57 protein-coding genes and 1 other RNA gene (2 of these 58 cut by a window edge) are annotated in these 56,018 nt (G+C 53.7%); 35 read left to right on the top strand and 23 right to left on the bottom strand.

Features of this window, described 5'->3' with window-relative positions; translation table 11 throughout:
* The 3 genes from AC0Z7K_RS16670 to AC0Z7K_RS16660 form a co-directional block, all read left to right on the top strand.
* A protein-coding gene (locus AC0Z7K_RS16670; RefSeq protein WP_485615232.1) for an NAD-dependent succinate-semialdehyde dehydrogenase crosses the window boundary here: on the top strand, window positions 1-1,187 show its 3' portion. 274 nt of this gene lie to the left of the window's left edge; only the last 1,187 of its 1,461 coding nucleotides appear in the window; its start codon lies off the left edge, out of view; the stop codon is at window positions 1,185-1,187.
* A gap of 77 nt (window positions 1,188-1,264) precedes the next feature.
* Window positions 1,265-1,711: a ribonuclease domain-containing protein gene (locus AC0Z7K_RS16665; RefSeq protein WP_485615231.1), complete on the top strand. Its 447-nt coding sequence runs from the start codon at window positions 1,265-1,267 to the stop codon at window positions 1,709-1,711.
* Between the two features lie 5 nt (window positions 1,712-1,716).
* Window positions 1,717-2,010, top strand: coding sequence for a barstar family protein (locus AC0Z7K_RS16660; protein WP_485615245.1), 294 nt, complete (start codon window positions 1,717-1,719; stop codon window positions 2,008-2,010).
* A 35-nt stretch (window positions 2,011-2,045) separates the two neighbouring features.
* On the opposite strand, the gene yjgA is transcribed toward AC0Z7K_RS16660, so the two are convergent.
* Window positions 2,046-2,597 (bottom strand): ribosome biogenesis factor YjgA, encoded by a 552-nt coding sequence (gene yjgA, locus AC0Z7K_RS16655; protein WP_112168373.1) that lies wholly within the window; start codon window positions 2,595-2,597, stop codon window positions 2,046-2,048.
* Window positions 2,598-2,814: 217 nt separating this feature from the next.
* Between yjgA and pmbA the strand changes: the two genes are divergently transcribed.
* Together pmbA and cybC are read left to right on the top strand one after the other, a co-directional pair.
* On the top strand, window positions 2,815-4,155 hold the full coding sequence (gene pmbA, locus AC0Z7K_RS16650; protein ID WP_485615230.1) for a metalloprotease PmbA: 1,341 nt from the start codon (window positions 2,815-2,817) through the stop codon (window positions 4,153-4,155).
* 173 nt (window positions 4,156-4,328) lie between these two features.
* Complete coding sequence (cybC, locus tag AC0Z7K_RS16645) at window positions 4,329-4,715, top strand: cytochrome b562 (RefSeq protein WP_112168371.1); 387 nt, start codon at window positions 4,329-4,331, stop codon at window positions 4,713-4,715.
* A gap of 56 nt (window positions 4,716-4,771) precedes the next feature.
* Here the strand turns inward: cybC and rnk are convergent, their stop codons facing one another.
* Window positions 4,772-5,182, bottom strand: a complete 411-nt coding sequence (gene rnk / locus AC0Z7K_RS16640; protein ID WP_112169163.1) for a nucleoside diphosphate kinase regulator — start codon at window positions 5,180-5,182, stop codon at window positions 4,772-4,774.
* 399 nt (window positions 5,183-5,581) lie between these two features.
* Between rnk and AC0Z7K_RS16635 the strand changes: the two genes are divergently transcribed.
* The 10 genes from AC0Z7K_RS16635 to AC0Z7K_RS16590 all read left to right on the top strand — a co-directional run bounded on the left by AC0Z7K_RS16635 (window position 5,582) and on the right by AC0Z7K_RS16590 (window position 14,474).
* Window positions 5,582-5,932, top strand: coding sequence for a PRD domain-containing protein (locus AC0Z7K_RS16635; protein ID WP_413530550.1), 351 nt, complete (start codon window positions 5,582-5,584; stop codon window positions 5,930-5,932).
* 41 nt (window positions 5,933-5,973) lie between these two features.
* A complete protein-coding gene (locus tag AC0Z7K_RS16630) occupies window positions 5,974-6,339 on the top strand; it encodes an SFCGS family glycine-rich protein (protein ID WP_013577270.1) in 366 nt (121 codons plus the stop codon).
* Window positions 6,339-6,638: a DUF4312 family protein gene (locus tag AC0Z7K_RS16625; protein WP_413530551.1), complete on the top strand. Its 300-nt coding sequence runs from the start codon at window positions 6,339-6,341 to the stop codon at window positions 6,636-6,638. The genes AC0Z7K_RS16630 and AC0Z7K_RS16625 overlap by 1 nt, the downstream gene beginning before the upstream one ends.
* 32 nt (window positions 6,639-6,670) lie before the next feature.
* Window positions 6,671-7,447 carry a DUF4311 domain-containing protein gene (locus tag AC0Z7K_RS16620; RefSeq protein WP_413530552.1) on the top strand — a complete coding sequence of 259 codons (777 nt, stop codon included), beginning with the start codon at window positions 6,671-6,673 and terminating at the stop codon, window positions 7,445-7,447.
* 12 nt (window positions 7,448-7,459) lie between these two features.
* On the top strand, window positions 7,460-8,107 hold the full coding sequence (locus AC0Z7K_RS16615) for a DUF4310 family protein (protein WP_413530553.1): 648 nt from the start codon (window positions 7,460-7,462) through the stop codon (window positions 8,105-8,107).
* A gap of 84 nt (window positions 8,108-8,191) precedes the next feature.
* Window positions 8,192-9,322 (top strand): amidohydrolase/deacetylase family metallohydrolase, encoded by a 1,131-nt coding sequence (locus AC0Z7K_RS16610; protein ID WP_485615229.1) that lies wholly within the window; start codon window positions 8,192-8,194, stop codon window positions 9,320-9,322.
* A complete protein-coding gene (locus AC0Z7K_RS16605; protein WP_485615228.1) occupies window positions 9,312-10,439 on the top strand; it encodes a DgaE family pyridoxal phosphate-dependent ammonia lyase in 1,128 nt (375 codons plus the stop codon). Before AC0Z7K_RS16610 ends, AC0Z7K_RS16605 begins: the two co-directional genes overlap by 11 nt.
* Window positions 10,436-11,176, top strand: a complete 741-nt coding sequence (gene dagF, locus AC0Z7K_RS16600; RefSeq protein ID WP_485615227.1) for a 2-dehydro-3-deoxy-phosphogluconate aldolase — start codon at window positions 10,436-10,438, stop codon at window positions 11,174-11,176. The genes AC0Z7K_RS16605 and dagF overlap by 4 nt, the downstream gene beginning before the upstream one ends.
* Window positions 11,177-11,291: 115 nt before the next feature.
* On the top strand, window positions 11,292-12,482 hold the full coding sequence (locus AC0Z7K_RS16595) for a lactonase family protein (protein ID WP_485615226.1): 1,191 nt from the start codon (window positions 11,292-11,294) through the stop codon (window positions 12,480-12,482).
* Window positions 12,483-12,554: 72 nt separating this feature from the next.
* A complete protein-coding gene (locus tag AC0Z7K_RS16590; RefSeq protein WP_413530558.1) occupies window positions 12,555-14,474 on the top strand; it encodes a BglG family transcription antiterminator in 1,920 nt (639 codons plus the stop codon).
* 25 nt (window positions 14,475-14,499) lie between these two features.
* On the opposite strand, the gene npr is transcribed toward AC0Z7K_RS16590, so the two are convergent.
* From npr to AC0Z7K_RS16535, 11 genes are all read right to left on the bottom strand, one after another.
* Complete coding sequence (npr, locus tag AC0Z7K_RS16585) at window positions 14,500-14,772, bottom strand: PTS phosphocarrier protein NPr (protein WP_413530559.1); 273 nt, start codon at window positions 14,770-14,772, stop codon at window positions 14,500-14,502.
* Window positions 14,769-15,623 (bottom strand): RNase adapter RapZ, encoded by an 855-nt coding sequence (rapZ, locus tag AC0Z7K_RS16580; protein ID WP_112169185.1) that lies wholly within the window; start codon window positions 15,621-15,623, stop codon window positions 14,769-14,771. Before rapZ ends, npr begins: the two co-directional genes overlap by 4 nt.
* Before the next feature lie 67 nt (window positions 15,624-15,690).
* On the bottom strand, window positions 15,691-16,161 hold the full coding sequence (gene ptsN, locus AC0Z7K_RS16575) for a PTS IIA-like nitrogen regulatory protein PtsN (RefSeq protein ID WP_112169343.1): 471 nt from the start codon (window positions 16,159-16,161) through the stop codon (window positions 15,691-15,693).
* A gap of 109 nt (window positions 16,162-16,270) precedes the next feature.
* Window positions 16,271-16,558 carry a ribosome hibernation promoting factor gene (hpf, locus tag AC0Z7K_RS16570; RefSeq protein ID WP_112169187.1) on the bottom strand — a complete coding sequence of 96 codons (288 nt, stop codon included), beginning with the start codon at window positions 16,556-16,558 and terminating at the stop codon, window positions 16,271-16,273.
* A 23-nt stretch (window positions 16,559-16,581) separates the two neighbouring features.
* Window positions 16,582-18,015 (bottom strand): RNA polymerase factor sigma-54, encoded by a 1,434-nt coding sequence (rpoN, locus tag AC0Z7K_RS16565; RefSeq protein ID WP_213051482.1) that lies wholly within the window; start codon window positions 18,013-18,015, stop codon window positions 16,582-16,584.
* A 101-nt stretch (window positions 18,016-18,116) separates the two neighbouring features.
* The gene (gene lptB, locus AC0Z7K_RS16560) at window positions 18,117-18,842 is read right to left on the bottom strand and encodes an LPS export ABC transporter ATP-binding protein (protein WP_413530560.1); all 726 of its coding nucleotides are present in this window, start codon (window positions 18,840-18,842) and stop codon (window positions 18,117-18,119) included.
* Window positions 18,843-18,848: 6 nt separating this feature from the next.
* The gene (gene lptA, locus AC0Z7K_RS16555) at window positions 18,849-19,406 is read right to left on the bottom strand and encodes a lipopolysaccharide ABC transporter substrate-binding protein LptA (RefSeq protein WP_413530561.1); all 558 of its coding nucleotides are present in this window, start codon (window positions 19,404-19,406) and stop codon (window positions 18,849-18,851) included.
* Window positions 19,384-19,953 carry an LPS export ABC transporter periplasmic protein LptC gene (gene lptC, locus AC0Z7K_RS16550; protein ID WP_112169195.1) on the bottom strand — a complete coding sequence of 190 codons (570 nt, stop codon included), beginning with the start codon at window positions 19,951-19,953 and terminating at the stop codon, window positions 19,384-19,386. Before lptC ends, lptA begins: the two co-directional genes overlap by 23 nt.
* Window positions 19,950-20,516 carry a 3-deoxy-manno-octulosonate-8-phosphatase KdsC gene (gene kdsC, locus AC0Z7K_RS16545; RefSeq protein WP_213051481.1) on the bottom strand — a complete coding sequence of 189 codons (567 nt, stop codon included), beginning with the start codon at window positions 20,514-20,516 and terminating at the stop codon, window positions 19,950-19,952. The genes lptC and kdsC overlap by 4 nt, the downstream gene beginning before the upstream one ends.
* A gap of 16 nt (window positions 20,517-20,532) precedes the next feature.
* On the bottom strand, window positions 20,533-21,519 hold the full coding sequence (gene kdsD, locus AC0Z7K_RS16540) for an arabinose-5-phosphate isomerase KdsD (protein WP_485615225.1): 987 nt from the start codon (window positions 21,517-21,519) through the stop codon (window positions 20,533-20,535).
* A 19-nt stretch (window positions 21,520-21,538) separates the two neighbouring features.
* Window positions 21,539-22,516 carry a calcium/sodium antiporter gene (locus AC0Z7K_RS16535; RefSeq protein ID WP_413530563.1) on the bottom strand — a complete coding sequence of 326 codons (978 nt, stop codon included), beginning with the start codon at window positions 22,514-22,516 and terminating at the stop codon, window positions 21,539-21,541.
* Window positions 22,517-22,853: 337 nt separating this feature from the next.
* Between AC0Z7K_RS16535 and mlaF the strand changes: the two genes are divergently transcribed.
* From mlaF to murA, 7 genes are all read left to right on the top strand, one after another.
* On the top strand, window positions 22,854-23,657 hold the full coding sequence (mlaF, locus tag AC0Z7K_RS16530; protein ID WP_056776271.1) for a phospholipid ABC transporter ATP-binding protein MlaF: 804 nt from the start codon (window positions 22,854-22,856) through the stop codon (window positions 23,655-23,657).
* A 15-nt stretch (window positions 23,658-23,672) separates the two neighbouring features.
* Entirely contained in the window at window positions 23,673-24,455 is a 783-nt protein-coding gene (gene mlaE, locus AC0Z7K_RS16525) for a lipid asymmetry maintenance ABC transporter permease subunit MlaE (RefSeq protein ID WP_485615224.1), read from the top strand.
* 4 nt (window positions 24,456-24,459) lie between these two features.
* Window positions 24,460-25,017: an outer membrane lipid asymmetry maintenance protein MlaD gene (gene mlaD, locus AC0Z7K_RS16520; RefSeq protein ID WP_485615223.1), complete on the top strand. Its 558-nt coding sequence runs from the start codon at window positions 24,460-24,462 to the stop codon at window positions 25,015-25,017.
* A gap of 41 nt (window positions 25,018-25,058) precedes the next feature.
* Window positions 25,059-25,691: a phospholipid-binding protein MlaC gene (mlaC, locus tag AC0Z7K_RS16515; protein ID WP_485615222.1), complete on the top strand. Its 633-nt coding sequence runs from the start codon at window positions 25,059-25,061 to the stop codon at window positions 25,689-25,691.
* The gene (gene mlaB, locus AC0Z7K_RS16510; protein WP_485615221.1) at window positions 25,688-26,032 is read left to right on the top strand and encodes a lipid asymmetry maintenance protein MlaB; all 345 of its coding nucleotides are present in this window, start codon (window positions 25,688-25,690) and stop codon (window positions 26,030-26,032) included. The genes mlaC and mlaB overlap by 4 nt, the downstream gene beginning before the upstream one ends.
* 147 nt (window positions 26,033-26,179) lie before the next feature.
* Window positions 26,180-26,434 carry a BolA family iron metabolism protein IbaG gene (gene ibaG, locus AC0Z7K_RS16505; protein ID WP_112169210.1) on the top strand — a complete coding sequence of 85 codons (255 nt, stop codon included), beginning with the start codon at window positions 26,180-26,182 and terminating at the stop codon, window positions 26,432-26,434.
* Between the two features lie 59 nt (window positions 26,435-26,493).
* Window positions 26,494-27,753, top strand: a complete 1,260-nt coding sequence (gene murA, locus AC0Z7K_RS16500) for a UDP-N-acetylglucosamine 1-carboxyvinyltransferase (protein WP_413530567.1) — start codon at window positions 26,494-26,496, stop codon at window positions 27,751-27,753.
* Between the two features lie 72 nt (window positions 27,754-27,825).
* On the opposite strand, the gene degS is transcribed toward murA, so the two are convergent.
* The 3 genes from degS to zapG form a co-directional block, all read right to left on the bottom strand.
* Window positions 27,826-28,893 (bottom strand): outer membrane-stress sensor serine endopeptidase DegS, encoded by a 1,068-nt coding sequence (degS, locus tag AC0Z7K_RS16495; RefSeq protein WP_413530568.1) that lies wholly within the window; start codon window positions 28,891-28,893, stop codon window positions 27,826-27,828.
* Between the two features lie 87 nt (window positions 28,894-28,980).
* A complete protein-coding gene (degQ, locus tag AC0Z7K_RS16490) occupies window positions 28,981-30,348 on the bottom strand; it encodes a serine endoprotease DegQ (protein WP_485615220.1) in 1,368 nt (455 codons plus the stop codon).
* A gap of 161 nt (window positions 30,349-30,509) precedes the next feature.
* Entirely contained in the window at window positions 30,510-30,911 is a 402-nt protein-coding gene (gene zapG, locus AC0Z7K_RS16485; RefSeq protein WP_112169216.1) for a Z-ring associated protein ZapG, read from the bottom strand.
* 285 nt (window positions 30,912-31,196) lie between these two features.
* Here zapG and zapE point away from each other — a divergent pair, with 285 nt between their 5' ends.
* From zapE to nanK, 9 genes are all read left to right on the top strand, one after another.
* A complete protein-coding gene (zapE, locus tag AC0Z7K_RS16480) occupies window positions 31,197-32,333 on the top strand; it encodes a cell division protein ZapE (RefSeq protein WP_485615219.1) in 1,137 nt (378 codons plus the stop codon).
* A 317-nt stretch (window positions 32,334-32,650) separates the two neighbouring features.
* Entirely contained in the window at window positions 32,651-33,079 is a 429-nt protein-coding gene (gene rplM, locus AC0Z7K_RS16475; RefSeq protein ID WP_013577239.1) for a 50S ribosomal protein L13, read from the top strand.
* A gap of 16 nt (window positions 33,080-33,095) precedes the next feature.
* The gene (gene rpsI / locus AC0Z7K_RS16470; RefSeq protein WP_056776311.1) at window positions 33,096-33,488 is read left to right on the top strand and encodes a 30S ribosomal protein S9; all 393 of its coding nucleotides are present in this window, start codon (window positions 33,096-33,098) and stop codon (window positions 33,486-33,488) included.
* A 380-nt stretch (window positions 33,489-33,868) separates the two neighbouring features.
* The gene (gene sspA, locus AC0Z7K_RS16465) at window positions 33,869-34,510 is read left to right on the top strand and encodes a stringent starvation protein SspA (RefSeq protein ID WP_112169222.1); all 642 of its coding nucleotides are present in this window, start codon (window positions 33,869-33,871) and stop codon (window positions 34,508-34,510) included.
* Between the two features lie 3 nt (window positions 34,511-34,513).
* Window positions 34,514-35,008: a ClpXP protease specificity-enhancing factor gene (gene sspB, locus AC0Z7K_RS16460; RefSeq protein WP_112169224.1), complete on the top strand. Its 495-nt coding sequence runs from the start codon at window positions 34,514-34,516 to the stop codon at window positions 35,006-35,008.
* A 179-nt stretch (window positions 35,009-35,187) separates the two neighbouring features.
* Window positions 35,188-35,979 (top strand): transcriptional regulator NanR, encoded by a 792-nt coding sequence (locus AC0Z7K_RS16455; protein WP_413530572.1) that lies wholly within the window; start codon window positions 35,188-35,190, stop codon window positions 35,977-35,979.
* Between the two features lie 170 nt (window positions 35,980-36,149).
* A complete protein-coding gene (gene nanA, locus AC0Z7K_RS16450; protein ID WP_485615218.1) occupies window positions 36,150-37,049 on the top strand; it encodes an N-acetylneuraminate lyase in 900 nt (299 codons plus the stop codon).
* 96 nt (window positions 37,050-37,145) lie between these two features.
* A complete protein-coding gene (locus AC0Z7K_RS16445; protein WP_485615217.1) occupies window positions 37,146-38,636 on the top strand; it encodes a sialate:H+ symport family MFS transporter in 1,491 nt (496 codons plus the stop codon).
* Window positions 38,637-38,654: 18 nt separating this feature from the next.
* Window positions 38,655-39,530: an N-acetylmannosamine kinase gene (gene nanK / locus AC0Z7K_RS16440; RefSeq protein ID WP_485615216.1), complete on the top strand. Its 876-nt coding sequence runs from the start codon at window positions 38,655-38,657 to the stop codon at window positions 39,528-39,530.
* Window positions 39,531-39,599: 69 nt separating this feature from the next.
* On the opposite strand, the gene AC0Z7K_RS16435 is transcribed toward nanK, so the two are convergent.
* Both AC0Z7K_RS16435 and gltB read right to left on the bottom strand, forming a co-directional pair.
* The gene (locus AC0Z7K_RS16435; protein ID WP_112169234.1) at window positions 39,600-41,018 is read right to left on the bottom strand and encodes a glutamate synthase small subunit; all 1,419 of its coding nucleotides are present in this window, start codon (window positions 41,016-41,018) and stop codon (window positions 39,600-39,602) included.
* Window positions 41,019-41,027: 9 nt separating this feature from the next.
* Entirely contained in the window at window positions 41,028-45,485 is a 4,458-nt protein-coding gene (gene gltB, locus AC0Z7K_RS16430; protein WP_413530576.1) for a glutamate synthase large subunit, read from the bottom strand.
* Window positions 45,486-46,355: 870 nt separating this feature from the next.
* On the opposite strand from gltB, the gene arcB reads away from it, so the two are divergent.
* Both arcB and mtgA read left to right on the top strand, forming a co-directional pair.
* Window positions 46,356-48,695, top strand: coding sequence for an aerobic respiration two-component sensor histidine kinase ArcB (arcB, locus tag AC0Z7K_RS16425; protein WP_485615215.1), 2,340 nt, complete (start codon window positions 46,356-46,358; stop codon window positions 48,693-48,695).
* 896 nt (window positions 48,696-49,591) lie between these two features.
* Window positions 49,592-50,320, top strand: coding sequence for a monofunctional biosynthetic peptidoglycan transglycosylase (gene mtgA, locus AC0Z7K_RS16420; RefSeq protein ID WP_485615214.1), 729 nt, complete (start codon window positions 49,592-49,594; stop codon window positions 50,318-50,320).
* A gap of 79 nt (window positions 50,321-50,399) precedes the next feature.
* Here the strand turns inward: mtgA and dolP are convergent, their stop codons facing one another.
* The 4 genes from dolP to AC0Z7K_RS16400 all read right to left on the bottom strand — a co-directional run bounded on the left by dolP (window position 50,400) and on the right by AC0Z7K_RS16400 (window position 54,082).
* A complete protein-coding gene (gene dolP, locus AC0Z7K_RS16415) occupies window positions 50,400-50,975 on the bottom strand; it encodes a division/outer membrane stress-associated lipid-binding lipoprotein (protein ID WP_413530579.1) in 576 nt (191 codons plus the stop codon).
* Window positions 50,976-50,984: 9 nt separating this feature from the next.
* Entirely contained in the window at window positions 50,985-51,575 is a 591-nt protein-coding gene (gene diaA, locus AC0Z7K_RS16410; protein WP_056776362.1) for a DnaA initiator-associating protein DiaA, read from the bottom strand.
* A gap of 30 nt (window positions 51,576-51,605) precedes the next feature.
* Complete coding sequence (locus AC0Z7K_RS16405) at window positions 51,606-51,980, bottom strand: YraN family protein (protein WP_485615213.1); 375 nt, start codon at window positions 51,978-51,980, stop codon at window positions 51,606-51,608.
* Between the two features lie 77 nt (window positions 51,981-52,057).
* A complete protein-coding gene (locus AC0Z7K_RS16400; RefSeq protein ID WP_485615212.1) occupies window positions 52,058-54,082 on the bottom strand; it encodes a penicillin-binding protein activator in 2,025 nt (674 codons plus the stop codon).
* Window positions 54,083-54,144: 62 nt separating this feature from the next.
* Between AC0Z7K_RS16400 and rsmI the strand changes: the two genes are divergently transcribed.
* Both rsmI and rnpB read left to right on the top strand, forming a co-directional pair.
* A complete protein-coding gene (rsmI, locus tag AC0Z7K_RS16395; RefSeq protein ID WP_112169248.1) occupies window positions 54,145-55,014 on the top strand; it encodes a 16S rRNA (cytidine(1402)-2'-O)-methyltransferase in 870 nt (289 codons plus the stop codon).
* A gap of 25 nt (window positions 55,015-55,039) precedes the next feature.
* An RNA gene (rnpB, locus tag AC0Z7K_RS16390) (RNase P RNA component class A) lies at window positions 55,040-55,418 on the top strand.
* Window positions 55,419-55,606: 188 nt separating this feature from the next.
* On the opposite strand, the gene AC0Z7K_RS16385 is transcribed toward rnpB, so the two are convergent.
* Window positions 55,607-56,018: the 3' portion of a pirin family protein gene (locus AC0Z7K_RS16385; protein WP_413530590.1), read on the bottom strand. The gene runs 293 nt beyond the window's last position; only the last 412 of its 705 coding nucleotides appear in the window; the start codon falls outside the window, past its right edge; the stop codon is at window positions 55,607-55,609.

The raw sequence follows: 56,018 nt of genomic DNA, 5'->3' as shown, positions 1-56,018 counted from the left end.
TTCTCGGCGAGCTGATGGTGGCGGAGCAGGGCAAACCGCTGAAAGAAGCGCTGGGCGAGGTCGATTACGCCGCCAGCTATCTGCAATGGTTCAGCGAAGAAGCTAAGCGAGCGAACGGCGAAATCATTCCGCCAGCAAAAGCGGGTTCCCGCATTTTTGCCACCCGCGAACCTGTCGGTGTGGTCGCGGCGATCACCCCGTGGAATTTCCCGCTGGCGATGCTGACCCGCAAACTCGGCCCGGCGCTGGCTGCGGGCTGTACCGGCCTTATCAAACCGGCCAATAACACGCCGCTTTCGGCCTTCGCGCTGTTGCAACTGGCAAAAGACGCCGGTGTGCCGGATGGCGTGATCAACGGCGTGGCCGGTGATACACATGCCATCAGCGACGCAATTATGTCCAGCGACAAAGTGCGTAAAGTCTCCTTCACGGGGTCGACGGAGGTTGGTAAAACGCTGGTGCGTAATAGCGCCGACACCATGAAAAAAGTGTCGATGGAGCTCGGCGGCAACGCGCCGTATATCGTATTTGATGATGCCGATCTCGACGCCGCCGTCAAAGGCGCGATCACCTGTAAATTCCGTAATACCGGACAGGTATGCGTGTGCATCAACCGCATTTACGTGCAGGACGGCGTTTACGATGCGTTCGTTTCCCGTCTGGTGGAGGAAGTGCGCAAGCTGAAAGTCGGCAATGGCATGGACGACGGTGTGATTGTCGGGCCGCTGATCGACATCAAAGGGCTGGAGAAAGTGGAAGATCACGTCAAAGACGCGCTGGAGAAAGGCGGACGACTGATGGAAGGCGGCGAGCGTCACAAGCTCGGCGGCAACTTCTTCCAGCCGACGGTGATTGCCGATTCCACCGACGATATGAAAGTCGCCCACGAAGAAACCTTCGGCCCGCTGGCGGCCTGCTTCCGTTTCAAAACGGAAGAGGAAGTTATTCAGCGCGCCAATGATACTCCGTTCGGGCTGGCTGCCTATTTCTACAGCCAGAACCTGCAACGCGTTTTCCGCGTCGCGGATGCAATTGAGAGCGGCATGATCGGCGTGAATGAATGTGCGATTTCCAACGAAGCCGCGCCGTTTGGTGGGGTGAAAGAGTCCGGCCTGGGGCGCGAAGGGTCGGTTCTGGGACTGGAAGAGTATTTACAGGTGAAAACGTTACATTTAGGAAATCTATAAGTCGCCTTTTCAGAAAGCGGATTTTAGGAAACAATAAAGAGGAACACATCATTTCCGGCTATGCACAAAGGACGTCAATGAAGGTATTTTACGGGCTGCGGCGCACGCTGATGGTGGTCGCCGCCGTGATTCTGGGGCTGTCCGGCGTCGCCGGGCAGGTTGTCGCGAAAACGACATACAACTCTGGCACCATCGTATCGGGCACCGATGAGAAAACGGTAGTCAGCTATTTGCGCCAGAATCACCGGTTACCTGACAACTACATCACCAAGAAAAAAGCGCGTGAAGCGGGCTGGGATGCACGTTCCGGTAATCTTTGCGACGTGCTGGCGGGAAAAGCCATTGGCGGCGACCGTTTCTCGAACCGGGAAGGGCGCTTACCGACAGCGTATAAACGGGTCTGGCGTGAGGCGGATATCAACTATCGCTGCGGACGTCGCGGCGCTGACCGCGTGCTGTTTGCCAGCGACGGGCTGATTTACGTCAGCCGTGACCATTATCAGAATTTTGTTCGGGTGGAGTAATGTCGATGAATAAAGTGAGCTTCGATTTTAATCACATCCCGGATTTACCGGCATTCTATGCCGAATTTGTCCGTCAGTTTTCACTGACTGACAGCTTTGGCGCGAATCTGGATGCACTTTGGGATGAAGTCACGGGCGGGATTGCGCTGCCGGTGGAGATAGATTTTGTCAATCTGACTGCCAGCCGTAAGCGGCGTTTCGGCGCACTGATTTTGCTGTTTGAAGAGGCAGAAGAAGAGCTGGAAGGCGAGCTGCGTCTGAACCTGCTGGAGAAACCTGTCGCGAAAGCGAAAGGCTGAAAACAAAAAACCCGCCTTTCAGCGGGTTTTGTTTTTTATTCCTGGGCCTGAGCCAGTTCGCGCAGATACTGGAAAATCTGGCGGTAAGATTTCGGCGGTTTGTTAGTCGCTTTCTCTTTCTGCGCGTTGCGGATTAATGCGCGCAGCTGCTGGCGGTCGGCTTCCGGATACAGCTCCAGCACCGTTGGCACTGCTTCATCGCCTTCTTCGACCAGACGGTCACGCAGCATTTCCAGTTTGTGGAACAGCGAAACCTGCTGGTTGTGGCGGTTTTTGAGCTTGTCGAGCGCGGTTTCAATCGGCTCCACATCGCGCGAACGCAGCATTTTACCGATCAGCTGTAACTGGCGGCGACGGCCTTCTTTTTTGATTTTCTGAGCTAAATCGATGGCCGCGCGCAGATCTTCATCCAGCGGCAGTTTATCGAGCGAGTTTTTACCCAGATCCACCATTTCTGCACCGAGATCTTTCAGCGCCTCGGCGTCACGTTTGATTTCACTTTTACTGACCCAGATGATCTCATCATCTTCTTCGTTCTCATTATTCTCGGGAACGTCATCGAGCCAGTCGTCAATTTTCTTTGTCATGGGCGCTTCCTCTTATCGAGGTAATCCTGTCAGTTTGATTGTGCTTTATTGCTTCGGCGGCATTATGCCACAGAGATGGCTATTCTGTTGCAACTTCGGTCTTAACAACGCCGCACGCTATGCGAAATTATGGCGAGTCTCTGTTAGACTCAAAAGGATAAGTATCTGTGTTTCAGTGTAGAACAATCCCTTTTATCTCATAAGCGATGGCATGCCGATGAACGTAGTGAATCAAGTTGCGCAGCAGCGTAAAACCCTCGAACAGGCCGTATCTCAGGCATTAGAACTGGCGAAAGCCGGTTCAGACGCCGCAGAAGTGGCGGTCAGCAAAACCACCGGTATCGGCGTCAGTACACGTTTTGGTGAAGTCGAGAACGTTGAATTCAACAGCGATGGCGCGCTGGGCATCACCGTTTACTATCAAAACCGCAAAGGCAGCGCGTCTTCCACCGATTTAAGCCCGGACGCGATCTCCCGCACCGTGCAGGCCGCGCTGGACATCGCCCGTTATACCTCGCCGGATCCGTTTGCCGGTGTAGCGGATAAAGAGATGCTGGCCTTCGATGCACCGGATCTGGATTTATTCCATCCGGAAGAGCTGGATCCGGATCGCAGCATTGAGCTGGCAGCACGCGCTGAACAGGCCGCGCTGAAAGCGGACAAGCGCATCACTAACACCGAAGGTGGCAGCTTTAACAGCCATTACGGCATCCGCGTTTTCGGTAACAGCCACGGCATGCTGCAAAGTTATTGCTCAACGCGCCACTCGATTTCCGCCTCAGTCATCGCCGAACACGAAGGCGACATGGAACGTGATTACGCCTATTCCATCGCCCGTAAAATGAGCGATCTGAAAGACCCGGAATGGGTTGGCGCAGAGTGCGCACGCCGCACGTTGTCCCGTCTCGCACCGCGAAAATTACCCACCATGCACGCACCGGTGCTGTTCGCTGCTGAAGTAGCGACCGGCCTATTTGGCCATCTGGTAGGTGCGATCAGCGGCGGCAGCATCTACCGTAAATCCTCCTTCCTGCTCGACAGCCTTGGCGAACAGATCCTGCCAGAGTGGCTGACCATCGAAGAACATCCGCATCTGTTGCAGGGGCTGGCCTCGACGCCGTTCGACAGCGAAGGTGTGCGCACCCAGCGTCGCGACATCGTAAAAGCGGGCGTGCTGCAAACCTGGCTGATGACATGCTATTCCGCGCGCAAGCTCGGTCTGCAAACCACCGGGCACGCAGGCGGCATCCATAACTGGCGCATCGCCGGTCAGGGTGACGACTTCGCCGGTATGTTGCGTAAGCTGGACAAAGGCCTGGTGGTGACGGAACTGATGGGGCAGGGCGTCAGCGGCGTTACCGGCGACTACTCCCGCGGTGCGGCAGGTTTCTGGGTCGAGAACGGTGAAATCCAGTATCCGGTGAGTGAAATCACCATCGCCGGTAACCTGAAAGACATGTGGCGCGATATGGTCGCCATCGGCAGCGATATCGAAACCCGCAGCAATATCCAGTGTGGTTCCGTATTATTGCCTTCGATGAAAATCGCCGGCGAATAATCTCTCCCCGCAGCGGTCGCCCGATCGCTGCTGTTCTTCTCCTTCATTCCGCTCATCAATGCTTATTTACAAAAAAAGTCGTTCCACTTTGCCCTCTCTCGGCCTATTTTTATAAAGCCTTACAAGCAATGTCGTTTTAAATAATAAATTTATAACAATAGAGAGAATCGCTCATGCGTAAACATCTGATGGCGTTAGCAGTAGTGGCCTTATTAGGAAGCAGTACGGTCGCACTGGCGGCGGATTTAGAAACAGACATGGACACGATTGCCGATAACTACGGCAAAGTGTTGAAAACCAACGATCAGGCGGAACTGACCACCGGTCTGGCGAACATGAAAGCGGCAGCAGAAGATGCTAAGAAGGCGACCCCACCAAAGCTGAAAGGCAAAGCGCCAGACAGCCCTGAGATGAAGGACTACCACAAAGGGCTCGATACGCTGATCGGACAAATTGATTCGGCTGCCGCTTTAGCTAAAGCGGGCAAAGTGGATGAAGCGAAGAAAGAAGCTGAAGGGTTTAAGGCGACAAGGAATGAGAACCATAAGAAGTTTAAGTAAATGACGCCTGCCTTGCTCCTTTCCCTCCCCTTCGCAGGGGAGGGATTTAACGGACTTTAACGTCGCAGTTCCCCCGCTGCCTCCGGCTGGAACAACAACTCCAGCACCTCGATCCGGCTGTCTTCGCCGTTCGGCATCTTCCACGTGATACTTCCACCCACGCGTAAGCCCAGCAACGCTGCACCAAGCGGCGCCATCACGGATAACTGCTCGTTACTGTCTTTCAGCGCCGCCGGATACACCAGCGTGCGGATATGTTCTTCGCCCTCTTTACCTTCTGTAAAGCGCACCTTGCTGTTCATCGTGACCACGTCGGCGGGCATGTCTTCTGGCGGCAAAATCTCTGCGCGATCCAACTCTTCATTCAGGGCATCTGCGACCGGGCTGTTGGCATAGGCAGGCTGCGCCAGCAGGGTGTCCAGGCGTTCTGCGTCAAGTTCGCTGATGGTCAGTGTCGGTTTGCTCATAACATTCTCCAGGATTCCTTTTGCATCACCCGCTTTGTGCGGATGGGTTGCCAGTAGGCAAAAAATAACACCCCCGCGGATAAGCGCAGGGGTGTGAGTAATTTGCGGGTGTTCTTTGATACTAGGCACTCTTAAGCGGAAATGAAAGGGATGTGATGGAAATATTCCGCATTGCGAAAATTCCGATTACCAGTGAAATACGCTGCTACAGACGGTAATACTCAGTGATATGACGACTTAACTTTTCGTTTTGCGAATCGGATCCGCTCAGCTCATTGTATTTCCACTTCGAACTGGAAAAAGACGGTCTACACAGGAAATCTCCCTGGGGTTAGGGTAAAGACAGACGAAATAAACGGCTGAAATTAGTGAGTCAGGCAAGGAGAGAGGTAATCGCGAGTGAATAACGCAAGCGCATCTGTGAATGGGGCCGGGCAACGTGAATTTAAAGACGCTGCGGCAACCACAGAGCAAATTTTAAAAGATATTCAGGCCATGCAAAGTGCAAAGAATATCTACACCACCGATGTTCAGTTGCAGATGTTAACGTCACACGTTAAAGCCATGGTGTTGCGATCCATTACCGGTGAGCCGTTACCTGAAGTCGAAAAAGAATTATTTGATGAAATCTCTGATGACTCCATGAAAATGGCAGAAGAGGTGATCGGCTGGTTAGGAAATTTACCGATCGAAGAAGCGTATCTGCTCTCGGTGCATTTCGAAGTCGCACGCGACAACGAGCCAAAATAAATTTTACAGAAAGTACAGCGAATTAACTGGAGAGATAAATCATGGGACAAGTATTAGTAGTGATCGGCGACCGTTTAGGCAAAGGGCAGAAAGTCGCGGCAGGCGTTGAAGCAGCGGGCGGAAAAGCCATTGTTGTCCCTGGTATGGCAGCAGATATGAAACTCGGTGACGTGATGAAAGCAGAAGGCGCGACCTTTGGTATTTCTTTCTGCGGCAGTGGCGGCGCGGGTGCGATTACCGCACAAAACAAATATGGATATAAAGCCAAATACGGGATGCGCTCAGTGGATGAAGGTGTCACCGCAATTAACGAAGGCTGTTTGGTATTAGGGTTTGGATTTATGGATAAAGAAGAACTGGGTCAGCGCCTGGTGGAAGCTTATAACAAAAAGTATGGTCAGGCGTAATGAAACAACAATCAACCACGACAGTTCGGGTTGAGGGAAAAGGCGAAAATAAGGCTGCCGCCTTTTCTTCCGCACTGAGTCAGGTTCAGCGAACCGTTCTCAAAGCTTCGGCGAATAATGTCTTGCTGCGCATTGAACCGCAGGACGTCAAGGTAATAAAAGCCGAAGAATCCGTTAAAAGAGAAAAGTTCCTGTTCTTTTTTCTGGCCAGGGAAAAAAAGAGTTATTACGTGGCGTTAGACATTACCGTCAACCTGACTGTTATTGATACGGAACAGGTAGTTTTTGTCACGAAATAAAAACGTTAGCTATAAATGACAAGGATATACTGATGTTTTTAATTATTTTATTTAAGTCGCTTATTATCGGCGGACTGGTTGGGGTGGGCGTAGGTGCGGGTGCCGCACGTATGTTCCACGCGCCGACCGTGCAAGGAATGGGGGCTTTTCGTACTCTTGGGGAATTAAATTCCTGTGAAGGCGATCCGGCTTCGCATTTCTCATTCGGTCTGGGCTTCTTCTTTAATGCCTGGGCATCTTCCGTGGCGGCGGGGTCTTTCACACAGGACGTCGACCACCGCATCATCCCTCACTGGGCGACCGCGGCACTGATGTTTAAAAACCGCAACGTCGCAGAAACCATGCATGACCCGCGCAAAATGGCGATTGCGGGCGGCATCATCGGCATGATTGTCGTGGCATTCCTTAACACCACGGCCTCGGCGGTTCCTGCTGCACTGCAGGTCACGGCGATCAAAGTGCTGGTGCCTGCCGCAAACATGCTGGTGAACACCGTCATGCCGGTGATTTTCTGGCTGGCTGCGATTGATGCAGGGCGTCGTTCGGGTTTCTGGGCCACCATTTTTGGCGGTCTGGCGCAGATGATCATGGGCAACGCCGTACCGGGTCTGGTGCTGGGTATCCTGATTGGTAAAGGGGTCGAAGAAAGCGGCTGGAACCACGTCACCAAAGTGATGATGGCGGCGATTATCGCGCTGTTTGTCCTCAGCGGCTTCTTCCGTGGTTTCGACGTCAAACTGTTGCAGTCATTCATGCTGGACGTTCCGACATGGCTGAACGGCATCCACAACTCCATCAGCGGCAAGTAAGAGGAAATGACAATGGAAGAACAAGCCAAACGTGGTTTCTGGTACGCCGAATGGTCGTTCCCGATCTTTGTCGGATTACTGTCCTCCGGCGTCTTCGCCGGGACGCACATGTATTACCTGTATGGCATCGGGGCGTTTAACGAAGTGGCGTTTGTGTCGATGCTGCGTTCAGGCATGGATACCGGCGTGTACGGCGCAGTGGCGGCCTTCGGTGCCAGCTTCCTGTTCGCCCGCATCATCGAAGGCTCTCTGGTCGGGATTCTAGATATCGGTGGCGCTATCCAGACCGGCATCGGCCTTGGCGTTCCGGCGATGCTGCTGGGCGCGGGGATCATCTTCCCGGTGGCGAACTTTGCTGCTTCGCTGGTGACCGGCCTGATCCTCGGTTTAGCCGTGGGTTACATCATCATTCTGGCGCGCAAATTCACCATCAATCAGAGCAACTCGACCTACGGGGCGGACGTGATGATGGGCGCGGGTAATGCCTCCGGCCGCTTCCTCGGGCCGTTGATTATCCTGTCCGCGATGGCCGCGTCGATTCCTATTGGTCTGGGCTCGTTGCTGGGCGCGTTAGGTTTTTATCTGTGGCAAAAGCCGATCACCGGCGGTGCCATTCTCGGTGCGATGGTACTGGGCGCGTTTTTCCCGGTTTCCCTGTAGGAACGGCAGTAAAACGCAGTAACCGGGCGTCAGGACGCGCTCCTGAGGCCCGGTCTTACGCAGAAGAGAGACGGAGAAGAGAGAATGTATGATCTGATCATCCGACAGGCAAAAAGCACAGACGGCAGCCTGATGGACATCGCCATCCGCGACGGCAAAATCGCCGCCCTTGACGTCCCGGCGGACGCATCCGCCCGCCACGTTCTCGATCTGCACGGCAAGGCTTACGCCAGCGCGGGCTGGATCGACTCCCACGTTCACTGTTACCCCAAATCACCGATTTATCATGATGACGCTGATCTGATCGGCGTCGCCAGCGGCGTGACTACCGTGGCCGATGCCGGAAGTACCGGCGCGAATGATGTCGATGATTTCTATCAGATCACCCGCGCGGCGAAAACTAACGTCTACGCGTTTTTGAATATCGCCCGCACTGGCATTGTCACGCAGAACGAACTGGCCGATATGGCGCAGATCGACAAAGCGGCGGTGCGTACGGCTATCGAAAAAAATCCTGGTTTTATCATCGGTATTAAAGCCCGCATGAGCAGCAGCGTGGTCGGTAAGAACGGCATTCAGCCGCTGATTCGCGCTAAAGAAATTCAGCAGGAAAATGATGATTTACCGCTGATGGTTCATATCGGCAATAACCCGCCGAATCTCGACGAAATCGCTGATTTACTCACTTCCGGCGACATCATCACCCATTGCTATAACGGCAAGCCGAACCGCATTTTGTCGCCGGAAGGCGTACTGCGCGATTCAGTGAAACGCGCGCTGAGCCGCGGCGTGCGGCTGGATGTCGGCCACGGCTCCGCGAGCTTCAGTTTTGAGGTGGCGGAACTGGCCATTAAGCAGGGCATTTTGCCGCACACCATCAGCTCCGATATTTACTGCCGCAACCGCATTAGCGGACCGGTTCACAGCCTGGCGACGGTGATGTCCAAATTCTTTAGCGTCGGCATGACGTTGCCGCAGGTGATCGATTGCGTCACCTCGCACGCCGCCGATGCGTTACGCCTGCGCACCAAAGGGCGTCTGGAAGTGGGTGCCGACGCGGATCTGACCCTGTTTGAACTGCGCCACGCGCCGCAGGTGTTTGTCGATTCTGAGGGTCAGTCCGTGAAGGGCGAAAGTTTGCTGGTGCCTCTGGCCGCCGTGGTCGCGGGCATCACTCTGTTAACCGAAGAAGGGAAATCTGCTCATGTCTTCTGAACAATCGTTATATGAAAAGTACAACTTAAAACAGGTCATCAATGCTTCCGGGCGGATGACCCTTCTCGGCGTCTCAACGCCGCGCGAAGAAGTGGCTGCCGTGGTGAATACCGGCCTGAACCATTTCTTCGAGATGAAAGATCTGGTGAATAAAACCGGTGCGTACATCGCCAGACTGCTGAATGTCGAAAGCGCAGTCGTGGTGTCCTGCGCCTCCGCCGGGATCGCCCAGTCGGTCGCGTCGGTGATCGTGAAAGATAACGCGTGGCTGCTGGAAAACCTGCACGCCGCGCCGCTCGACGTGCCGCACGACATCGTGCTGCCGAAAGGTCATAACGTGAATTTCGGTGCACCGGTCGCCACGATGGTGACGATGGGCGGCGGGAAAGTCGTCGAAGCCGGTTACGCCAACGAATGTTCGGCGGCACAGCTGGCGGCCTGTATCACGCCGCGCACTGCGGCCATCATGTACATCAAATCGCATCACAGCGTGCAGAAAAGCATTCTCTCCGTGGAAGAAGCGGCGGCGGTGGCGCGGGAATATAACCTGCCGCTGATCGTCGATGCGGCCGCAGAAGAAGACCTGACCTGTTACTACGAAATGGGCGCAGATCTGGTGATTTACAGCGGTGCGAAAGCCATCGAAGGGCCGACCAGCGGTCTGGTGCTGGGTAAAAAACAGTACGTCGAATGGGTGAAGCTGCAATCCGGCGGCATTGGCCGCGCGATGAAAGTCGGCAAAGAGGGCATTCTCGGCCTGACGCAGGCGATTGAAAGCTACATCACATTGCCGAAAACCACTGGCCAGGAAATGGTCGATAAGATGACGCCATTTATCGCCAGCCTGAATGAAATCCACGGCGTCACCGGCCGTGTGGTCTGGGACAGCGCCGGGCGCGACATCGCCCGTACGGAAATCACATTTGACGAAGCGGTGCTGGGCTGGAAAACCAAAGCCATTGTGGAAGCGATGAAAACCGGCGATATCGCTATTTATTTCCGAGGCTACCGCGCTAACGAAGGCAAGATCGAAGTGGACGTGCGCAGCGTGACGCCGCCACAGCTCGCCATCGTCGCCGACCGTTTCAAACAACTTTTCAGTGGAGAGAAAGCATGAAGCTGACCCCAAACTTCTACCGTGACCGCGTCTGCCTGAACGTGCTGGCGGGCTCGAAAGACAATGCCCGCGAGATTTATGACGCGGCGGAAGGTCATGTACTGGTTGGCGTGCTTTCCAAAAATTATGCCGATGTGGCAAGCGCCGTGGCGGACATGAAGGAGTATGCCGCGCTGATTGAAAACGCGTTATCCGTCGGCCTCGGCGCGGGCGATCCGCGTCAGTCTCTGATGGTCAGCCAGATATCAGCGCAGGTGCAGCCGCAACACGTCAATCAGGTCTTTACCGGCGTCGGCACCAGCCGTGCGCTGCTCGGCCAGAGCGACAGCGTGGTCAACGGTCTGATTTCGCCTACCGGCAAAGTGGGCCTGGTGAAGATCAACACCGGGCCACTGAGCTCAAAGGCCAGCGATGCGATTGTGCCGGTGGAAACCGCCATTGCGCTGCTCAGGGACATGGGCGGCAGCTCGGTGAAATATTTCCCGATGGGCGGCCTGAAAACCCGTGAGGAATTCGCAGCCGTCGCGCGCGCCTGTGCGGAACAGGATTTCTGGCTGGAGCCGACGGGCGGTATCGACCTGGAGAACTTCGGGGCGATTATGGAAATCGCACTGGCGGCGGGTGTCACGAAAATCATTCCGCACATTTATAGCTCAATCATCGACAGCGCGACCGGTAACACCCGCCCGGAAGATGTGAAAACCCTGCTGGCCAGCGTTAAAAAGCTGGTGGGCTAAAGATTCTGACCTTTCCTGCGCGGTGAGCCGTCTGCGCGGTTAAACACTCTGCGTTCTCCCGGTCACGGGGGCGCAGAGTCTCTCGTTTGTCTGACAACCCCGTTTGAGGAAATGTATGAGAAACTGGTTTCTGATTTCAGGTTTAACCTCCGCGATGCTGGCCGTATCCGCCATGCCGCTCTACGCAGCCGAAAAAACCATGACGCCACACTTTGCTTATGTCGGCACCTACAACCCGAACGGGGAAGGTGTTTACCGCTTTAAATTTGATCCTAAAACCGGGGCGCTGAGCGAGAAGACGCTTGCCAGCCAGCTGCCTAATCAGGCGCAGATGGTGCTCAGCCACGATGGCAAAACGCTGTTTGTCGGCAGCGAAATCGATAATTACAACGGCGGGAAACACGGCGCCATTGCCGCGTACCGCATCGCGCCGCAAGACGGCAGCCTGACGCTGATTAATCAGGTAGATTCCGCAGGCGCAGGGCCGGTGTATCTGTCGCTGACGCCAAAAGGCGATCATCTGCTGGTCGCCAACTACATCAGCGGCATCGTGGCGGTATTCCCGGTGGCGGCTGATGGCAAACTCAGCGACGCCAGCAACAGTCAGCAAGATTCCGGCCCGGCGGGCGCAGGCAAACCCGCGGCCGCTGCCGAAGGCAGTTTCGCGGTCAGCGATCACAACGGACCGCACGCGCACATGATCGCCACCGATCCTTCCGGCAAATTCGCGTTCTCCACCGATCTCGGTCTGGACAGGATCTTTCAGTGGAAGCTCAACGCTGAAACCGGCGTACTCGAAGCCAACGAGCCGCCGTTCATCAAGGCCTCGTCCGAAGGAGCCGGGCCGCGCCACTTTGTGTTCCATCCCAACGGAAAAGTGGTTTTCCTGATCAATGAAGAAGCCTCGACGCTGACCAGTTATCGCTTTGACGCCACTAAAGGCACGCTGACTGAACTGCACAGCCTGTCTTCGTTGCCTGCCGGTTTCAAAGGCACCAACTTTGCGGCGGGCATTGTGCTGAGTAAGGACGGTAAGCATCTGTACGTGGCCAACCGTCTGCACAACAGCATCGCGCAGGTCTCGGTGACCGGCGAGGGCGCAATGAAATGGAGCGATGAAACCTGGACGCGTGGTGATTACCCGCGCACGCTGACCTTGTCACCGGACGGCAAATATATTTACGCAATGAATCAACGAAGCGATAACATCACTACATTCAAGGTATCGTCTGACAGCGGCAAACTGACCTTCGTCGACAGCTACGTGGCGGTCGGCAGTCCGTCGCAGATGGTTATCGCGCCCTGACTGACACAACCTGAGAACCAAACCCCATTCGTTTAAGCGGATGGGGTATAGCGGCAACAATATGGAACAACAATGGTGAGATTTCCCAATCAACGGCTGGCGCAACTTTTTGATGCGTTACAGACCGAAACCCTGCCTCAGGATGAGCTGGCCAGGCGTCTGGAGGTGTCAACGCGCACCGTGCGTGCGGACATCACATCACTCAATGAAATCATTGCCGGTTATGGCGCGACCTTTGTTCACAGCCGTGGCAGCGGTTATCAGCTGCGCATCGACGATCAGGCGCTGTTCTCCTCGTTGCAGCAATCGGCACAGCCTAAACCGAACCCGACGCCGCGCACCGCCGCAGAGCGGGTAAAGACGTTGCTGATCCGCTTTTTGACCTCAGCTTTTTCACTGAAGCTGGAAGATCTGGCCGATGAATGGTTTGTCAGCCGGGGAACCCTGCAAAATGATATGGCTGAGGTGAGGGAGCATCTGGCGCGTTACCACCTGAATATCGAAACCAAACCGCGTTACGGTATGAAGTTGTTCGGCGCAGAACTGGCGATCCGCGCCTGTCTCACTGACCTGCTGTTTCAGCTCGATGCCGAAGAGCAGGCCAATCCGCTGCTGAAAGCCGAGAGTCTGGAGCCGGAAGCGCTGGTGCCGCTGACACGGTTTATGCATCAGCTGCTGACACAGTCGGCTATTCAGCTGACCGATGCGGGCGAGCAGTATCTGATCCTCTACTGCGCGGTGGCGATCAAACGCATCGCCGGCGGTTATCCGCTGACGGATTTCGATGCGGAAGAGGGCGATCCGGCGGTGAAGCAGGTCTCCCTGCGGCTGGCGGAGGAGCTGAAAAGTCTGGTGGGCAAGGAGATCCCGGCCTCCGAAGAGGCCTACCTGCGGGTGAATATCGCCGCGCGGCGCGTGCAGAATATTTTGCCGACCGACATTAACGCCGACGATGATGAATCGCTGGTCGATTACATTCTTTCGTATATCAATGCGCATTATAACTATGATTTGCAGGGCGATAAGCAGCTGCGTGCGGATCTGCTCACGCATATCAAGACCATGATTACGCGGGTGAAATATCAGATCAATATTCCTAATCCGCTGCTGAGCAACATCAAACAGCATTATCCGATGGCGTATGACGTCACGCTGGCGGCGGTCTCCAGCTGGGGTAAATACACGCCGTATACGCTCAGCGAAAACGAGATCGGTTTTCTGGTGCTGCACATCGGCGTCGGACTGGAGCGGCATTACGATATTGGCTATCAGCGTCATCCGCAGGTGATGATGGTGTGCGATACCGGCAATTCCACCATCCGTATGATTCAGGCGCAGATCAGCCGTAAGTATCCGCAGCTGGTGATGAAGCAAATCGTATCTTTGCGCGATTACGAGAAGCTGGAGCACATTGACGAAGATTTTATTATCTCGAATGCGCGCATCAGCGAGAAGAATAAGCCGGTGGTTGTGCTTTCACCGTTCCCGACGGAATACCAGATGGAACAGCTCGGCAAGCTGGTGCTGGTGGATCGCACCCGGCCTTATATGCTGGAAAAATTCTTCGACGAAAAACACTTCATGATCATCAACGAACCGATGACGCAGGCGGAACTGTTCCGGCATGTGTGTTCGCAGCTGGAAGAAGAAGGGTATGTCGATCAGGCATTTTACCCGTCGGTGGTAGAGCGTGAGGAAATTGTCTCGACCATGCTGGGGGAGGGCATTGCATTGCCACATTCGTTAGGTTTGCTGGCGAAGAAAACCGTGGTGATCACTTTGCTTTCTCCGCAGGGTATTGCCTGGGGCGAAGGGGAAACGGCGCATGTGATTTTCCTGCTGGCGATCAGCAAGGCGGATTACGAAGAGGCAATGGCGATTTACGATTTATTCGTGACGTTTGTGCGGGAGCGTTCGATGAGCCGTTTGCTGAGCAGTGAGAATTTTGAGAGCTTTAAGGCTATTGCGATCGACTGTTTAAGCCGCATTTAATACGGCTTAAACAGTGGGTTAATTCTCAGTCTTCATCGAATCCGGAATTAATCAGATTCACTACGGCGCTCAGTGCTTCAACCTCATCGGGGCCGGTGGCTTCGATTTCGATTTGCTGGCCTTTAGGGGAGTCGAGCATCAGCAGGGCGATCACGCTGCTGGCTTCCGCTTCAATGCCTGTGCCGTTGCGCAGCATCACTTCTGATTCAAAACTCTGCACCAGTTCAAACAACTTCATCGCCGGACGGGCGTGCATCCCTAACCGGTTTTTGATTTCTACCGTTTGTTTCACCGTCATGATTTGCGTTTTTCCAGCGTGCGATGGCGGGACTGAACATTCTTCCCACGGGAACGGAAATAGTCGGCCAGTTCTTCCGCGATATACACCGAACGGTGTTTACCGCCAGTACAACCAATGGCGACGGTCAGATAGCTGCGGTTGTTGGTTTCCAGCGCGGGCAACCATTGTTCGAGATAGCTGCGGGTCTGGTAGATAAAATTGTGCACTTCGGTATGACGGTCAAGAAACGCCGCGACAGGCTTATCAAGCCCGGTCATCGGGCGCAGTTTCGGATCCCAATGCGGGTTTGGCAGGAAACGTACGTCGAAGACGTAATCGGCATCAATCGGCAGGCCGTGTTTGAAACCGAAGGATTCGAAGACCATCGTCAGTTCGCGTTCACGTTTGCCCAAAAGGCGGGTGCGCAGCATTTCTGCCAGCTCGTGAACCGACATTTCGGAAGTGTCGATGATCAGATCGGCGGCGGAACGCAACGGTTCGAGCAGATCGGCTTCTTCATCGATGGCACTTTCGAGGGACAGATTTTTGCTGGAAAGCGGGTGCAGACGACGGGTGTCGCTGTAACGGCGGATCAGGGTATTGCGGTCGGCATCGAGGAACAGCAACTGCGGCGAGAAACTCTCAGGCAGTTGTGACATCGCATACTCATAAACTTCCGGTGTTTCAGGCATGTTGCGCACATCAATGCTGACGGCGGCAGACGTATTGCGTTCGACAAGCGTCTGGGCAAGCTGCGGCAGTAACACCACCGGCAGATTATCCACACAGTAAAATCCCATGTCTTCTAATGCCCTTAGGGCAACCGACTTCCCGGAACCGGAACGGCCGCTGACAATCATCAGCACCATGGTGTCACTCCCCTGGCATTCAGTGTTCAGAATTCACTTTCCCGGCGCGCTGCCGGGAATCTTAAAATTATTCGTTTTCAGTCATTATCTTGAACAGTTCTTCGTCGCTTTGCGCTCCGCGCAGACGGCGACACACTGTTTTATCTGCCAATTTCTTGGCCACTAAAGACAAGGTGTGTAAGTGGGTTTTACATTGATCTGCAGGAACCAGCAAGGCAAAAAGCAGATCCACTGGCTGATTGTCGATAGCGTCAAACGCGATCGGTTGTTCGAGCTGAATAAACACGCCCACGGCGCGTAACGTATCTTCTTCCAGCTTGCCGTGCGGGATGGCGATCCCGGCACCGATCCCGGTGCTGCCCATACGCTCACGGGTCAAAATGGCGTCAAAAATCACCTGTGGCGACAAATTCAGTTGTTTGGCCGCCAGCTCGCTGATGATTTCCAGCGCACGTTTTTTGCTGGCGCAATGAACGCCGCTTTTGGTGCATTCGGCATTGAGCACCGACGTTAATTGCATTGCTATATCGTTGATCATGTCATCTTCACTTTTGCGCTGATTCACCCTTAAAGCTATATCGGCTCGTTCCCCGAAGGTCACAAGCCGATGCCCGAAGGTGTGTAGCACAGGGTTGGCTACATGAATGTCAGTGCTGTTTCAGTTTGTCTTTATGTTTGTTCAGCTGACGGGCCAGTTTATCAACCAGTCCGTCAATCGCTGCGTACATATCCTGATGTTCCGAGGTGGCATGCAACTCGCCTCCGTTCACATGCAGTGTCGCTTCCGCGACTTTTTGCACTTTTTCAACGCTTAACACCACATACACCTGATTAATCCTGTCGAAATACTGTTCTAACTTCGCCAGTTTCAACGAGATGAATTCTCTCAGGGGATCGGTGATCTCAATGTGATGTCCGGTAATGTTGAGCTGCATAATGTCTTCCTTCTCTGTTGAGGTCAAACTAACTGTTTACGCTGGTTTGAGGGCGGGATGGACAAAGACTCTCGGTATTTTGCAACGGTACGGCGTGCAACCATGATGCCCTGATCGGAAAGCAGGGTTGCTAACTTACTGTCGCTGAGCGGTTTTACAGGATTCTCCGCGGCTATCAATTTCTTCACCAGCGCCCGGATTGCGGTGGACGATGCCTCGCCGCCGCTGTCAGTACTGACATGGCTGGAGAAGAAATACTTCAGTTCGAAAATGCCGCGCGGGCTGTGCAGGAACTTCTGCGTCGTCACGCGCGAAATCGTCGACTCGTGCATTTCAACGGCGCTGGCGATATCGGCCAGCACCATTGGTTTCATGTATTCATCACCCATCTCAAAGAACGCCTGCTGCTGTTCGACAATGCAGCGCGTCACTTTCAGGAGCGTGTCATTACGGCTTTCGAGACTTTTGATCAGCCATTTGGCTTCCTGCAGATTGCTGCGGATAAACTGCCCGTCGCTGTCGCTGCGGGTGGAATTGCCCATCGCGGCGTACTGCTGGTTGATCTTCAGTCGCGGAATGCTGTCTGAGTTCAGTTCGACGGACCAGACGCCCGACACTTTGCGTACCAATACATCCGGGATCACGTATTCTGACTCGCCGGTATTGATCGACTGCCCCGGTCGCGGATCAAGAGACTGGATCAGGAGCATCGCTCCTTTCAGTGTATCTTCTTTTAGACGGGTTGATCGCATAAGTGCGCGGAAATCATGGTTCGCCAGCAGATCCAGATGCTCGCTGATGATAAGTCTGGCTTCTGTGATGAAAGGCGTTTCCGGGACGTACTGAGAAAGCTGAATCAGCAGGCAGTCGCGTAGATCGCGCGCCGCCACACCCACCGGGTCAAAACGCTGAACGCGCTTTAAAACAGCTTCGACTTCATCCATGGTGACGTTTTCATCGCCAATACTTTCGAGGATGTCGTCGAGAGAAATTGTTAGATAACCAGTGTCATCCACGGCGTCGACAATGGAGGTTGCGATAGCGGCGTCGGTGTCGGAAAACGGCGTCAGCTCGACCTGCCACATCAGGTAATCCTGCAATGTTTGGGTAGTTTCACCCTGATACACCGGCAGTTCGTCGTCGCTGTAATCATTGCCGGTACCGGACGGGGTGCCTGCGGTGTAAATCTCATCCCAGGTGGCATCCAGCGGCAGCTCTTCGGGCATGTCTTTCTGCTCGAGGGCTTCGCGGGTATCCAGACCTTCACTGTCAGGGGTTTCGACCGCATCGATTTCATCGTGCAGGTCAGTTTGTTCCAGCAGAGGGTTGCTCTCCAGCGCGAGTTGGATCTCCTGTTGGAGCTCAAGCGTGGACAATTGCAACAGACGGATCGCCTGTTGTAATTGAGGAGTCATGGCCAGTTGTTGGCTGAATCTGAGTTGCAAACCTTGCTTCATATCTTGGCTTTATATCCGTGGCTGATTTGAGACGGTATAGCTTCGGTCAGAAACGGCCTGTTTACGTTAACGCGCAACAGGCTCGGTTCAGGCGGCGCAGATCACAGACGGAATTCTTCACCGAGATAAACACGTTTCACTTGTTCATCAGCAAGAATGTCGGCCGGAGAGCCGTGGGCGATAAGTTTGCCCTGACTGACGATATAGGCACGTTCACATACGTCCAGCGTTTCACGGACGTTGTGGTCAGTGATCAGTACGCCGAGGCCGCTGTCACGCAAATGCTCAATGATTTTTTTGATATCGATGACGGAAATCGGGTCAACACCGGCGAAGGGTTCATCCAGCAGAATAAACTTAGGATTTGCCGCCAGCGCGCGGGCAATTTCCACACGACGGCGTTCACCACCGGACAGTGACTGACCGAGGTTATCGCGCAAATGGGAAATATGGAACTCTTCCATCAGCTCGTTAGCGCGATCGTTTCGCTGGTCTTTATTCAGGTCGTCACGGATCTGCAATACCGCCATCAGGTTATCAAACACGCTGAGGCGACGGAAAATGGACGCCTCCTGAGGCAGGTAACCAATGCCGCGACGTGCGCGGGTGTGCAATGGCAGAAGGCTGATGTCTTCGTCGTCAACGATAATGCGGCCCGCATCACGCTGCACGATACCGACCACCATGTAGAACGTGGTGGTTTTACCGGCACCGTTAGGGCCGAGTAATCCGACGATTTCGCCCGAATTAACGGTCAGGCTGACATCTTCAACGACCTTACGGCCTTTGTATGCCTTCGCCAGATTTTCTGCGATTAATTTTGCCATAAATTATCAGTTACTCTTTTTGGTCTGGCCGCCGGCTGCTGCCGGGGTCTTTTCCTGCAACTGCGTCGGAACCAGAACGGTCGTGACACGGTTGCCTTTATCACTGAAGGCTTCCATCTGCTGCTTTTGCACCAGATAGGTAATACGATCGCCTTTCACGTTACTGTCGAGCTGTTCTAAGTACGCGTTGCCGGTGAGGGTCACCAGATCGGTTTCCACTTCATAACGGACTTTCTGCGCGTGGCCTTTGATAGGTTTGCCGTTGTCCTGCAACTGGTAGAAAGTCACCGGGTTGCCGTAGCCTTCAACCACTTCTTTACCGGATACGCCTTGCGGGCGGATCACGACCACTTTATCGGCTTTGACCTGAATCGAACCCTGATTCACCACCACGTTGCCGGTGAAGGTCGCTGTGTTGGTATTCACATCCAGCGCCTGATTGGCGGAATCAATGGTGATCGGTTTCGTCGTGTCATCTTTTAACGCGAATGCTGGAATACTGACGGCCAGCAAGGAGCCTGTGATCAGAAGATTACGGATTTTATTTTTTACTTTGAATTTCATAAGAGGTCGTTACCTTTTCGATCAGCTCTGCTGTTTTATCACGCAGATTACCACGCATTTTCATGCCGTTAGATGTAAAACCTGTACCGTAAAGCGTCACTTCATCGTCTGAGGCAACGTCTTGTGTCGTCAGGTTAACCCGTGCATTGTCCGTTTTGATTCTTTGCAGCTGTGATGTTTCCGGCGTCAAACTATCTGCCTGCACATGCCCATAAAGATAGAGCATTTTATCCTGAGTCATCTTGGCTTTATCAGAACGCAGTACCCAGGTTGGAACTTTATTCTTGTCATACATAGTCGCCACCGGGTTGGTAAACCAGGTTACCTGATCGGTGGTGTAGTATTTGACCTGATCGGAGACCAGTTTGTACGTCAGGCTGCCCAGCGGGTCATACACCATGGTGACCGTGTGGGAGCTTTGATAGGTCGGATCCTGATCGTTAACCGCCTGCGGCGCGTCATCGGAGTTATCAGACAGCGACCAGCCAATCAGCACCAGAACAATGGCTGTCAGAACCAGAATGATCCAAAGTCTTGTTTTATTCATATCGACAGCCCTTTGGCGTCCTCCAGCTTGCCCTGCGCCAGCAGAATCAAATCACATAATTCGCGAACTGCGCCACGGCCACCGGCAATGCGGGTGACGTAATGCGCCTTTGGCAGCAGGATAGGATGTGCGTCCTGAACCGCGACGGACAAACCCACTTCGGCCATTACCGGCCAGTCAATCAGGTCATCACCGATGTAAGCGACTTCCTCTGCCCGAAGCGACAGTGTATCTAACAGTTCGCGGAAGGCCAAAAGCTTATCTGATTGACCTTGATACAAGTGACGGATCCCAAGTGTTTTGGCGCGATCTTCCAATAATTTCGCATTGCGGCCTGTAATAATGGCGACCTCAATGTCAGAAGTCAGCAGGCAACGGATGCCATAACCGTCGCGAACGTTAAAACTTTTCAGCTCTTCTCCCTGATTTCCCATGTAGATCAGGCCATCAGACATGACGCCGTCCACATCGCAAATCAGCAGGCGAACCGCTTTTGCCCGTTCAAGCACGTCGGTGCTGACCGGACCGTAGCAGGTATCCACCAGGGCTGTGCTAATACTCATTCAGGGCATTCCTCAATTAAACTACGCCAGCGCGCAGCATGTCGTGCATATGTAACACACCCAACAACTGGTCACCATCAGCAACCATCACACAGGTAATGTGTTTTTCCTGCATTAAATTCAGCGCATCGACGGCCAGCAGGGAAGGACGCACGCGAACGCCGCCGGTGGTCATCACATCCGCAATGGACGCAGTGTTGATATTGACGCCCATGTCGAAAATCCGACGTAAATCGCCGTCGGTGAAGATCCCATGAATTTTCATCAGGTCGTCGCAGATAACGGTCATCCCCAGATTCTTGCGCGTGATTTCCAGCAGGGCATCGCGCAAAGACGCATCGCGGCTGACGTGCGGTATTTCATCACCTGAGTGCATGATATCGCTAACGCGCAGCAGGAGCTTGCGACCCAGTGCTCCGCCGGGATGTGACAGCGCGAAATCTTCCGGCGTAAAACCGCGTGCTTCAAGCAGCGCAACGGCAAGGGCATCACCCATCACCAGTACCGCCGTGGTGCTGCTGGTTGGTGCTAAGCCGAGCGGGCACGCCTCTTTGGGCACCCGCACGCAAAGATGCACGTCGGCCGCTTTCCCCATGGTACTTTCGGGATTCGCGGTCATGCAGATAAGCGTAATGGCTAAACGCTTTAACACCGGGATTAGCGAGAGAATCTCATTCGCTTCGCCGGAGTTGGAAATCAGGATCACGACGTCCTGTTTGGACACCATGCCGAGATCGCCATGGCTGGCTTCGCCCGGATGAACAAAAAACGCCGGGGTGCCAGTACTGGCGAAGGTGGCGGCCATTTTCCGGCCGATATGGCCTGACTTGCCCATTCCCATCACCACGACTTTACCGGTGCAGGCGAAAATCTTCTCACAGGCACGGGTGAAATCAGCGTTGATGTATTGATCTAACTGCTCAAGTCCTTCACGTTCTGTTTTCAGCACTTCACGTCCGACAGCCTGGAAATCAAAGTCGGAGGCGAGGATATCGTTAGCCATAGTCAATTCCTGACAGAGTTCAGAGGCCGATACCGTCCGGTTGAAGGAACAGCACCGCCATATAAGCGATAAATCCACAGAGTAACAGTGCACCGGCTAAATGACCGATACGGTGTTTTCGCATCAGGCACAGCCCGGTAAGTACTATACTGACCGCCAGCATGACCCAGTAATCGCGATGAAACGCATCCGGGTTGAACGAGCCCGGCGCCACCAGTGCGGGTAATCCCAGCACCAGACAGGTATTAAAGATATTCGCGCCGATGATGTTACCCAGCGCGATGTCGTCTTCACCTTTAAGAGCACCGGCAATAAACGTCGCCAGTTCCGGCAGGCTGGTTCCAATGGCAATTACCGTCAGGCCAATCACCAGCTCGCTGACGCCAAAATAACGGGCAATCACGGTACTGTTATCGACAATCATCCCTGACGCCAGCGGCATAATGATAAAGCCCAGCGCAAGCCACAAAAACGCCACGGTGTTACTGCTGTCGGAAGGCAGCTCGGACATCTGCTCATAAGTCAGCGTATCGAGCCCTTCTTTTTCGGCCGCGCGGGCGATTTTTATCACCAGCATCATAAAGGCCGCCGCGCTGGCCAGTAGCAAAACGCCATCAACGCGGCTGAGTTCACCGTCACTTAACAGAAAACCGCAGAGCCCTGTGACCAGTAACAATAGAGGGAGTTCGCGGCGTAATATATCAGAACGCACGGAAAGTGGATGAATCAGGGCTGCACCGCCCAAAATCAGAAGAATATTAATGATATTTGAACCAATTGCGTTTCCGACCGCCAAATCCATTTGATCATTGATGGCGGCAGTGGTGGAAACGACCAGCTCAGGAAGGGAGATCCCGACGCCGACGACGGTCATCCCAATAATAAGCGGAGGCATGCCCATCGAACGTGCTAATACTGCGGCTCCGTACACCAGACGATCGGCGGCATACACAAGAAGTAAGAGGCCGACAATCATCAGTACGATAGCGAGAAGCATGAAACATCCTTTCTTGGGTATAATGCGAGGTTCGTAGCCCTGGCGGGCAGGCGATTCCTTCGTCAACATAGGCCGGCGCGATATTTTGTCTGAAAAGGGCGCCAGCAGGTTCCTGTATGTTAGACGACGAAGGCTTTTATCATAAAATGGTTATTCGTTGATTTTGACCGTCTGTGGCGGAAAAGTAAATCGATGGCAACTTTGGTAACGAAACTGGGGTAAGTTTTTGTAAAAATACCAAAGTTATACAACACGGCTTGCGGGCCAGACGTATTCTTAGCGAAAGTAATTTAAGCGGAAGTCGTCTTTTGCAAAGGCATTCCGAAGGGATAAACGAATGAGTCAAAGCGAGTCGAATCTGGTAGAGATCAAGGGCATGAGCTTCGTGCGCGGCGATCGTCCCATTTTCGAAGAGATAAATATGACGGTGCCGCGAGGCAAAATCACCGCCATTATGGGGCCTTCAGGGATCGGTAAAACGACGTTGCTGCGCCTGATCGGTGGTCAGCTGACGCCCGATAGCGGTGAAATCTGGTTCGACGGGGACAATATTCCGACTCTTTCGCGCCGCAAGCTGTATGAGTCCCGCAAGAAAATGAGCATGTTGTTTCAGTCCGGTGCATTGTTTACTGACCTCAATGTGTTCGAGAATGTGGCGTTTCCGCTGCGCGAACACAGTAAATTGCCGGAAGCCTTGCTGCGCAGCACGGTAACCATGAAGCTGGAAGCGGTCGGTTTGCGCGGTGCCGGTGAACTGATGCCTGCTGAATTATCCGGCGGGATGGCCAGACGTGTGGCACTGGCGCGTGCTATTGCGCTCGACCCGGAACTTATCATGTTCGATGAGCCATTCGTCGGGCAGGATCCCATTACTATGGGCGTGCTGGTTAAACTGATTGATGAGCTGAACCATGCGCTTGGCGTCACCTGCATCGTGGTGTCTCACGACGTGCCCGAAGTGCTGAGTATTGCCGATTACGCTTATATCGTGGCTGCACAACATGTCATTGCTGAAGGAACGCCTGAGGAGCTGCAAAACAATCCTGATCCGCGCGTTCGTCAGTTCCTTGACGGTATTGCCGATGGACCGGTGCCTTTCCGTTTCCCGGCCGGTGATTACAAAGCCGAGTTGCTCGGATGATGGAGTTTCCTATTTATGTTAACTAAGGCGCTAGCCTCAGTCGGGCGTCGCGGGATACAAACCTGCGTCTCTTTTGGCCGTGCGGGCCTGATGCTCTTCCGGGCACTGGTCGGTAAGCCGCAATTCGCCAAGCAGTGGCCGTTGCTCATCAAGCAACTCTACAGCGTCGGCGTGCTCTCCCTGTTAATCATCCTGGTGTCCGGCCTGTTTATCGGCATGGTGCTGGGGTTACAGGGCTACCTGATTTTAACCACCTACAGTGCTGAAGCCAGTCTGGGCATGATGGTCGCGCTCTCTTTGCTGCGCGAGCTGGGCCCTGTGGTGACCGCCTTACTGTTTGCCGGTCGCGCCGGTTCTGCTTTAACCGCAGAGCTGGGTCTGATGAAAGCGACGGAGCAAATCTCCAGTCTTGAAATGATGGCGATCGATCCGCTGCGCCGCGTTGTGGCACCGCGTTTCTGGGCCGGTCTGATTTCCATGCCTTTGCTGACGGCAATATTTGTCGCGGTAGGGATCTGGGGGGGATCGCTGGTCGGCGTGGACTGGAAAGGTATCGACAGCGGTTTCTTCTGGTCAGCGATGCAAACCGCGGTAGACTGGCGGACTGACTTGCTTAACTGCCTGATTAAAAGCCTTGTTTTCGCGATCACAGTGACCTGGATTGCGCTTTTCAATGGCTATGATGCGATCCCGACGTCCGAAGGGATCAGCCGGGCAACGACACGTACTGTGGTGCATTCGTCACTGGCGGTGCTGGGATTAGATTTTGTGCTGACAGCAATGATGTTTGGAAATTAAAACCATGCAAACGAAAAAGAGTGAAATCTGGGTTGGCGCATTTATGATTATCGCATTGATTGCGGTGGTCTTCCTGTGTCTGAAAGTCGCTGATATCCGCTCCATCGGTTCGGATCCCACTTACCGTATTTCTGCGGACTTCGACAATATCGGTGGCCTTAAAAGCGGTTCACCGGTGAAAGTGGGCGGCGTAGTTATCGGTCGTGTCAGTAGCATCACGTTGGATAAAAATTATTCTCCGCGTGTCGAAATGAATATTGACCAGAAGTACAACCAGATCCCAAGCACCAGTACGCTGGCGATCCGTACCTCCGGTTTACTGGGCGAACAATTCCTGGCACTGAATATTGGTTTTGAAGATCCTGAGATGGGGACGACTATCCTTAAAGAAGGCGGCGTCATTCAGGACACCAAATCAGCGCTGGTTCTTGAAGATCTGATCGGTCAGTTCCTGTACAAGAGCGGTGATGGAAAGGCCGACCCTGATGCGGGCGAGGCACCTGCTGCAAATGCCACCCCTGCACCTGATGCTAATACAGCGCCGCAACCGGCTGCGCATTAAGCATTTGGCAACGTGGATTCTCCAATAAAGAGGAAGTTAGAATGTTTAAACGTTTAGTAATTGCTGCGCTGCTGGTAGTGATGGCCCCGCTGGCCAATGCTGCTGTGGATAAAACCAATCCCTACAGCGTGATGAATGAAGCGGCGAACAAGACTTTCACCCGTCTTAAAAACGAACAGCCAAAAATTAAGCAGGATCCAAACTATCTGCGTCAGGTCGTCCGCGACGAGCTTCTGCCGTATGTGCAAATCAAATATGCCGGTGCGCTGGTGTTAGGCCGCTATTATCAGCAGGCTACCCCGGCACAGCGTGATGCTTACTTCGCGGCGTTCAGCGATTATCTGCAGCAGGCTTATGGCCAGGCGCTGGCGCTGTACAACGGTCAGAGCTATCAGGTTCAGCCAGAACAGTCTTATGCCGACAAAGATATCATCGCCATCCGCGTGACCATCACCGATCCAAACGGCCGTCCTCCGGTTCGTCTGGATTTCCAGTGGCGTAAAAACAGCCGCACCGGTGAGTGGCAGGCGTATGACATGATAGCCGAAGGCGTCAGCATGATTTCCACTAAGCAAAATGAATGGGCCGATATCCTGCGTCAGAAAGGGATTGATGGTCTGACTGCACGCCTGAAACAGGCTGCGGCACAACCGATTACTCTGGATCAAAAATGAGTGATGCCCTGCGCTGGGAATGCCAGCCGCCGTTGCTGACGTTGCGCGGCTGCCTGGATCGCGAAACGTTGTTGCCGGTCTGGGATGCGCGTAAATCGCTGCTGGCCGGCGTCACGCGTCTGGATGTCTCCGGGCTGGATCGCGTGGATTCTTCCGGTCTGGCGCTGCTTGTGCATTTGCGTCAGGAAGCCAGCCAGCAAGGCATCTCCCTGACCCTTGAAGGTACTACCGACCGGCTGAGAACGCTGATCACGCTGTATAACCTTCAGGACATTATTCCAGCCGACATCTCCGCTCCGGCGGTCAGTCAGTTAATAAAGAATAGTGAGTGGTTACGGTAAGTTAGCGAACCTGCCGTGAACTGCTAACCTAAAGACCTCAAAGCCCCTGTGCGAAACTCTTCCTCAGGGGCTTTTTCGTGGTTTAAGATTTGCCCCGATCCCTATAAGATACCGGGCTGTTATGATCCTTCAGAAGAATAGATCCCTATGGAAACGAATGAAATTAAAGAAGTGCTGATGAACGCTTTGGCACTGGATGAAGCCCACATTACTGGCGATGGCAGTCATTTTCAGGCCATTGTCGTTGGTGCGATGTTTGATGGCATGAGCCGCGTGAAAAAACAGCAGACCGTTTACGCCCCGCTGATGGAATACATCGCCGACAATCGAATTCACGCACTGTCTATCAAGGCTTATACCCCGGAAGAATGGGCGCGTGACCGTAAACTGAGTGGTTTATAAGACTGTCGGGTATCCGGCAGCTTCCTCTAATTTGAACCTCATAAAAGAGAGCCGTCCTAATGGATAAATTTCGTGTACAGGGTGGGACTCGCTTAAACGGCGAAGTGACTATCTCTGGTGCAAAAAACGCCGCACTTCCTATTTTGTTTGCCGCACTGCTCGCAGAGGAGCCGGTTGAACTTCAGAACGTTCCTCATCTGAAAGACATTGATACCACCATCAAGCTGCTTGGTCAGCTGGGCACCAAGATTGAACGCAACGGTTCTGTGTTCGTGGATGCCAGCGGTGTGAATGAGTTTTGTGCGCCGTACGATCTGGTGAAAACCATGCGTGCTTCCATCTGGGCACTCGGTCCTTTGGTCGCGCGCTTTGGCCGTGGTCAGGTTTCTCTGCCGGGCGGCTGCGCGATTGGCGCACGTCCTGTTGACCTGCATATCACCGGTCTGGAACAGCTGGGCGCAACAATTGTGCTGGAAGAGGGTTACGTAAAAGCCTCTGTAGAGGGTCGCCTGAAAGGTGCGCACATCGTGATGGATAAAGTCAGCGTGGGCGCGACGGTCACCATCATGAGTGCTGCTACGCTTGCCGAAGGCACCACCATCATTGAAAACGCCGCGCGCGAGCCGGAAATTGTCGATACCGCCAACTTCCTCAACACGATTGGTGCAAAAATCACCGGTGCAGGCACCGATAAAATTACCATCGAAGGTGTAGTCCGTCTTGGTGGCGGTGTATATCGCGTGGTTCCTGACCGTATCGAAACCGGGACTTTCCTGGTGGCAGCGGCTATCTCCGGCGGTAAAGTCACCTGCCGTGAAGCGCGCCCTGATACGCTGGATGCCGTTCTGGCAAAACTGCGTGAAGCGGGCGGCGACGTTGAAGTGGGTGAAGACTGGGTCAGCCTGGATATGCACGGCAAACGCGCTAAAGCAGTCACCTTCCGCACTGCGCCTCACCCTGGTTTCCCGACCGATATGCAGGCGCAGTTTAGCCTGTTGAATCTGGTGGCAGAAGGTACCGGTGTTATCACCGAAACCATCTTCGAAAACCGCTTCATGCACATCCCTGAGCTAATCCGTATGGGGGCTCACGCGGAAATCGAAGGCAGCACGCTTATCTGTCATGGCGTTGAAAAACTGTCTGGCGCGCAGGTGATGGCGACTGATTTGCGCGCATCAGCCAGCCTGGTTCTGGCGGGTTGTATTGCAGAAGGCGTCACCGTGGTTGACCGTATTTATCATATCGATCGTGGCTATGAGCGTATTGAAGATAAACTGCGTCAGCTGGGCGCGAAAATTGAGCGTTTCAAAGGCGAGTAATTCTTAAGCCTGACGCAATAAAAAAGCCGGAAGGGGAAACCTTTCCGGCTTTTTCGTTTATGGGGTTTAGGGTCAGTGGTCAGGATATTCCTGCACGGTGACCTGCAACGTCAGCTTGTCGCCGTTGCGCATGATTTCCACCGGAATAACGGTGCCGGGACGCACTTCCGCAACCTGATCCATTGTTTCGATAGCGGAAACTGCCGGTTTGTTATTCACGTTAACAATGACGTCACTGACCCGCATACCCGCATTGGCCGCCGGGCCGTTAGCTGTCACTTCGTTTACCACGATGCCCTGAATGCGATCCAGACCGCTGTTCGGCCCGTGCAGTGGCGACACCTCGCGGCCGCTGATCCCGATATAACCGCGAATAACGCGGCCGTCGCGGATCAGTTTGCCCATCACTTTGGTCGCCAGTGCGGTAGGGATGGCAAAGCCGATCCCTTCCGGCGTCGCGCCATCGTTGCTCTGGTCAAAGGATAATGTATTGATACCCACCAGCTCGCCGAGTGAATTGACCAGCGCGCCGCCTGAGTTACCCTGGTTTATCGAGGCATCGGTTTGCAGGAAGTTCTGACGGCCGGACGGGCTGAGGCCGATACGGCCTGTGGCGCTGATGATACCCTGTGTCACCGTCTGCCCGAGATTGTACGGGTTGCCGATCGCCATCACGATGTCGCCGACGTGCGGATTACGGTTCGGGTTAATCGGGATGACTGGCAAATTCCCGGCGTTGATTTTCAGCACGGCCAGATCTGTCAGGCTGTCGGAGCCGACCAGCAGCGCTTCGAATACCCGGCCATCCTGCAAGGCAACAATAATCTGGTCAGCATTATTGATCACATGCTTGTTGGTGAGAATATAGCCGTTGTCATTCATGATCACGCCAGAACCTAGCGTGCGGATCTGCAATTCGTTTTGCGAGCTGTTGCCCATGTTGCGGTTGTATACGTTGACCACTGCTGGCGCGGCGTGTCGTACACCCGAGTTATAGCTAACCGGTTCTTCGCTGGTTTGGGTGAAATTGCGTTCGAACAACGGTTCCGTGATCTTTTTACGCAGCATAGGCACCGCCGCCAGCAAAATTCCGGCAACAATCAGACCAATAACAGCGGATCTCAATAGCTTAACAAACATGAGTGTATGGGGTACGAGAGGAAAAGTGACTGAAGAATAGCACGAGTTAATCGGACGCAGCAGCACCTGCGTCCGATTTTCAACGCTTTACGGCATCAGCAGGTACATATTTTGCCCTTTGCGCACAATGCTCAGGGCAATCAGATCCGGTTTGGTTTCGAGTATTTTGCGCAACGCCGCCAGATTGTCGATGGGTTCACGGTTAACGCCGATGATCACATCGTCTTTTTCCAGACCCACCTGTTCAGCCGGTGTGCCTTTTTTGACGTCATCGACCTTAACGCCCTTGCCGGTTTTCGCCTCCACATCACTGAGCGTGACGCCTTGCAATGCCGGATTGATCTTCTCGATGCCCACTTCCACGGCCGGGCTTTGCGCCAGCGTGACATTGACGGTCATCGGTTTGCCTTCGCGCAGTAAACCAATCTGCATCACCACGCCAGGTCCGGCGGTGCCGACTTTGGCGCGCAGTTCCGCGAAGCTGCTGAGCGTTTTGCCCTGTAACGTAATTAATACGTCGCCGGATTTGATGCCCGCCTTGGCCGCCGCAGAGTCTGGCAGCACTTCATTGACGAACGCGCCGCGCTGGCTGTCCAGTTTAAATGCCTGCGCCAGTTCCGGCGTCATTTCGCTGCCGCGAATACCCAGCAGACCGCGTTTGACTTCGCCAAACTCAATCAGCTGGTGGCTCAGATTTTTCGCCATATTTACCGGGATCGCAAAACCAATCCCGACGCTGCCGCCCTGAGACGAGATGATCGCAGTGTTGATCCCGATAAGTTCGCCTTTCAGATTCAGCAGTGCGCCACCGGAGTTGCCTCGGTTAATGGAAGCATCGGTCTGGATAAAGTTTTCCAGCCCTTCGAGATTCAACCCGCTGCGTCCAAGTGCGGAAACAATCCCTGATGTGACGGTCTGCCCCAGTCCGAAGGGATTCCCTACCGCGACGGCGAAATCGCCAACCTGTAAGGCATCGGAATCGGCCATCGCAATTTGCGTCAGGTTTTTTGCGTCAATCAGCTGGATCACTGCAATGTCCGACTGGTCATCTTTGCCAATCAGTTTGGCTTTGTATTCGCGGCCGTCGTTGAGCTGGACGGTAATCTTATCGGCATTGTTCACCACATGGTTGTTGGTGAGGACATAGCCTTTGGCAGCATCAATGATGACGCCAGAACCCAGCCCTTCGAACGGCTGAGCGCCCTGATTAGGTTCAGGATCTTGCTGACCAAAGAAAAATTTGAATTCGGGAGGTACGTCTGTGCTTGGCGGTTGTGTACCGGAAACCTGAACGCCAACCACGGCGGGCAATACTTTTTCAAGCATCGGCGCGAGACTGGGCAGCGGTTGCCCCTGAACGGCCATCGGCAAAGCAGCAGTTGCCATCGGCGCAGAAGCGAAGGTTAATCCGAGGCTAACAGCTAACACACTGAGCAAAAGTGACTTTTTCTTCATCAGGATAACTCTCTCGCTTTCTGTAATGGGCGTCTTTATCGACAATCGAATGATGATTCACAGCACGGGAAAGGGCAGGTCCGGAGACGGTGCATGCGCAGGGCATGCACCGTGGTTGTCCCGGCGCCGATGAACAGCGATGCCGGGCAATGTTGCGTGGGTTATTTGCGTACAGGACGCTCGCCGCGCAACAGACCCGATGCACCATCAGAGTAATCGCGTGGCATCTGAACCGGTGCCTGATCGTTATCGGCTTCAGAACCTGTCAGACGGTAGTTGAAAGGATTATCCTGTGCAGGCATGTCCGGCAGCAGGTTGTTAGAGCTTTTCGCCATGTGCTGATAAAGCTGACGGTAATCCGTCGCCATGTTATCGAGCAGTTCTGCGCTGCGCGCAAAGTGGCCTGTCAGTTCCTGACGATATTCGTCGAGTTCTGCTTTGCTTTTCTCCAGCTCATTTTTCATGACTTGCTGATCGCGTAATTGACGATTGCCAAAGCGCATCGCCACCGCACCAATCGCGATACCGACCACTAATCCAATGAGTGCATACTCCCAGGTCATAATGACTCCTATTTTGACTTCGTTGTCCCGCAGGGCTTTTTCACGTAACTTTTATGACTTAACTTTTTTACACAATGCTTTTAACGTTATTGTCACACGCATTCGTCATGCAATAGCTCCACTATAACCGTTAACCTTGTCTGTGTGGAATCCTGCCGTCACAATCACCGCAGTCCGGCGCCTTTTTCGCGCACAGACTGAAGGGAAAAGCAGCGAACCGACAGCAAAAAAGCGGCTAAACGACGTGAAAAACATTAAAATTTTTTCTCAGGGACGTTAACTAACATGCAACCCAAATCACCCCTTATCCTTTATCAGAACGCTGTTGATGCCGGAGAGTTCCAGCCGGACGCCGTTCAGAAGCAGGCTGTGGCCCAGCTTGATACCATCTATCAGGCACTCAGTGCCATCTCAGCCCCTGCCGCTCAGTCAGCCAAACGTGGTGGCATGCTGGGGCGCCTGTTCGGCAAGGCGCCGGTAAAAACTGCGCAGCGTCCGGTTCAGGGCTTATATATGTGGGGCGGAGTAGGGCGCGGCAAGACCTGGCTGATGGATTTGTTTTTCCATAGTTTGCCGGGCGAGCGCAAATTGCGCCTGCACTTCCACCGTTTCATGCTGCGCGTTCATGAAGAGCTGACGCAGTTGCAGGGGCAGGAAGATCCGCTCGAAGTGATCGCCGATCGCTTCAAGGCTGAAACCGACGTGCTGTGTTTCGACGAATTCTTTGTCTCTGATATCACCGATGCCATGCTGCTGGCTACGCTGTTACAGGCGCTGTTTGCCCGTGGTATCACGCTTATCGCTACGTCTAACATTCCGCCGGACCTGCTGTACCGCAACGGGCTGCAACGCGCGCGCTTCCTGCCTGCAATCGATCTGATTAAAGAATACTGCGACGTGCTGAATGTCGATGCGGGCATTGATTACCGTCTGCGTACGCTGACGCAGGCGAATCTTTGGCTGTCACCGGCCGGGGAAGAGACCACTGACGCGATGCATTCAATGCTTGGCAAGCTGACCGGCAATCACAGTGGCTCAGCCGAGATAAAACCGGTGCTGGAAGTGAATCATCGTTCGATGCAGGCGATCGCCGCTGTCGACGGCGTGCTGGCGGTAGAATTTCATACTTTGTGCGAAGAAGCGCGCAGCCAGCTCGACTACATCGCTCTTTCAAAAATCTATCACAGCGTGTTACTGCACAATGTGCCGGTGATGGGGGCGGACAGCGAGAATGCAGCGCGACGTTTTCTGGCGCTGGTGGATGAGTTCTATGAACGTCATGTGAAGCTGGTTATCTCTGCCGCGGTGCCGATGTTTGAGATTTATCAGGGCGAGCGGCTGAAGTTCGAATATCAGCGTTGCCTCTCACGCCTGCAGGAGATGCAGAGCGAGGAATACCTGAAAAGACCGCATCTGCCTTGATCTTGTTGACTAAAAGGCAGGCGATAAATCGTATAAAAAAGAAACAGTGCATCGCACAAGGGCGGCCGTTACACTGACTTCAGGGATTTATGATTTTTCGTCAAAAAGGGTTCGCTCTTTGCGGGAGACTTCTCTATAATCTTGCGACCCCACGTTACTACAAAGTTTTTTTCCCGAAACTTTATAAGTGCCAGCATTGGCTATTCGAAGGGGTAGGTTTGCTGGACGATGGTCGTGTGAACCTCAAATACTTATTTTATAAACAAGTAAGCGTTCGGGTGTTCGCCAACGTGTAACTTTAATTGGGTAAGCTTTTAATGAAAACTTTTACAGCTAAACCGGAAACCGTACAACGTGACTGGTTCGTAGTTGACGCTACCGGCAAGACCTTAGGTCGCCTGGCCACTGAACTGGCCCGCCGTCTGCGTGGCAAACATAAAGCGGAATACACTCCGCACGTTGATACTGGTGATTACATCATCGTTCTGAACGCAGAAAAAGTTGCTGTAACCGGCAACAAGCGTAACGACAAGATCTATTACCATCACACCGGCCACATCGGTGGTATCAAGCAAGCGACCTTTGAAGAGATGATCGCTCGCCGTCCTGAACGCGTGATCGAGCTCGCGGTTAAAGGCATGTTGCCAAAGGGCCCGTTGGGTCGTGCAATGTACCGTAAAATGAAAGTTTACGCGGGTAACGAGCACACTCATGCGGCGCAACAACCGCAAGTTCTTGACATTTAATTCGGGATTATAGGCAATGGCTGAAAATCAATACTACGGCACTGGTCGCCGCAAAAGCTCCGCCGCTCGTGTTTTCATCAAACCGGGTAGTGGTAACATCGTAATCAACCAGCGTAGCCTGGAACAGTACTTTGGTCGTGAAACTGCCCGCATGGTAGTTCGTCAACCTCTGGAACTGGTCGACATGGTTACTAAATTTGACCTGTACATCACTGTTAAAGGTGGTGGTATCTCTGGTCAGGCTGGCGCTATCCGTCACGGTATCACCCGTGCACTGATGGAATATGACGAAAATCTGCGTGGCGAACTGCGTAAAGCAGGCTTCGTTACTCGCGATGCTCGTCAGGTTGAACGTAAGAAAGTCGGTCTGCGTAAAGCACGTCGTCGTCCTCAGTTCTCCAAGCGTTAATTTTCTGCTGCTTATGCAGCACAGTGCTACGGCACGAAAATCAACGTCAAAAACCCGGTGCCACACCGGGTTTTTTTATGCCTGTCATTCCGCTAAGGCTTGCAAAAAACAGGCTTAAATGATTTTCAGATACACAATTCACCACGAATTCATCTCGCCGTCCCCACAGCACGCGTAAAATCTGGTAAACTATCACACACTTTTGTGCCTATTCGCCGAGCAGTTGACGTTGCCGCGCTTCCTGGCTGGGTTCGCCTTGCCAACGGTTGTCTATGAAACTACGGAACAAAAACTGCAGGCTGGCGATAAAATGACTGTTCAGGATAGCAGCCTGACAGTTGGCTATTCGCTGTATAATTCTAGATAACTTGGAGGTTTTCATGGCTGTCGCTGCCAACAAACGTTCGGTAATGACGCTGTTTTCCGGCCCGACCGACATTTTTAGCCATCAGGTACGTATCGTACTGGCCGAAAAAGGTGTCAGTGTCGAGATTGAGCAGGTTGAGATGGATCACCTGCCGCAGGATCTTATTGACCTCAACCCTTATCGCACCGTCCCTACGCTGGTCGATCGTGAGCTGACGCTGTTCGAATCCCGCATCATCATGGAATATCTTGATGAGCGTTTCCCGCATCCACCACTGATGCCGGTCTATCCGGTAGCGCGTGGCGAGAGCCGTCTGATGATGCACCGCATCGAAAACGACTGGTACTCTCTGATGCGTCAGATTGAGAACGGCACCGCCGCCGAAGCCGACGCAGCGCGTAAGCAACTGCGCGAAGAACTGCTGGCCATCGCACCAATTTTCTCTTATATGCCTTACTTCAAGAGCGAAGAGTTCAGCCTGGTCGATTGCTATCTGGCTCCGCTGTTATGGCGTTTGCCGGAAATGGGCATTGAGTTGTCCGGCACGGGTTCTAAAGAGCTGAAAGGCTATATGACGCGCGTCTTCGAACGTGATGCATTCCTGGCCTCCCTGACCGAACCCGAGCGCGAAATGCGTTTGCACACACGGGGTTAAGGTATGGAGATGAACGACATGTCTCCGCGCCGGCCTTACCTGTTGCGGGCTTTTTATGAGTGGTTGCTCGATAACCAGCTCACCCCGCACCTGGTGGTTGATGTGACGATGCCCGGCGTTATGGTTCCGATGGAGTTTGCACGTGACGGACAGATCGTTCTGAACGTGGCACCTCGCGCCGTCGGTAATCTTGAACTGGGTAATGACGATGTACGTTTCAACGCCCGTTTTGGCGGTGTGCCGCGTAACGTATTCGTACCGATCGCTGCAGTACTGGCGATCTACGCCCGTGAAAACGGTGCCGGTACCATGTTCGAGCCTGAACCTGCTTACGAAGCTGAAGGTGCCTTCGCGGATAACCTGAGCAACGATGAGACCTCAGAGCCGACCATGTCAGTCATTGACGGTGATTTGCCTGATGTGTCTGAAGAAGGCCCGGATGACGAGCCGCCAACGCCACCACGCGGTGGTCGCCCGGCATTACGCGTCGTGAAGTAATCGTTCGTCAGATTGATTCTGGTTTGCACTTCGGCCAGACTGAAACCCTGCGTGAATACGCGGGGTTTTTTATTGTCCAAACCCCACCGGGCTCTCCTTTCGCCAGTGCAGATTTGCTGTGTTATCATTCAAAAAGTCATTCGCAAACGTCCCATTAATAATGGTCTGATCCCGACGCTATGAGCACATTCGACGAACAACCGGCAGAAACCAGTGATACCTTCGGGCATGCAATGCGCCGCCGTCCGCTCGCGCGCAAGAAGCTTTCAGAGATGGTAGAAGAAGAACTGGAGCAGATGATCCGCAGGCGCGAATTCGCTGAAGGTGAACAACTGCCGTCAGAACGTGAGCTGATGACCTTTTTCAATGTTGGCCGTCCATCCGTGCGTGAAGCACTGGCTGCGCTTAAACGCAAAGGGCTGGTGCAGATTAGTAACGGTGAACGCGCCCGCGTTTCACGTCCTTCGGCAGAAACCATTATCAGTGAATTGTCCGGCGTGGCGACAGATTTTCTGGCGCGTCCTGAAGGTATCGCTCATTTCGAACAACTGAGGATGTTTTTCGAATCGAGCCTGGTACGTTATGCCGCCGAGTTTGCCACTGATGAGCAGATTCAGCGTCTGGGGCAGGCGCTGGAAATAAATAGTCAGTCGCTTGATGATAACGAGCTTTTCATTCGCTCGGATATCGAGTTTCATCGCGAACTGGCTGAAATCCCGGCCAATCCGATCTTCATGGTCGTGCATGTTGCCTTGCTGGACTGGCTGATTGCGGCGCGTCCTGCCGTACCGCAGGAAGAATTGCATGCGCATAATAATGTCAGCTATCAGCAGCACATCGAAATCTTCGACGCCATTCGTTCGCGTGATCCTGATACCGCGGATGCTGCGCTGAAAGCGCATCTTAAAAGCGTATTTGCGGCCTATTACGCGGCACCGCGTAAGCATGGTTTTAAAAAACAACCGGTCTGAACTGAGATCTTCCCCGCATTTTTTTTGATCATCGCTGATCAACCATAACTATTTCATATGGCAGAGATCACATCCTGAGCCTTCAGTTGTATTGTGTTTGTTTTTTGGTCTGGTATAACAGGTATAAAGGTATATCGATATGCTTGTAAACCAACAACCAAGAGGCGTTTATGAAACAGAATCTGCGGGGCGTGATGCCGGCATTGCTCACTCCTTTTAATCAGCAACAGCAAATAGATACCGACAGCCTGCGCCGTCTGGTGCGTTTTAATATCGAACAGGGGATCGATGGCCTGTATGTCGGCGGCTCCACTGGTGAAGCTTTTCTTCAAAGCCAGCAGGAGCGCGAACAGGTGCTGGAAATCGTGGCGGAAGAAGCAAAAGGGAAGGTGATATTAATCGCGCATGTCGGTGCAATCAGCACCCGTGAAAGTCAGACGCTGGCAGCTGCCGCCTGCCGTTACGGCTTTGATGCTGTCTCCGCAGTCACGCCTTTTTACTATCCTTTCAGCTTTAATGAACATTGTGATCACTACCGTGCCGTGACGGATTCTGCCGAAGGCTTGCCTATGGTGGTCTACAACATTCCCGCACTCAGCGGCGTGAAACTGACTTTGGAACAGATTGATACGTTAATCACACTGCCCGGCGTTGGTGCGCTCAAACAAACCTCCGGTGATCTGTACGAAATGGAGAAAATCCGCCGTGCGCATCCGGATCTGGTCCTCTATAACGGTTATGACGAAATTTTTGCTTCCGGCCTGCTGGCGGGGGCTGATGGTGGAATTGGCAGCACCTACAACGTGATGGGCTGGCGATATATGGCTATTAAACAAGCAGTGCAGGACGGGGATATGCGACGCGCAATGCATCTGCAAAGTGAGTGCAATAAGGTCATCGATCTGCTGATTAAAGTCGGTGTTTTCCGCGGACTGAAAACGATTTTGCACTATATGGATATCGTTGCCGAGCCGCTGTGTCGCAAACCTTTTGCACCGGTGGATGCACAGTATCTGCCAGCGCTTAAGGCGTTGGCCGCGCAGCTTCAGGCAGAACGTACTGCGTTCTGATGCCTGCTCCCTGATACCGGTTTGTCCGGAATCAACAATACTCTATCAGTCCTAACCAAAGGACGGGTTAGTACTCATCCGTCCCGGGGGTGATTTATGCGTAACAATGCCCGACAGACCTCATGGTTTCGCCTTTTGACTAAACCGCAATGGAAAGCATTTTCGGCCGCATGGATTGGCTACCTTTTGGATGGTTTTGATTTTGTCCTGATCGCATTAGTGCTGACAGAAATTAAAAGCGAGTTCGACCTGACGGGTGTACAGGCGGCGAGTCTGATTTCAGCGGCATTTATCTCCCGCTGGTTTGGTGGATTACTGCTCGGCGCAATGGGTGATCGTTATGGCAGGAAGCTGGCGATGATCACCAGTATTGTGCTGTTTTCTATCGGGACATTGGCCTGCGGCTTCGCCCCTGGTTTCACAGTGATGTTTTTCGCCCGTCTGATTATCGGTATAGGCATGGCGGGCGAATACGGTTCAAGTGCCACATACGTCATTGAAAGCTGGCCGAGACATTTACGCAACAAAGCGAGCGGGTTTCTGATATCCGGGTTCTCAGTAGGCGCGGTGATTGCCGCTCAGGTTTACAGCGTGGTGGTGCCGGTCTGGGGGTGGCGCGCGTTGTTTTTCATCGGCATCTTACCCATTATTTTCGCCCTCTGGCTGCGTAAGAACATACCGGAAGCAGAAGACTGGAAGGTGAAGTTCGCGAATAAGAAACCGGCCAAAACCATGGTGGATATTCTCTATCGCGGCAAGCATAGGGTCACCAATGTAGGTATGACGGTCGTCGCGGCCATCGCGTTGTATTTCTGTTTCGCTGGCAACGTGGGCAGTGCGGTAGTGATTACGATACTGGGTCTCATGTGCGCGACAATTTTCGTCAGCTTTATGGTACAGGGCAGCGGCAAACGCTGGCCGACGGGTGTATCGCTGATGGTCGTCGTCTTCTTTGCCTTTCTGTACTCATGGCCAATTCAGGCGCTATTACCGACATACTTAAAAACCGAACTGGCCTATTCGCCAACGCTGGTCGCCCATGTGCTGTTCTTCAGTGGCTTTGGTGCAGCGGTAGGTTGCTGCGTGGGCGGTTTCCTCGGCGACTGGCTGGGAACGCGTAAAGCCTATGTGTACAGCCTGCTGGCCTCTCAGTTATTGATTATTCCGGTATTTGCCATTGGCGGCGGAAATATATGGGTGTTGGGATTACTGTTGTTCCTGCAACAAATGCTGGGGCAGGGCATCTCGGGCATTCTGCCTAAGCTGATCGGGGGGTATTTTGATACTGAACAGCGTGCAGCAGGGCTGGGCTTTACCTATAACGTCGGCGCGCTGGGTGGCGCTTTGGCACCGGTGATTGGGGTGACAATTGCACAGCGTTTGGATCTCGGTACTGCGCTGGCTTCACTGTCCTTCGGGCTGACATTTGTGGTGATCTTGCTTATCGGGCTGGATATGCCCTCACGCATTCAGCGCTGGATCCATCCGGAAGCATTACGTACGCATGATGCGATTGATGGCAAACCTTTCAGCGGAGCAGTGAAAGTAAAGCCGGTAAATACAAAAACCGGGTTAATCAGAAATTGAAATCGTGAGGGTTTCCAAATGACGACGCTGGTGATTGATATCGGTGGCACTAAACTTGCGGCTGCGCTGGCAGACAGCGGCTTGCATCTCACCCGGCGTCGGGAAATCCCCACACCCGCCAGCCGGACGGCGGATGCTTTGCACACTGCACTGTCTGAACTGATCGCCCCGCTGGTTTCACAGGCTCAGCGAGTGGCGATAGCTTCTACGGGCATTATTAAGCAGGGGGTTCTGACAGCGCTGAATCCAGATAATCTGGGTGGTCTCAGACATTTTCCGCTGGTGGAGGCGATTTCCCGTCTGACCCGACTTCCCTGCATAGCGATAAATGATGCTCAGGCCGCCACCTGGGCCGAGTATCATTCACTGGCAACGGATATTCGGGATATGGTGTTTCTCACTGTCTCGACTGGCGTAGGCGGCGGAATTATCAGTAATGGAAAGTTGCTGACAGGCACCCAAGGGCTGGCGGGACATTTTGGCCATACGCTGGCCGATCCTCAGGGGCCACGCTGTGGTTGCGGCCGGACGGGGTGCGTGGAGGTGATGGCCTCAGGGCGTGGAATTGCCAGCGCTGCACGGGGCGAATTAGCCGGTAGTACCGCAAAACAGATTTTTGCCCACGCGGCTGCGGGAAATTTGCACGCACAAGCACTGATCTTACGTTCGGCCCAGGTGCTGGCACGTTTGATTGCAGATATCAAAATAGTGACGGATTGCCAGTGTGTCATCATTGGCGGCAGTATTGGTCTGGCCGACGGCTATTTAGGGCAGGTGAAAACCTGTCTTGATGAAGAACCTGAGGTGTGTCGCGTACCACTATTGAGAGCGCAACATCAGCATGACGCCGGTTTGCGGGGAGCCGCTTTACTGGCGCGGGAAATGACGTTTTAGGTTGATTCCGCTTAAAAAAAAAGGGACTGTCATCGCTGGCAGCCCCTTTTTTATTGATGACCTGTTGGATCAGACCTCGAGGAAATTCATAATCCCTTCAGCCGCTTTACGCCCTTCGGCAATCGCCGTGACCACCAGATCAGAACCGCGAACCGCATCGCCACCGGCGAAGATTTTCGGATTGCTGGTCTGGAAAGCGTTATCGCTGCCTTCCGGTGCCAGGATGCGTCCCTGAGTATCCAGTTCGACGTCGTGTGCAGCCAGCCATTCCATTTTGTGAGGACGGAAACCGAAGGCCATGACCACGGCGTCTGCTTCCATCACATGCTCGGAACCGGCAACAATCTCAGCACGGCGACGGCCATGTGCATCTGGTGCACCCAGTTCGGTACGCGCCATGCGCACGCCGCAGACACGGCCAGAATCATTCAGCTCAATACTCAGAGGTTGCAGGTTGAACTTGAATTCCACGCCTTCTTCACGCGCGTTCTTCACTTCGCGACGCGAGCCCGGCATGTTCTCTTCATCACGACGGTACGCACAGGTCACGTGAGTCGCACCCTGACGGATTGAAGTACGCACGCAGTCCATCGCAGTATCACCACCGCCCAGCACCACCACGCGTTTCTTGTCCATGGTGACGTAAGGCTCTTCCTGACTGTCGTCGTAACCCATCAGCTGTTTGGTGTTGGCGATGAGGAACGGTAGTGCATCGTACACGCCGGGTGCATCTTCGTTCGCCAGACCGCCGCGCATGGACTGATAAGTCCCCACGCCGAGGAAGACAGAATCGTATTCCGCCAGCAGTGCATCAATGGTGATGTCTTTACCAACTTCCGTATTGAGTTGGAACTCGATACCCATCTCAGTGAAGATTTCACGACGCTTGGTCATGACCGATTTTTCCAGCTTGAAGGCCGGAATACCGAACGTCAGCAGGCCGCCGATTTCCGGATGACGGTCATATACCACTGCTTTGACGCCGTTACGGGTCAGTACGTCGGCACATGCCAGGCCAGCCGGTCCTGCGCCGATGATCGCCACACGTTTTCCTGTTGGATGTACGTGAGACATATCCGGGCGCCAGCCCATTTCGATGGCTTTGTCGCTGATGTAGCGTTCGATATTACCGATGGTCACCGCGCCGAATTCATCGTTCAGGGTGCAGGAACCTTCGCACAGACGATCCTGCGGGCAGACGCGCCCACAAACTTCCGGCAGGCTGTTGGTCTGGTGCGCGAGGTCGGCGGCTTCCATGATGCGACCTTCGTTTGCCAGCTTCAGCCAGTTTGGAATGTAATTGTGTACCGGACATTTCCATTCGCAATAAGGGTTACCACAGGACAGACAGCGGTCTGCCTGCGATGCAGCCTGAGTTGCTGAGAACGGCTCGTAAATTTCCACAAACTCAATTTTACGGATCTTCAGCGCTTTCTTAGGCGGATCAACACGCTGTAAGTCGACAAATTGATAAACGTTTTGACTCATCTTAACCTCTTACTGCGCTTGTACCCGCAGCTCAGCTGCGGAACGGCTACGGTGACCCAACAATGCTTTGACATCACTGGACTTCGGTTTAACCAGGGCAAATTTCGGTGCCCATTCTGGCCAGTTTGCCAAAATCTCTTCACCGCGGGCTGATGCGGTCAACTGTACGTGTTCAATAATCAAACCGCGCAGATGCTCTTCGTGGATGGCCAGGTCGGCCACTTCCAGCACTTCTACCAGTTCAGGATTGACGCGCTTACGGAATTCACCATCTTCATCCAGCACGTAAGCGAAGCCGCCGGTCATGCCTGCGCCGAAGTTGACGCCGGTACGACCCAGCACGCAGACGATGCCGCCAGTCATATATTCACAGCCGTTGTCGCCGATGCCTTCAACCACGGTAATCGCGCCTGAGTTACGCACGGCGAAACGTTCGCCTGCGCGACCCGCCGCAAACATTTTGCCGCCGGTTGCGCCATACAGGCAGGTGTTACCGATGATGCTGGCTTCGTGGCTGCGGAATGCTGAACCGATTGGCGGGCGGATGGCGATACGGCCACCGGCCATGCCTTTACCCACGTAGTCGTTCGCGTCGCCGGTCAGCATTAAGTCCACACCGCCTGCGTTCCAGACGCCGAAGCTCTGGCCTGCGGTGCCGTTGAAGTTAATACGCACCGGATCTGCCGCCATGCCCTGATCGCCATGTTTCTCAGCAATCGCGCCGGACAACATTGCGCCGACAGAACGGTCGGTGTTACGGATATCAAAGTAGAACGCTTTGCTCTGCTTAGAATCGATATGCGGCGATGCCTGCTCCAGAATATCTTTGTTCAGCTGACCTTTGTCGAAGGCCGGGTTACCTTCGGTGCAGTACACCGCTTTGCCTTCGTGCGGCGTGGCGGTCGCCAGCATCGCAGAAAGATCAAGGCTGTTTTGCTTCGCGGTGAAGCCGTCCAGCTCGGTAAGCAAGTCGGTACGACCGATCAAATCTACCAGCTGACTGACGCCCAACTCGGCCATGATTTCACGGGTTTCCTGCGTGATGAACTTGAAGTAGTTCACTACGCGCTCTGGCAGGCCGTGGTAATGGTTGCGGCGCAGTTTGTCATCCTGTGTTGCCACGCCGGTGGCGCAGTTGTTCAGGTGACAGATACGCAGGTATTTACATCCCAGCGCGACCATCGGGCCGGTACCAAAACCGAAGCTCTCTGCGCCCAGAATGGCCGCTTTGATGATGTCTAAGCCGGTTTTCAGACCGCCATCCACTTGCAGACGAATTTTGTGACGCAGGCCGTTGGCCACCAGAGCCTGCTGTGTTTCCACCAGACCCAGCTCCCACGGGCAGCCCGCGTATTTCACCGAAGACAGCGGGCTTGCGCCGGTGCCGCCGTCGTAACCTGCGATGGTGATTAAATCGGCATAGGCTTTTGCCACACCGACCGCGATGGTACCGACGCCTGGTTCAGAAACCAGCTTCACCGAAATCATCGCTTTCGGGTTGACCTGTTTCAAATCGAAGATCAGCTGTGCCAGATCTTCGATGGAATAGATGTCGTGGTGAGGCGGTGGAGAAATCAGGGTCACGCCCGGCACGGAATAACGCAGTTTCGCAATGTACGGCGTCACTTTGTCACCCGGCAGCTGGCCGCCTTCGCCCGGTTTTGCACCCTGCGCTACTTTGATCTGAATAACGTCAGCATTCACCAGGTACGCCGGCGTCACGCCGAAGCGGCCAGAAGCCACCTGTTTGATACGGGACACTTTATTGGTGCCGTAGCGCGCCGGATCTTCGCCGCCTTCGCCGGAGTTCGAACGTCCGCCGATGCTGTTCATCGCTTCGGCCAGAGACTCATGCGCTTCCGGGCTTAACGCACCGATAGACATCGCTGCGGTATCGAAACGGGTAAACAGACCTTCCGCCGGCTCTACCTGATCGACCGGGATCGGCTGGTCTTTCGGCGTTACTTTCAGCAAGTCGCGCAGTGTGGCGACCGGACGCTCGTTAACCAGTTTGGCGTATTTTTTATAGTCATCGTAATCACCGCTGTTGACTGCCGTTTGCAGGGTGGTGACCACATCCGGATTGTAAGAATGATATTCACCGCCGTGGACGAATTTCAGCAATCCGCCCTGATCCAGCGTTTTACGTTTCAGCCACGCGCGCTTGGACAGGTTCAGCAGATCCTGTTCAAAGTCAGTGTAACCGGCGCCGCCGATACGGCTGACCACGCCGTTGAAGCAGGTGTTGCAAAGATCTTTCGCCAGACCGACGGCTTCAAACAGTTTGGAACAACGGTAAGAGGCAACGGTGGATATGCCCATTTTGGACATGATCTTGTACAGACCTTTGTTGATGCCGTTACGGTAGTTCAGCATCACTTCACGGTATTTCTTCTCGATAACCTGCGAATCCACCAGCTTGGCCAGCGTTTCATAGGCGAGGTATGGATAAACGGCGGTGGCACCGAAGCCGATCAGCACCGCGAAATGATGCGGGTCACGGGCGCTGGCGGTTTCAACAATAATGTTGGCGTCGCAGCGCAGGCTTTTCTCAACCAGGCGCAGCTGCAGCGCACCGACGGCCATTGGTGCAGGCAGCGGCAGGCGGTTAGCGGAGATGTTGCGGTCGGACAGCACCAGCAGCACCGCGCCGTTACGCACTTTCTCTTCGCCTTCGTCACAGAGTTTCTGGACGAACTGCTCCATATTTTGCTCGGTCGGATCGTAGGTCAGATCCAGTGTCTCAGCGCGATAGTGTTTACTGTCAAGCTGGGTGAGCTGTTTAAAGTCAGACCACAGCAGGATTGGCGATTTGAAGCTCAGACGGTGTGCCTGACCTTCAGCTTCGCAGAACACGTTCATCTCGCGGCCAATGCTGGTTGCCAGAGACATGACGTGCGCTTCACGCAGCGGATCGATTGGCGGGTTGGTCACCTGCGCAAACTGCTGGCGGAAGTAGTCATAAATAATGCGCGGACGGCTGGAGAGCACGGCAAACGGCGTATCATCGCCCATCGAACCGACGGCTTCCTGACCGTTCTCACCGAGTACGCGGATGATTTGATCTAATTCTTCACTGCTGTAGCCGAACTGTTTCTGGAAGGTTTCCAGCGTAGTGTCGTCCAGTTCGCGGCTACCGACCTGATCTTCCGGCAGGTCTTCGAACGGCACCAGACGCTGAACGTTTTTCTCCATCCACTCTTTATACGGATGGCGACCTTTCAGATCGTTGTCTGTTTCAGCCGAGTGGTGGATTTTCCCGCTGCGGGTGTCGATCACCATCAGTTCGCCCGGCCCGACGCGGCCTTTTTCGACCACTTCGTCCGGCTGGTAATCCCAGATACCCACTTCAGACGCACAGGTAATCAGCTTGTCTTTGGTGATGACGTAGCGCGCAGGGCGCAGGCCGTTACGGTCGAGGTTACAGGCGGCGTAGCGGCCATCTGACATCACGATACCGGCCGGGCCGTCCCACGGTTCCATGTGCATGGAGTTAAAGTCGAAGAACGCGCGCAGATCGTTATCCATATCCGGGTTTTGCTGCCAGGCTGGCGGCACCAGCAAACGCATGGCGCGCAGCAGGTCCATACCGCCCGCCAGGAACAGTTCCAGCATGTTATCGAGCGAGCTGGAGTCCGAACCGGTTTCATTGACGAAAGGTGCAGCATCTTGCAGATCGGGGATCAGCGGCGTTTTGAATTTGTAGGCACGGGCGCGCGCCCACTGGCGGTTACCGGTGATGGTGTTGATTTCGCCGTTGTGCGCCAGATAGCGGAAAGGCTGAGCCAGCTGCCAGCGCGGTACCGTGTTGGTCGAAAAACGCTGGTGGAACAGGCAGATAGCTGATTCCAGACGCAGGTCGGCCAAGTCTAAATAGAAGCGTGGCAGATCCGCAGGCATACACAGGCCTTTGTAAATCGTGACCACGTTGGAGAAACTGCATACGTAGAAGTCTTTATCCTGAACGCGTTTCTCAATGCGGCGGCGCGCCATATACAGGCGGCGCTCCATGTCACGCGGACGCCAGCCGGCAGGCGCGTTGACAAAAATCTGTTCGATGCGGGGCAGGGAGGAAAGCGCGATTTCACCGAGGACATCCGGATTGGTCGGAACGTCACGCCAGCCCACTACGGACAACGTCTCGTTTTGCAGCTCTTCTTCAACAATGCGGCGGCTTTCAGCCGCTTCTGTTTCGTCTTTGCTGAGGAATAGCATACCGACGGCATAGTTCTTCGCCAGACGCCAGCTGCGCTCTTCGGCGATCATCCGGAAGAAACGGTCCGGCTTCTGTAAATGCAGGCCACAGCCGTCGCCGGTCTTGCCGTCAGCAAGGATCGCGCCACGGTGTTGCATACGCGCCAGTGCGTGGATTGCCGTACGCACGACCTTATGGCTAGGTTCGCCTTCAATATGGGCGATCAGGCCGAAACCACAGTTGTCCCTCTCTTGGGATTTATCGTACAACATATCGTGAACCCCCCAGGCTCTGCGAGACTCTCACACCAACCGCGAGGGCGCTATAGACAGAGATTGCTCGCATTTTCGCGCACTCTTGCGGTGCGTTGAATGCCCGGGCATCTCCGTCAAAGGCCTCTCGTGATGGTGCTCACAAGTGGTGGTTGACTTGTTTTAATGAGGGAGTCTTCAATTACTGCATAAATATGACGAGTTGCTCACCCGTCGAGATTGCTTCCAGCGGACTCCCAACTTAGCGAGAAAGCACTGACAGGTCAAATGGCGAATTAAGTTATATTAAAAGTGATATAAAGAGATTTAATTGATTGAAATATATATTAATTGTGTCGTTTTTATTGGCGTATTTTCGGTGGGGTCATGCCTGTAAAGTGTGAGCTGACTCACTATGGAGAAAGCTTCAGATCTCCGCACCATGCTGGCACGGGCGTAATTACCAGTATTTTATACTGCAAAAGACTGTGCTGATGCGGTTTGTCACTGTTTTTAACCGGGTCGTAATAATGTACTAATACGGGAGCAGTAATAAGAATTATTCATACTGCCATGAATGACTTTATTTGCAGTAATAATGAATAGTTATGCCTGCGCGGGCAGCGCCTTCAGAGAAAGGTTTACGGGGATAATGAAGAAAAACGTTAGCCGGAGTGCATTTGGCCGGGCTACGGGCAGAATATGGCCGGCCGATATTAATAATATCGCGGCGAAGATTAGTCAATAACTCTGCACTTATTTCCCGCATTGCACCACAGCAAGCCCCTGCAAGGTGCAGCTCACAAACTTTCTGCGCAATATCCGCCCTCAGACTCACCCCGGTGAGGTTTTGCGGTATGATTCACGCGACTTCGTTTTAAGGGAACCGTTATGAAGCAAATCCGGGTTTTAGCGCAGTATTATGTCGATCTGATGGTCAAACTGGGGCTGGTGAGATTCTCACTGCTGTTGGCCTCTGCGCTGGTGGTACTGGCGATGATTGTCCAGATGGCGGTGACCATGCTTCTGCGTGGCCAGGTGGAAAGTATCGATGTGGTTCGGTCCATTTTCTTTGGTTTGCTGATCACGCCCTGGGCCGTGTACTTCCTCTCGGTGGTGGTCGAGCAGCTTGAAGAGTCGCGCCAGCGGTTAACGCGCCTGGTTGATAAGCTGGAAGAGATGCGCCATCGCGATCTCGAACTGAATCAGCAACTGAAAGACAATATCACCCAACTTAATCAGGAAATCGCCGACCGCGTGAAAGCAGAAGAAGCGCGTCTGGCAGTGGTCGATAAGCTAAAACTTGAAATGCATCACCGCGAGCAGGCGCAGATCGAACTGAGCCAGCAATCGGCGTTATTACGCTCCTTCCTCGATGCGTCCCCGGATCTGGTGTATTACCGCAACGAAGATAAAGAATTCTCCGGCTGTAACCGTGCGATGGAATTGCTGACCGGTAAAAGCGAGAAACAGCTTATCGGCCTGACGCCTGATGATGTGTATACCCCGGACATCGCCGAGAAAGTGGTGGAGACCGATGAAAAAGTATTCCGTCACAACGTTTCTCTGACCTATGAACAATGGCTGGTGTATCCGGATGGCCGTAAAGCCTGCTTCGAACTGCGTAAAGTACCGTTTTACGATCGTATCGGTAAGCGCCATGGCCTGATGGGCTTCGGACGCGATATTACCGAGCGTAAGCGTTACCAGGACGCGCTGGAGAATGCCAGCCGCGAAAAGACCACGTTTATTTCCACCATCAGTCACGAGTTGCGTACGCCACTTAACGGCATTGTCGGGCTGAGCCGCATTCTGCTCGATACCGAACTCGACAAAGAACAGCACAGCTACCTGAAAACCATTCACGTCAGCGCCATCACCCTTGGCAACATTTTCAACGACATTATCGAGATGGACAAAATCGAGCGCCGCAAAGTGCAGCTCGATAACCAACCGGTGGATTTCACTGAGTTCCTGTCCGATCTGGAAAACCTCTCCGGCCTGCTGGTGCAGCCGAAAGGGCTGAAGTTCATTATGGATCCCGATTTACCCTTGCCGCGCAGCATCACTACCGACGGCACGCGCTTACGCCAGATTCTATGGAACCTGATCGGTAACGCCGTGAAATTCACCCGCCAAGGGGAAATTGTGCTGAGTGTGCATTACGAAGCTAACAACATGCTGCGTTTCGTTGTGCGTGATTCGGGGATGGGGATCCCGCAGGACGAGCAGGACAAAATCTTCGCCATGTATTATCAGGTGAAAGATCGCAACGGGGGCAAACCGGCGACCGGCACCGGTATCGGTCTTGCCGTGTCGAAGCGTCTGGCGCAGGCGATGGGTGGCGATATCACCGTCAGCAGCGTACCGGGGCAGGGATCAAGCTTCACGTTAACCGTACGCGCTCCGACGCTGGATGCACCGGTGGCACAGACTGATGAAGAAGAGGATATGCCGCTGCCGGCGCTGCACGTGCTGCTGGTGGAAGATATTGAGCTGAACGTCATTGTGGCGCGCTCGGTGCTGGAGAAACTCGGTAACAGCGTGGAAGTGGCGATGAACGGCCATGATGCGCTGGAGATGTTCGATCCACAGGAATTCGATCTGGTGCTTTTGGATATCCAGCTACCGGATATGACCGGACTGGATATCGCCCGTAAACTGCGCGCCGATTACGCCGGTCAGCATTTGCCGCCGCTGATCGCGCTCACGGCCAACGTACTGAAAGACAAAAAAGAGTATCTCGACGCAGGTATGGACGATGTGCTGAGCAAGCCGCTGTCCGTTTCTGCGCTGACCGCGAAGATCCAGCAGTTCTGGGATCATCAGCCCGATGTTTCCCTTGTGCAGAAGGAGCCCGTAGTGATGAAAGACAGCGAAGCTTTACTCGATACCGCCATGCTGGAGCAGTATATCGATCTGGTTGGCCCGCAGTTGATTTATCAGAGCGCAGACATGTTCGAAAAAATGATGCCGGGTTATCTCGCGGTGTTGGATTCCAATATGACAGCGCGTGACCAGAAAGGAATTGCGGAAGAAGGGCACAAAATTAAAGGCGCGGCGGGTTCGGTAGGTCTTAAGCATTTGCAACAACTGGCGCAGCAGATTCAGACGCCGACGTTACCGGCATGGTGGGATAACGTGCAGGAATGGATTGATGAACTGAAGGCCGAGTGGCGAAATGATATACAGGTATTGCGCGAATGGACGGCAAACGCTGAAAAAAAATAACCCCAGCCGAGGCCGGGGTGCGCGAATACTGCGCCAACACCAGGGAAAGAGGTAACCCACGATAGTTGTTAGGGTTTGGATTTCGCAGGTCTTGGAATTAAGCGTTAAGTCTAATACATCCTGTAGCAATCAACATAACAAATATAAGCTGAACTGTTACAACATTCATTAAAAACTGTGATGTAGATTAGTCTTTGTCTATACAAAACATCAAGTCTTTATCGCAGGATTTTTGAGAGATTACAAATGAAGGTTGCTGATGTCTCCACACAGGAACGCAGTTTTGCTTATGTTCATGAAAATAAGGGCACTGATTTGCTGGTTTTTCCTACAGAATTTCAGTGTCGTTAATCACCGTGAAGTTGTATAACAGTGTGGCAACCCACTGTAATTCATGATTTATAGGTATCGCGTGATCATATTTTGATCAAAATGAACGGCAGTTTTGAGTTGCCTAAAGATAATGAAAAAATTTCACTTAGGTTGGAAAGGAAAATGCCAGACATAAGCGTAAATTTCCCGCTGAATTTCGCTTTATTTGCGTTGCAGGTTTGACTTAGTGGCAAGAAATTTCAGAGAGGGATTGATGAGAATTCGTTCAGTTTACGTAATTCAATTCATTAGAGTTGTTAATCAATTTTTTTTCGATTTTTTACCGCTTACAACCAGAGATCACCCGAAAAAAAAATGAGATAAAAGGCGTGGGAACCGGTTCCCATGATGCGGAACTCATTGATGATATGGATCAAAAAAATTTTTATTTGTTCAGTTTATGGGTAAAAATCTTAACAACATAAACAGATTGTTAGCAATTCGAGTCGTTATTTCGCTAGCCTGAACCGGCAGCTTCTTACGGAGATTGATTAGATGGTCAGATGTGTTGTGGAAAGTGCTGAATGAATAAATCTTCTAAAAGAGGTCTGTTACGTAAGCCACTGTTATGGCTCAAACGTATACTAATATTGATACCCTGCTTATGGATAGCAGGTATCGTTATTTTCGCGTTTTTGCCGGTGCCATTTTCAGCTGTCATGGTGGAAAGGCAGGTCTCGGCATGGCTGACCGGCGACTTTGGCTACATCGCGCATTCCGACTGGGTGTCTATGGACGAAATTGCCTCGCCGATGGCACTGGCCGTCATGGCGGCAGAAGACCAAAAATTCCCGGAGCATTGGGGATTTGATGTGGATGCCATTCAGTCGGTGCTCGATCGTGATAAAGAGGGCGGTAAAATGCGTGGCGCATCGACCCTGTCGCAGCAAACCGCAAAAAATCTCTTCTTATGGGACGGTCGCAGCTGGATCCGTAAAGGGCTGGAAGCCGGGTTGACCGTTGGCATTGAAACGGTCTGGACCAAGCGACGCATCCTGACGGTTTACCTGAACATCGTGGAGTTTGGCGATGGCGTCTTCGGCGTCGAGCAGGCCTCTCAGCACTTCTTCCATAAACCCGCCAGTAAGCTGACCGCATCGCAGGCGGCATTGCTGGCGGCAGTGCTGCCTAATCCACATCTTTTTAAGGTCAACGCGCCGTCGGCGTATGTTATGCGCAGACAGCAGTGGATCCTGCGCCAGATGAGCCAGCTCGGCGGCGAATCTTTCCTGGTGGAACATAAACTGAACTAGGTCTGGCTGAGTTGAACCATAAAAAAGGACAGCCTGAGCGCTGTCCTTTTTCGTCACTAACGTCTGACAACCGTCGGAATTACTTCACGTAAGTAAACGCCGTGGTGACGTGTTTCACGCCGCTCACGCCTGCTGCGATACCCGCCGCAGATTTGCCTTCTTCTGGTGTCACCAGCCCCAGCAGGAAGACTTCGCCGTTTTCGGTGGTCACTTTCACGTTGGACGATTTCACTGAGTCACTGGTCAGCAGTTGCGAGCGGACTTTGGTGGTGATCCAGGTATCGGTGGACGCCGTACCCATGCTGACTGGCTTGCCGGTGCGGATCTCGTTATACACTTCGGTTGCACCTTCCACGCCAACTGCAATCTGCTTGGCGCGTGCGGCCATATCCGGCGTCGGTGTCTGGCCGGTCAGCAGGACTTTGCCCTGATAGGCGGTCGCCACGATACGGGCTTCGTCTTTCAGCTGTTTATCTTTACTCATGGCATTGGAAACACGGGCTTCCAGCGTGCTGTCGTCTACCTGAGTACCGACGGTCCGCGGGTCAGTGGTGGTTTTGGTGGCCACGCCAGCTACGCCAACAACGGCGGCGGCAACACAACCTTGTAAAAGAAGGGCGCTAAACACTACTGCAAAGAGGGAACTTGCCTTCATTGGAACTCCTTAATCGTCCTGGTGAGGGAACAGCGTGCTATCAATCAGGTCACAGAGGCAATTCACTGTGAGCATATGCATTTCCTGAATACGGGCGCTGCGATGGGACGGGATGCGGATCTCAACGTCGTGAGGCCCCAGTAAACCCGCCAGCTCGCCGCCGTCATAACCCGTCAGTGCCACAATCGTCATATCACGGGTTACCGCTGCTTCAACGGCTTTCACAATATCACGGCTGTTGCCGCGGGTAGATATAGCCAACAGAACGTCGCCCGCTTGTCCCAGCGCCCGCACCTGTTTGGCATAGATTTCGTCATGCAGCCGGTCATTCGCGATGGCGGTCAGCACAATGTTATCTGCACAGAGTGAGATTGCTGGAAGGCTCGGACGTTCAGTTTCAAAACGATTAATCAGACTGGCGGAAAAATGCTGAGCATTGGCCGCAGAAGTGCCGTTACCGCAGCACAGAATTTTATTGCCGTTGAGCAGCGATTGCACCAGCGTCATCGCGGCGCGGGAAATCGCGTCAGGCAAGGCTTCTGCCGCTGCAATCTGGGTTTGGATACTTTCGGTAAAGCAGACTTTGATTCTATCCAGCACGGGTTTTCGTCCAGTCAGTCGTCATAATATTTATTCCGCATTGAAGGCATCACGCAGCCATTCTATCTGGCTGCCGGTGATGGCAAAAACATCAAAACGGCAAGATGATGTGTCAAAGCTTGCTTGACGTGCGGCAAGCCAGAAAGATGCAGCGCGCAGTAATCGCTGCTGTTTTTGACGCGTTACGCTTTCCGCCGCGCCGCCAAATTTCGCATTGCGCCGGTAGCGAACTTCAACAAACACCCAGGTTTGCTGGTCGCGCATGATCAGGTCTATCTCTCCCGTGCGGCATGCCACATTGGCCGCCACAAAGGTTAACCCTTCGCGTTCAAGATAGTGTCGTGCGAAAGCCTCATACTGATCCCCACACGATCTTGCGCGCAACTTTGACACATTTCCAAACATCAGTACGTCCTTGTACCTGTAAAGTTCTGAATTCCCTTCGCGCTAGCGCTGTTTCAGGTATCCCTTAGAATCACGTCTTAAGAGGAAACCGGCACCAGCGAGCCCTGACGGTATTGCAGCCACGGGAGTTTACGATGGATCACGCAGTTAGCGTTGGCGCTCAGATCTCCTGTGCTGCCGGAAACTTCAAAGCCCGGCAACGTGCGCATTTGGGAAAAGTGATTGGCCAGATTCCAGGCATCAATCCCCATTGCGTAGAGACGCACCAGCGAGTAATCGTTGCCGAATTTTGCGGTGGCCTGCTGCATCAGCGCCGGGTTAGAACCTGCCAGCAATGGAATATCGCTAAACTGCACGCCTTCCATTTCCAGTCGGTAATCCGGACCTGCACCGGCCTGATAGCTGCGGGAGCTGGCATAGACAGAAGGACGTGAACGGCCGCTGCCACTCATATCGAGCATCGGTTTAATCAGCGTCAGTTCGCTTTGTGTGGCGACTACGTAGACTGAATCCACTGCGCCGCCTGAGCTGCCCTGAACAATCTGAGCATCAGTCGGTGGTGCAGGAATGGTGATCCCGCCGATGGTCACACCCTGCGCTTGTGCCGGAGCGGCTGCATTGCTGGCAATGACCGGCGTCCCTGTCATACGAATACCGCTGCCGATGGATGAACGTAATTCACCCGCAGAACCCAGACCTTGTTTCAGGACGGTCTGACCTCCCAGCTTCTGCCATTCATTAGCAAACGCCTGTGCGATTCGGTCGCCAAAGTTGCCACGCGGAACCAGCAGTAACGGCATACGTTTTTGCTGCGACCACATATGGCGGGCGGCATCCTGTGCCTCGTCTTCCGGCGAGAGCGCAAAGTAACAGATATTTGGGGCGTTTTTCTCAGTTTCTGGCTGATTGAGCGCTAAAACGTTCAACGGGGTTTGATCAGAGGACAGCTCGTTCACCTGATCTTTCAGCAACGGACCGACGACAAGCGTTGCGCCATCTTGCTGAGCCTGCGTCAGCAACGCGCTGAGCGGCTGGCCATTAGTGTCGTAGATTTTGACCTGTGCATTGCTGCTGGCAACCGGTACGGCGGCAGGAACAGACGTTTGCGGCTGTTCTGGCGGCGTTGCTGTACTTGCGCTCGCGTCCGGCGCAGAGGTGCTGACAGCGGCATCAGGATCCGTGGCGGGCTGAGCCTGCGCATTTTGATCGACCGGTGCATTTTGTGGTGCCGGTTGCGAAATCTGACCGGTCATCGCGGCATTAAAGCCCTGCTGGATGGCATTGCCGTACACTTGCGCCGGGCCGCTCATCGGCAGGAATAGCGCAATTTTACCGGTAGATGCTGGCTGGAACGTCAGCACATTATTCAGCTGTGTTGGCAGATTTTTGGCTGCCGGATTGACCGGATAACGGCGCTGCCAGTCTTTGATACCGGCTTTCAGCAGATCGGGATCCTGCTTATTGCTCTGCCAGACGCTGAGTAAATCCAGCCATCCCTGCAATGTATTTTCGTCCGCATTGATAACAATGCTGGCGGCATCCTGCGCAGAAAGCTGTGTCAGCGACATCCAGGTGCGGTCGATATTGTCCTGATGCGGCTGGCCCTGCAACAGCGGTTCCTGTGCGATATACGCGCGGATCACCCCCAGACTGGTGCGGCCCTGACTGGCGTCGATTTGCGCCTGATAGTAACGTGCCTTCTGATCATTGGTCAGGTTGGTCGGATCCAACTTACTCAGGCTGGTCGCCGCATCGGTGAAATTCTTCTGCGCTATTTGCAATTGGGCGGCGGTCAGTTGCTGCTCGGTGGTTTGTTCTGAGCTCAGATTCTGCGGCAGCTTGGCGAGCTGATCGGCCGCCTGAGGCAGTTTGCCTTCGCGTATCAGGGCACGCACTGCAAGCAATTGCCAGTCAGCCTTGTTATCATCACCGCTTTGCTGTGCCTGTTGCAGATAATAGTCAGAGCTGCCGGACGCTGCCCCCTGGACACTTTCAGTCGGTGCCTGTGGCGACTGACCGGTACAGCTGGCGAGAAGCATCGCTACGATAATGGCAGGGAGCAAACGTCCCGAACGGGTACGAAAAGTCATTGAGGAAGGCATTCAGTTTCCAGTGATGTTTTTTTCAAGATGCTCAATATTAAATCGGCAATCCGGATGAAACAATGAATCAACACGATCAAGCAGATATTTCTGCATCAACGCTGTACATCGTACCCACGCCAATCGGCAATTTAGGGGATATTACCCAACGTGCATTGGCCGTGCTGAGCAGCGTGGATTTGATTGCGGCGGAGGATACCCGTCATACCGGATTATTGCTGCACCATTTTGGTATCAGCGCCAAAATGTATCCGCTTCATGACCACAACGAACAGCAAAAAGCTGAGCATTTATTATCAAAACTTCAGGAAGGTCAAAGCATTGCGCTAGTTTCCGATGCCGGAACGCCGCTGATTAATGACCCCGGCTACCATCTGGTGCGTCGCTGTCGTGAAGCCGGTGTGCGCGTGGTGCCCTTGCCGGGTGCCTGTGCGGCGATCGCGGCGTTATCCGCCGCCGGTTTGCCTTCCGATCGCTTCTGTTATGAAGGTTTTCTGCCTGCGAAAACAAAATCGCGAAAAGATACCCTTCAGGCACTGATCGAAGAGCCACGCACGCTGATTTTCTATGAATCCACCCATCGTCTGCTCGACAGCCTGCAGGATATGGTGGAAGTCTGGGGGCCGGATCGCTACGTGGTGCTTGCCCGTGAGCTGACCAAAACCTGGGAAAATATTCGCGGCGACGGCGTCGGCGCATTACTGGCCTGGGTGCTTGAAGATGAAACGCGCAAGCGCGGTGAAATGGTCCTGATCGTTGAAGGCCATAAAGCCGATACCGAGGCGTTACCGGCAGAAGCTTTGCGCACGCTGGCGCTGCTGCAAAAAGAACTTCCGTTGAAAAAAGCCGCCGCGCTGGCCGCCGAAATCCACGGTGTGAAAAAGAATGCGTTGTATAAATACGCGCTTGATGAGCAAGAGGGTGACAAATAGGGCGTAATACCCTATCATCCGCCGCGGAGTTGACCAGACAGTCGCCGCTTCGTTGCCGTCCCTTTCGGGGGAGACAGATGGAGGGGAGGAAAGTCCGGGCTCCATAGGGCAGGGTGCCAGGTAACGCCTGGGAAGCGCGAGCTTACGACAAGTGCAACAGAGAGCAAACCGCCGATGGCCCACGCAAGTGGGATCAGGTAAGGGTGAAAGGGTGCGGTAAGAGCGCACCGCGCGGCTGGCAACAGTTCGTGGCATGGTAAACTCCACCCGGAGCAAGGCCAAATAGGGGTTCACATGGTACGGCCCGTACTGAACCCGGGTAGGCTGCTTGAGCCAGTGAGCGATTGCTGGCCTAGACGAATGACTGTCCACGACAGAACCCGGCTTAACGGTCAACTCCCTCGTCTAAAGAAACCCCGCGCAGAGCAATTTGCGCGGGGTTTTATCTTTCCGGAAGCTTATACAGACGAATGACTGTCCACGACCCTTTTCATAAAATGAAAGCGGCTTAACGGTCAATTCCCTCGTCAAAAGAAAGCCCGCGCAGATAACTCTGTGCGGGCTTTCGCCTTTCTGTGATTCGCAAAATATTTTAGACCGGCAAATCGATCAGCAATGCCCGCAGCGGCGTGCTGGCGGAGACGGTCAGGCTATTTTCCTGATGAATGAACGCGCCATCGCCGCAGGTCAGTTTTTGGGATTCGCGGCTGGCTGAGCCCTGCGCATCCACCTGTCCATGAATTGACTGTAAATACGCACGAGGCCCGCGGATTGGAATCGAAATATGTTCACCCGCGGCTAAATCCAGATGATGGATCCACACGCTTTGCCGCAGTTGCAGGCTGCCCGCTTCGCCATCCGGAGAAGCCAGCAGAAAACTTTTCGTATTTGGCAGCGCCATTTTTTGCGTCACCGGATTTTCATGCTCCGGGCAGGCATCGAGCCACAGCTGCATGCGCGTCAGCGGTTGTTTATCGCTGGTGTTCAGCTCGCTGTAGCTGACG

Source organism: Rahnella sp. 1L-D-7-B-C2 (assembly GCF_057290995.1).
The sequence above is the reverse complement of the archived record's forward strand: the minus strand, read 5'-3'. Positions and strand labels throughout refer to the sequence as shown.

What these genes read in the sequence shown, in the direction of transcription:
- AC0Z7K_RS16660 (WP_485615245.1), top strand. Translation starts at nt 1,717, where the DNA reads ATGAATAAAGTGAGCTTCGATTTTAATCACATCCCGGATTTACCGGCA.
- lptB (WP_413530560.1), bottom strand. Translation starts at nt 18,842, where the DNA reads ATGGCAAAATTAATCGCAGAAAATCTGGCGAAGGCATACAAAGGCCGT.
- lptC (WP_112169195.1), bottom strand. Translation starts at nt 19,953, where the DNA reads ATGAATAAAACAAGACTTTGGATCATTCTGGTTCTGACAGCCATTGTT.
- pmbA (WP_485615230.1), top strand. Translation starts at nt 2,815, where the DNA reads ATGAACGTAGTGAATCAAGTTGCGCAGCAGCGTAAAACCCTCGAACAG.
- mlaE (WP_485615224.1), top strand. Translation starts at nt 23,673, where the DNA reads ATGTTAACTAAGGCGCTAGCCTCAGTCGGGCGTCGCGGGATACAAACC.
- AC0Z7K_RS16665 (WP_485615231.1), top strand. Translation starts at nt 1,265, where the DNA reads ATGAAGGTATTTTACGGGCTGCGGCGCACGCTGATGGTGGTCGCCGCC.
- degS (WP_413530568.1), bottom strand. Translation starts at nt 28,893, where the DNA reads ATGTTTGTTAAGCTATTGAGATCCGCTGTTATTGGTCTGATTGTTGCC.
- degQ (WP_485615220.1), bottom strand. Translation starts at nt 30,348, where the DNA reads ATGAAGAAAAAGTCACTTTTGCTCAGTGTGTTAGCTGTTAGCCTCGGA.
- murA (WP_413530567.1), top strand. Translation starts at nt 26,494, where the DNA reads ATGGATAAATTTCGTGTACAGGGTGGGACTCGCTTAAACGGCGAAGTG.
- sspA (WP_112169222.1), top strand. Translation starts at nt 33,869, where the DNA reads ATGGCTGTCGCTGCCAACAAACGTTCGGTAATGACGCTGTTTTCCGGC.
- mtgA (WP_485615214.1), top strand. Translation starts at nt 49,592, where the DNA reads ATGAATAAATCTTCTAAAAGAGGTCTGTTACGTAAGCCACTGTTATGG.
- zapE (WP_485615219.1), top strand. Translation starts at nt 31,197, where the DNA reads ATGCAACCCAAATCACCCCTTATCCTTTATCAGAACGCTGTTGATGCC.
- AC0Z7K_RS16455 (WP_413530572.1), top strand. Translation starts at nt 35,188, where the DNA reads ATGAGCACATTCGACGAACAACCGGCAGAAACCAGTGATACCTTCGGG.
- dagF (WP_485615227.1), top strand. Translation starts at nt 10,436, where the DNA reads ATGAAGCTGACCCCAAACTTCTACCGTGACCGCGTCTGCCTGAACGTG.
- AC0Z7K_RS16535 (WP_413530563.1), bottom strand. Translation starts at nt 22,516, where the DNA reads ATGCTTCTCGCTATCGTACTGATGATTGTCGGCCTCTTACTTCTTGTG.
- npr (WP_413530559.1), bottom strand. Translation starts at nt 14,772, where the DNA reads ATGACGGTGAAACAAACGGTAGAAATCAAAAACCGGTTAGGGATGCAC.
- mlaD (WP_485615223.1), top strand. Translation starts at nt 24,460, where the DNA reads ATGCAAACGAAAAAGAGTGAAATCTGGGTTGGCGCATTTATGATTATC.
- zapG (WP_112169216.1), bottom strand. Translation starts at nt 30,911, where the DNA reads ATGACCTGGGAGTATGCACTCATTGGATTAGTGGTCGGTATCGCGATT.
- cybC (WP_112168371.1), top strand. Translation starts at nt 4,329, where the DNA reads ATGCGTAAACATCTGATGGCGTTAGCAGTAGTGGCCTTATTAGGAAGC.
- nanA (WP_485615218.1), top strand. Translation starts at nt 36,150, where the DNA reads ATGAAACAGAATCTGCGGGGCGTGATGCCGGCATTGCTCACTCCTTTT.
- arcB (WP_485615215.1), top strand. Translation starts at nt 46,356, where the DNA reads ATGAAGCAAATCCGGGTTTTAGCGCAGTATTATGTCGATCTGATGGTC.
- sspB (WP_112169224.1), top strand. Translation starts at nt 34,514, where the DNA reads ATGGAGATGAACGACATGTCTCCGCGCCGGCCTTACCTGTTGCGGGCT.
- AC0Z7K_RS16435 (WP_112169234.1), bottom strand. Translation starts at nt 41,018, where the DNA reads ATGAGTCAAAACGTTTATCAATTTGTCGACTTACAGCGTGTTGATCCG.
- AC0Z7K_RS16445 (WP_485615217.1), top strand. Translation starts at nt 37,146, where the DNA reads ATGCGTAACAATGCCCGACAGACCTCATGGTTTCGCCTTTTGACTAAA.
- rpsI (WP_056776311.1), top strand. Translation starts at nt 33,096, where the DNA reads ATGGCTGAAAATCAATACTACGGCACTGGTCGCCGCAAAAGCTCCGCC.
- AC0Z7K_RS16630 (WP_013577270.1), top strand. Translation starts at nt 5,974, where the DNA reads ATGGGACAAGTATTAGTAGTGATCGGCGACCGTTTAGGCAAAGGGCAG.
- kdsD (WP_485615225.1), bottom strand. Translation starts at nt 21,519, where the DNA reads ATGGCTAACGATATCCTCGCCTCCGACTTTGATTTCCAGGCTGTCGGA.
- mlaB (WP_485615221.1), top strand. Translation starts at nt 25,688, where the DNA reads ATGAGTGATGCCCTGCGCTGGGAATGCCAGCCGCCGTTGCTGACGTTG.
- AC0Z7K_RS16595 (WP_485615226.1), top strand. Translation starts at nt 11,292, where the DNA reads ATGAGAAACTGGTTTCTGATTTCAGGTTTAACCTCCGCGATGCTGGCC.
- kdsC (WP_213051481.1), bottom strand. Translation starts at nt 20,516, where the DNA reads ATGAGTATTAGCACAGCCCTGGTGGATACCTGCTACGGTCCGGTCAGC.
- rapZ (WP_112169185.1), bottom strand. Translation starts at nt 15,623, where the DNA reads ATGGTGCTGATGATTGTCAGCGGCCGTTCCGGTTCCGGGAAGTCGGTT.
- AC0Z7K_RS16620 (WP_413530552.1), top strand. Translation starts at nt 6,671, where the DNA reads ATGTTTTTAATTATTTTATTTAAGTCGCTTATTATCGGCGGACTGGTT.
- rplM (WP_013577239.1), top strand. Translation starts at nt 32,651, where the DNA reads ATGAAAACTTTTACAGCTAAACCGGAAACCGTACAACGTGACTGGTTC.
- AC0Z7K_RS16405 (WP_485615213.1), bottom strand. Translation starts at nt 51,980, where the DNA reads ATGTTTGGAAATGTGTCAAAGTTGCGCGCAAGATCGTGTGGGGATCAG.
- rpoN (WP_213051482.1), bottom strand. Translation starts at nt 18,015, where the DNA reads ATGAAGCAAGGTTTGCAACTCAGATTCAGCCAACAACTGGCCATGACT.
- mlaF (WP_056776271.1), top strand. Translation starts at nt 22,854, where the DNA reads ATGAGTCAAAGCGAGTCGAATCTGGTAGAGATCAAGGGCATGAGCTTC.
- yjgA (WP_112168373.1), bottom strand. Translation starts at nt 2,597, where the DNA reads ATGACAAAGAAAATTGACGACTGGCTCGATGACGTTCCCGAGAATAAT.
- mlaC (WP_485615222.1), top strand. Translation starts at nt 25,059, where the DNA reads ATGTTTAAACGTTTAGTAATTGCTGCGCTGCTGGTAGTGATGGCCCCG.
- AC0Z7K_RS16615 (WP_413530553.1), top strand. Translation starts at nt 7,460, where the DNA reads ATGGAAGAACAAGCCAAACGTGGTTTCTGGTACGCCGAATGGTCGTTC.
- ptsN (WP_112169343.1), bottom strand. Translation starts at nt 16,161, where the DNA reads ATGATCAACGATATAGCAATGCAATTAACGTCGGTGCTCAATGCCGAA.
- rnk (WP_112169163.1), bottom strand. Translation starts at nt 5,182, where the DNA reads ATGAGCAAACCGACACTGACCATCAGCGAACTTGACGCAGAACGCCTG.
- rsmI (WP_112169248.1), top strand. Translation starts at nt 54,145, where the DNA reads ATGAATCAACACGATCAAGCAGATATTTCTGCATCAACGCTGTACATC.
- AC0Z7K_RS16605 (WP_485615228.1), top strand. Translation starts at nt 9,312, where the DNA reads ATGTCTTCTGAACAATCGTTATATGAAAAGTACAACTTAAAACAGGTC.
- dolP (WP_413530579.1), bottom strand. Translation starts at nt 50,975, where the DNA reads ATGAAGGCAAGTTCCCTCTTTGCAGTAGTGTTTAGCGCCCTTCTTTTA.
- lptA (WP_413530561.1), bottom strand. Translation starts at nt 19,406, where the DNA reads ATGAAATTCAAAGTAAAAAATAAAATCCGTAATCTTCTGATCACAGGC.
- AC0Z7K_RS16590 (WP_413530558.1), top strand. Translation starts at nt 12,555, where the DNA reads ATGGTGAGATTTCCCAATCAACGGCTGGCGCAACTTTTTGATGCGTTA.
- hpf (WP_112169187.1), bottom strand. Translation starts at nt 16,558, where the DNA reads ATGCAGCTCAACATTACCGGACATCACATTGAGATCACCGATCCCCTG.
- gltB (WP_413530576.1), bottom strand. Translation starts at nt 45,485, where the DNA reads ATGTTGTACGATAAATCCCAAGAGAGGGACAACTGTGGTTTCGGCCTG.
- AC0Z7K_RS16400 (WP_485615212.1), bottom strand. Translation starts at nt 54,082, where the DNA reads ATGCCTTCCTCAATGACTTTTCGTACCCGTTCGGGACGTTTGCTCCCT.
- nanK (WP_485615216.1), top strand. Translation starts at nt 38,655, where the DNA reads ATGACGACGCTGGTGATTGATATCGGTGGCACTAAACTTGCGGCTGCG.
- AC0Z7K_RS16625 (WP_413530551.1), top strand. Translation starts at nt 6,339, where the DNA reads ATGAAACAACAATCAACCACGACAGTTCGGGTTGAGGGAAAAGGCGAA.
- AC0Z7K_RS16610 (WP_485615229.1), top strand. Translation starts at nt 8,192, where the DNA reads ATGTATGATCTGATCATCCGACAGGCAAAAAGCACAGACGGCAGCCTG.
- ibaG (WP_112169210.1), top strand. Translation starts at nt 26,180, where the DNA reads ATGGAAACGAATGAAATTAAAGAAGTGCTGATGAACGCTTTGGCACTG.